Origin of the sequence: Microbacterium zouquanmingi (genome assembly GCF_052266695.1) — a bacterium.
Taxonomy (GTDB): Bacteria; Actinomycetota; Actinomycetes; order Actinomycetales; family Microbacteriaceae; genus Microbacterium.
This window is the reverse complement of sequence record NZ_JBQPQZ010000003.1, coordinates 312,873-370,543: the sequence shown is the minus strand read 5'-3', so window position 1 is coordinate 370,543 and position 57,671 is coordinate 312,873. Positions and strand designations below refer to the sequence as shown.

Genomic DNA, 57,671 nt, shown 5'->3' with positions numbered 1-57,671 from the left:
GGACGCGCACGGAGGCGCCGCTGACTATCTGCGCTCTGGCGGCCTCACCGACGATGAGCTCGCTGGACTGCGCACGCGCTTCGCCGGCTAGCTGGGAACCGTCTCCTCGGCCTTCGCCAACGCGAAGACCCCGCCGACTGCCACAGCGCCGGCGGCGATGAAGGCGAGTACGGCCCAGATCGAGGCCCCGCTCGCCTCTCCCAGGATCGTGATGCCGAGCACCACGGCGATGGCGGGGTCGATCACCGTGAGTCCGGCGACGACGACCTCAGGGCGGCTTTCGGCGTGCGCCCGCTGCACGAAGTAGATCGAGAGCCCACCCGCGATTCCGATTCCGATCAGGCACCCGAGGGTCAGCAGATTCGCCGTGTCGAACTCGAGCGTCTGCGCCTTGATAATGGCCTGCACCCGCATGATCACGGTCTTTCCGAGCGTTGCCACGAACGCGGAGAACGTTCCGCCGAGGATGACCCAGACCAGCGAGGGCATCTTGCGACGACGCGCGAGAACCAGCGCAATACCGGTCAGCAGGAGCACGCTGGCGAGCACGATGAGGACCGCGATGAGCTGTGCGTTGGTGATCGCGCGCTGCGTGCTGACCAGAGCGGCGACCGTCACGAATACCGCAACGCCCAGCACGCACACGAGGATCGATCGCACCACACCTGGCGCGGGCTTCTTCTTCGTGACGATGAAGGTCAGCAGCACGGTGAACACCAGTGCGGTGACCCCGATCGGCTGGACCACCATCAGCGGCGCGAATGTGAGGCTGCCCATCTGCAGCAGGATCGACAGGCCGAGGACCACCGATCCGATCAACCAGATGCGATTGCTGACGAGCTGGAGGATCTTCGACCCGCGCTTGGGGTTCGTCGCCAGCTCGCGAACGCCGCGGCCCTGCCAGAGGTTGCCCACGGAGAGGGCAAGCGCAGAGCACAGCGCAAGTGCGATTCCCGCCAGAGGGAGCGAACCGATCTCCATTACTTCTTCTCACTTTCCAGGCGAAGCCTGACACTGATCTCGTACGCGTCGAGCTCATCGAGGACATACCGCAGCGCGCTCGTGGTGTGCCGACCCGAGCGGCCCAACTCATGCAGGCGCGTGCGCATCACGCCCAGCAGCTCCAGCTCTGCGGCGAGCGCTTGCTCAGGGTCAGTGCTCTCTGGGATCTCGCGCAGAGTACGAGCATCGCTGGCGGCGTGCGCGGCCTTCCGAAGCTCACGGTCGATGCTGCGGACTTCCTTGCGGGGTGGCCCGTCCGCACCGGGGCGACGCAAGCCCAGCATGCCGACAACGGCAGGCAGGGTCAGCCCCTGCAGCATGAGGCTGCCGGCTGCGACGACGAAGGCGATGAAGATGAGCAGATCGCGCTCGGGGGTGTTCTCCGGGAGGGTCTGGGCTGCGGCCAGTGTGACGGCGCCGCGCATCCCCGCCCAGATGATGATCGTGTTGTGTTTCCAGGTGAGCGGAGATGCGACGAAGTAGTCGAGATCCGCACGCTTCTTCCCGACCCGCCGCTCGCTCAGCTCCTTGTCTCCGTCGATCTGCTTTCGCGCCACCTTCTTCGCGTGCGATGACTGCAGCGAGAGCATCGGAATGACGTACAGGGCACGAATCACCATCAGTACGACGAACGCCAGCGCTGCGACCCCGACGCCCTTCAGCAGCCGCTCCCCCGCGTCGATGTTGCTCTGCACGATTCCGTAGAGTTCCAACCCCATCGTCAGGAAGATCGCGCCTTCAAGGAGGAATTCGATCGTTCGCCAGTTGAGCTTGTCCGATACGCGCTGCTCTGGCGTCAGCCAGCGGAGCGCACCCTGACCGCACACGAGCCCCGCCACCACCGCTGCGACGAGCCCCGATCCGCCGAGTGCCTCAGTGGGCAGGTAGGCGAGATAGGGAACGGTGAGACCGAGTGCGGTGTTGGCGGTCGCGCTGCTGGTCCACGCGCGCAAGCGCAGCGCCAGCATCCCGATCAGCGCTCCGACCAGGAGCGCTGCCAGCACGGACCATGCGAACGACGCGAGGGTCGTGAGGAAGGAGAAGCCGGTGGCGACCGCGACGAGTGCGGTGCGCAGCACGACGAGCGCTGTCGCATCGTTGAGCAGACTTTCGCCTTCGAGAACCGTGACGACGCGGCGCGGGGCTCCGAGCTTGCGCACGACCGACGTCGCGACGGCATCCGTCGGGCTCAGAATCGCACCCAGCGCGACCGCCAGCGGGAAGCCGATCTCGGGCATCACCCAGAAGATCACCAGGCCCACCACCAGCGAGCTGATGATCACCAGCAGCACGGAGAGACCGCCGATCGCCGACAGGTCCCTGCGGAATTCGATCGCGGGCGCCGACACCGCCGCCGAGTAGAGCAGCGGCGGCAGTACGCCCACCAGAATGATCTCCGGGGGGATCGAGATCGCGGAGACTGCGGGGATCAGACTGACCCCGAGACCGATCGCGACGAGAATCAGGGGCCCTGCAACACCGATCCACTTCGACAGCGCGTTGGCGAGGACGATGATCAGTACTCCGGCGATCACCGCGATCAGAAGCTCGGTCGACACGATCAGTTCCCCGGCAACGTCCGTCGAAGAGCAGCGGTGGCCTCCTGCGCTTTCGCGCGGACGCGGCGTGCCGAAGTCGATCCGCCGACGAACCACCCGGCCACCGCGATCACCAGCCCGAGAGCGAAGAAGGTCCATGCAGCCGTGCGGATGCCGCCGATCACCTGGCCATAGATGACTGCGAGCGCGTCCGGCGCTACGCCGAAGCCGGCGGCAGATCCGGAGACAATGCTCGCCCCCACCGCAAGGGCGATGCCCAGCAGGCCGCCGCCCACCGCCACGCCGATGCCGGAACCGAGAACGGCGAGGCCCCTGCGGCGTGCGACCGCGATCCCCAGCCCGAACAGCGCGAGGGTTACGACCGGCATCCATGCCCCGAACGCCGCGGCGATCGCGTACGTCGTGCGCATCGTGACGAGAGCTTGCCCGTCGCCGACGACGATGGAGCGCTCCACCGTCGGTATGAGAGCAGCCGCACCGATGCCGCGCTCGGCGAGCGTGTCTTTGACGTTGTCGATGAGCGGGCCGACCTCGATAGTCACTGCATCGGGAGTGAGTACGACGATGCCTCCACCGTCGGAGGTGGAAGCCAGTGTGAACGCGCGATGAGCACCGTGCAGACTGCTGCTCCAGACGACGGAGAAGGTCTCCGAGGCCACGATCTTCGTCACCGCGGACTCGACGAGATTGCGCATCCCCTCCGCCGCCGGCTGACGCAGCAGGTCCAGCGCCGTCGATGCGCGCGGCGGGAGGCCGAGCTCGCTGATACCGTCGAAGACGTCATCGGTGAGCTCACCGAAGTCGACTTTCGCATTCACTGCGGACATCGTCTCATCGACGATGAGCTCCTGCACGGCGGCCTCATCGATGAGCGGCGCGAACACGGCGACGAACGCATCCTCATCGACGAGCTGCACCCGCGCCCAGGCGCCCACGATGGACAGCGGAAGAAGAATGGATGCCAGGACGATGGCCACAGCAGAGGCGATGCCGCGCCATCGCCCACCGCTGATGACACGCCCGCCTGTGCCGGCACGCAGCTTCGCGTTCTCGGCCTCGAGCTCATCCACCCGGCGGGCGAGAGAGGCGGCGCTGGTCGAATCGGTCACGGCAGCCACACGGACATCACGAGTGCGACGTGAGGTCTGAGGCGGCGCGCTTGTGCCGGTCCCACGCGGGGAGCACGATGAGCGAGGTCAAGAAGAAGCAGATCGCACCGATGAATGTGCCGTAGTTCGCGATCGTCGAGTTGACGACATCTCCACCGGGAAGGATGAAGGCCCCCACTGCGGAGATGCCGAACGCGACGCAGCCGATGAAGTTGATCATCACCGACCACCATGCACGCTTGGTGACATCCCAGTGCCGGGCGGCGTGCGCATACGCGGTGAACGCGAGGGCGCCGCTCACGAGGAAGCCCACGGAGCCGCCGGCATCCGGATTCCAGACGTACCGCTCCTCGACCCTGGTCGTGTGGGCATACAGCGCGGCGGTCGTGCTGACGTTGAACATCAGCGTCCCGAAGGACTGCGTGGCAGCGGAGAGCCACTCGGCGCGGACCATCCTGCCGGGAGCGTACGAGACGGGAACCGAGATGGCCCCGCTGAGGAAGAGCTGGATGAGTCCGGCCGCGGTGAAGAACCACGCGCCGATGAAGCAGAGGAGGTTCGCGCCGGTGCTGCCGAGGATCTCGTTCAGGCCGGGGGTCGAACTGATCGCGAAGAAGGATGAGCCGATCATGAAGCCCCAGCACTGTTTGGTGACAGTGGGGACGAACGCACGGCGGAGCGGATGATGCGCAGTCGTTGCGGTGCTCAAGTGCTGAGCCTCCTTCTGTGTGGGGCCGACCAGGTCGACGTCACCGAATCAGGGCGGGGAGGGCATCCGATAGACGCCCTCCCCGCCCGCGGATCCGATCAGTGGTGGAAGTGCGAGCCCGACGTGGCTTCGCGCGGAAGCGGAGCCTGCAACGAGTCGAGGAACGCCACCTCACCCTTGATGTCAGCGAGCAGTGCGGTGGCCAGGTCGCGGCTGAGCCCGACCTTCACCACGATGCGCTGCAGAATGACATCTGACAGGTCGTTGGCCATCGGGTAGGCGGGGACGAGCCAGCCCTTCATCCGCAGACGGTCCGCGAGGTCGTACAGATCCCAGTTGGCGGTGTGTCCATCCTTGAGAACCCATGCGAACACCGGAATCGTATCGCCCTTGCTGACCAGCTCGAACGGGCCGATCTTCTCGATCTCAGAGGAGAGATAGGTCGCGACGTCGATCGAGTTCTGCTGGATCGCGCGGTAGCCCTCACGCCCCAGACGCAGGAACTGGTAGTACTGCAGCAGCACCTGAGCACCCGGACGGGAGAAGTTCAGCGCGAGGGTCGGCATGTCGCCGCCCAGGTAGCTGACGTGGAAAATCAGGCTCTCGGGCATGACTGCCTTGTTGCGCCAGACGACCCAGCCGACACCCGGGTAGACGAGGCCGTACTTGTGACCGGAGGTGCTGATGGAGTTCACGCGGTCGATGCGGAAGTCCCAGTTCAGGTCGGGCTGGCAGAACGGCGCGACCATCGCACCGGATGCGCCATCGACGTGGATCTTGACGTCAAGACCCGTGTTCGCCTGGATCTCGTCGAGCTTCTTGGCGATCGCTTCGACGGGCTCGTAGGCGCCGGTGAAGGTCTGGCCGAGGATCGCGACGACACCGATCGTGTTCTCGTCGACGTACTTCTCGAGCTCGAATCCGTCGAGCACCATGTGCTCGCGGGTCACCGGCACGTACCGTGCCTCGATGTCCCAGTAGTTGCAGAACTTCTCCCACACGACCTGAACCGCAGCCGACATGATGAGGTTCGGCTTGTCGGTCGACTTGCCCTCAGCCTTGCGCTTCTCCTGCCACAGGCGCTTGAGCGCGAGCCCGCCGAGCATACACGCTTCAGAGGAGCCGATGGTCGAGGTGCCGATGGTGTCGGACGTGTCCGGCACATTCCACAGCTCGGCGAGCATGCGCCAGCAGCGATCCTCGATCGCTGCTGTCGCCGGATACTCGTCCTTGTCGATCATGTTCTTGTCGGCGGCCTCGGCGTAGAGCTTCTTCGCCTCGTCATCCATCCAGGTGGTGACGAATGTGGCGAGGTTCAGCCGAGAGTTGCCATCGAGGATCGCCTCGTCGTGCACGATCTGGTAGGCGGTCTCGGGCAGGCTCGGCTGCTCCGGCATCGAGAACTTGCTGAACTCCGTCGCCTCGCCCGGCCGGACGAATACCGGGTTCAGGCTGAGGGTGGGGTCGATGTTCGTGCTCTGACGGGCCTTGCTGTTGTTGATAGTCACACTGTCTCCTTCACGATTTGGCCGTTTTTGATGATGAGTGGGAAGTTCATCTCCGGGTCCGCGATCACGGAGATGTCCGCGATCGGATCGCCGTCGACGAGGATCATGTCCGCCCATGCGCCTTCAGCGATGACGCCGAGTTTGCCACCCCGGTAGGTGTTGCGTTCACCCGCCATCTCGAACAGCTCGGCATTTCCGGACGTGAGCATCTTCAGCGCTTCCACGTTGGTGTAGAAGTCGCCCAGGCGCGCGGCCATGGTGCTCTGACGCGCCGCCGCTTTCGGTTCGAGCAGCAGGTCGGTGCCCCACGCGGTCTTCACGCCGTACTTCTGCGCCCATTCGTACACCTGCTCGGTGCCCTGGCAGATCTCGGAGTTCTTCGCGGCGCGCACCGGATCGGGGTAGTGATGATCGTCCTCGGCGAAGGGCTGCATCGAGAGCCAGATCTGCTTCTCCGCAATCAGACGCACCGTCGTCTCGTCGGCGAGATGACCGTGCTCGATGGACTTCACACCGGCGTCGATCGCTCGGGCGATCCCCCGCGGCGTGTACACGTGAGTCGCCACATACGTGCCGTAGTCCGACGCAGCCTGCACGGCCGCCCGGATCTCCTCCGGCGTGTACTGGAGCGTACTGAGCGGGTCGTACATGGAGGCTGCGCCACCGCCGAGCGTCAGCTTGATCTGGGTGGCTCCCATGCGCAGCTGCTCGCGTACCGCGGTGAGCACGCGCGGTACTCCGTCGGCGACCCTGGTGAAATGGACTTCTTCGCCACGACTGGGCCTGCCACCGAATTCTTCGGGAATGTCATAGACGAATGAGAAGTCAGCATGACCCGAAGTCTGCGAGATCATCGCCTGGCTCGGGAAGATTCGTGGTCCCTCGAAAACTCCCCGGTCGATCAGTGATTTCACCGGTGCCGTATCGCCGCCCATGTCGCGCACAGTCGTGAATCCGCGCATGAGCATGTTCTTCGCTTCAGCGATCGTGTTTCCGTAGAGAGCGCCGGTCGGACCCTGCAGAAAATCTGCCATGTCATTGGCGTTGCCCATCAGGTGAACATGGGCATCGCTCAGGCCCGGCATCAGGAACCGGCCTCTGCCGTCGATCTCCTTCACGCCGTTGGCATCACCGCCAGCGACAGGCGACGTCGAGACGCCGACAACGTATGGCCCTTCGACGAGCACATCGACGTTATCGGCCGTGCTGTCGGCGATGCCGTCGAAAAGCCGAACGTTTCGGATGATGATCCGATCCGGTCGCTGAGAGACCTGGGTCATACCGCGACCCTATGTCCCCCCTCACAGGGGCCACCGTGCAGGAGAGAAGAATTCCTCCGGCGCATCACCCGATACCACCCTCGTCGATCACCCGCTCTTCACCCGCCTACCCCCGAAAATCCAGTTCCGCGAGTTGACGGGCCGCGATTTGTTAGTAGAGTCCGAGGTATATCCGGGTCTTATCCGAATGAGGAGAGTCAGAATGACCGATCAGCAGAAGACGAATAGCGGAAAACTCATTATCGCTGTCATCGTCGCAATTGCCGCACTCGCGTTCGTCTTCTCGAATGTCGCCCCCGCAACTCTCCGCTTTCTTTTCATCGAATTCACGATGCCCGCCTGGGGCTGGTTCCTGGCGGTTCTCGTCGCCGGCGTCGTGATCGGGTCTCTGTTCCCCTGGTTCCGACCGCGCAAGAACAAATAGATCTCACGGAAGCGGCAGCGGGGGGCTGACGAATGAACTTTCATGACGCAGACAAAGCGATCGAAGAGCTGCGGCGCGCACTCGCATCACGTCGGCCTGAGACCATCGCCGAGGCTGCGGTACTCAACATCTGGCCGCTGTACAGCTGGCATAACGACGCACTCGTCTCCGCAGTGACATCGCTGCCGAGCTCGGTGCTCGAGCGACGACCGATCCTGAAGATCGTCCACCCCCTCACACCTGTGCTGGCGCGAACGAACCGCCCTTTCAAGCCCCTCGTGACAGCAGAAGCCGCGCGGGGAATGAGCGTCGCCGAGCTCGATATGACGACCCTCGTGCAGATGATCGGATTCCGTTTCAGCGGAGATGTCTCCGCCGCACTGATCTATGCCAAGCGTCTCGAAGACCGCCTGGACCAGACACGTCTCGAGTCCAGAGAGAGAACGGACGGACCACTCTGGTTCTACCATTTCAACATCGGCTCCACTCTGCTGGCAGCCGGTCATTTCACCCGCGCACTGCTGCAGTTCGCGACGGCGCGTCAGCTCGGACGCCTCTCGCCTCAGCCGGATGCCGAGCGGCTCACGCTGGGCCGGATCGCTCTCTCGCACGCGTTGCGCGGTTCTCTGACTGAGGCCGAGAATGCTCTCGACGAGCTCTCGGGTCTTCCCGAGGCCACACCGGTGCACACCGACGCCTGCGTCATGACGGTGCGAACCTCCGCCGCGCTCATCGCCGTCGATCAGATGAGCGATTCGGCGGACGATCTCCTTCCCACCCTCGATGCCTATGACAGCATCCTGCTGACGTGGTCGGGTGCGCTCCTTGCGCGCACCCGATGGCTGATCGCATCGCACCGCGCAGACGAAGCCCTCGAGGCGATCCGACTGACGCGGGATGCGCACCCTGTGCAGCACGGGGCATTCGCGAACGACGTGATCAATTCGGCATCCATCGAAGCATTCGCCGACTTGGGCGAGACGACATCAGCCCGTCAGATCGCCGAGGTCCATGGCGAATGCGGGCCCCTGACGCGGCTCGCCGTCATCCGGCTCGACCTCGTCGAGTCGCGCTTGGATGCCGCGGCCAAGGGAATCGTCCGTCTTCGCCGCGAGGAGGATCTGTCGCCCGGTCATCGATCTGAGCTCGTGCTCCTGTCGGCATGGCTCGAGATGCAGCGCACCGACACGCTGGACGCCGAAACGGCGCGGCAGGTCTGGCGACTCGCGTCGAGAAGTGAGAACCGCCGGATACTCGCCGGGGTGCCGGGCACCCTCATCGATCTCGTACGTCCGCAGCTCTCGGCGGAAGACTCCGTGATCCTCGAAGCAGGAGTGTCCGGGTTGTCACATGTTGAGACCCAGCCCCGCCCGAAGCTGACGCATGGCGAGCTTCGCGTGCTCAACGCACTGGCCTCTCACGGCACGACTGCGAAGATCGCCATGAACTTCCACGTCTCCCCGAACACGATCAAATCGCAATTGAAGTCGATGTACCGCAAGCTCGGATGCTCGACCCGCGAGGAAGCGATCCTGATCGCCGCACGCAGTCACCTCCTGACCACCGAACTCATCTGATCGCCGATGAACCGGCGCAGGGACCGTGAGCAGGTGCGGTTCATCGATCGTGCCAAGAACGCACTGAAGGCGGTCCGGGCACGTCCCGAAGCGGGTGCGCCGCCTGAAGAGGACACCGATCTCACCGCGATGATCGGTCAGATCGGCACGACGCTCCTGGCCTCGTCCCAAGCGACCAGCGATGTCGAAGACACGCTCAATCGGATCGCCGGAAGCTATGGCCGGCCCGACCTACGCATCTTCGTCTTGCCCACTCTGGTGATCGTCGAGGATACGCGTGCAGCGCCGGTGAAAACCGAGATCTTTCCCGCAGATCAGGCTGCACTCCGCCTGGACCAATCCGATGAGGTCGAACGACTCGTGCGTCGCGTCGCGAGCGATCAGACCGATCCCGCCTCGGTCATCGCGACGATCTCCGAGGTGCGTTCTCGGGCTCCGCGGTTCGGACTGTTCCTCAGCATCCTGGGTCACACCTTGCTCACCGTCGGGTTCGGTCTGGTGCTGAATCCCACCGTCACGGCGCTGCCGGTGTACCTGGTGCTGGGTGTGATCGTCGGTGCGATCGTCGTCTTCGGCAATCGCTCCCCGACGCTCTCACTCATCCTTCCCGTGCTCACCGCTTTCGCCGTGACGCTGCTCATCTCCCTCCTGGTCCGCCCTCTGGTGCACGATGACGTCCTGAGGCTGGTCGCCCCCGCGCTCGTCACCTTCCTGCCAGGGCTCACCCTGACGATCGCCGCCGTCGAACTGACCTCCGGACAGATGATGGCCGGGGCGAGCCGACTCGTGTACGGGATCGCTCGGCTGGGGCTGCTGACCTTCGGGGTCTACGCCGGTCTCTCCGTCGCAGGTAATCCGCCCTCGCCGACCGGCGCGGGCGAGCAGCTCGGGACCTGGGCGCCGTGGGTGGGGATCGTGCTGGTCAGCATCGGTTACTACTTCTTCTCCGCCGCTCCCCGCGGGTCTCTGATCTGGATCCTCTACGCACTCGTCGTCGCGTACGCCGCGCAATTGCTCGGCAACGTCATGCTCGGCGCAGAGCTCTCCGGCCTCGTCGGTGCGCTGATCGTCATTCCCGCCGCATATCTGGCCGCACGGCTGAAGGCGGCACCGTCGGCCGCCATCATGCTCACCTGCGCGTACTGGCTGCTCGTCCCTGGCGCCATGGGGTTCATCGGGCTCAGTGAGGCCGCCGCCGGGACGAGCGGTGCGACCACCGCCATCCTGCGGACGGCGGGCTCACTCATCGCGATCGCGATCGGCATGATGCTCGGTGCCGCGTTCAGTCGCGACGTCACCGCGGTTGCGCGCGGCTGGCGCCTGGGCCGGAAGGCCTGATGACGCGCGGGTGATCTCACGGGTGATGTGCGCGCGTTCCCGGGATCGGAGCGCCGCCAGTGGGATAAGAATGACTCACAGCCATCTGTGGCGAGGCGGCAGCCCGTCCACGAGACGCCATGGAGGTAACGACGTATGTGCACTCGAGTGCTCTGGCCGGACGCGAACGGAGCGGTCCTGGTCGGCCGGAATATGGACTACCACCGGGATCTGGGAACGAACCTGTGGAAGCTGCCGCGCGGCGCCGTGCGCGATGACGGTGTGCACGGTGCGCTGTCGTGGACGTCGAAGTACGGCAGTGTCGTCGCCGCGGCTTTCGACATGATCTCCGTGGATGGCATGAACGAGGCTGGCCTCGCCGGACACGTGCTGTGGCTGGCTGAGTCGATCTACGGCGAGCACGACCCCGAGCGCCCCGCCCTCAGCCAGGCGATCTGGCTGCAGTACTTCCTCGACAACTACGCGACCGTCGCCGAGGCTGTGGAGTGGATGGAGAGCACGGGCGCTCAGGTCGTTCAGCTCATAGACCCCGCCAGCGGCGAGGTACCGGCGATTCACCTCGCACTCAACGACGCCACGGGCGACTCAGCGATCATCGAGTACATCGATGGTGCGCTGGAGATCCACCACAGTCCGGAATTCCGCATCATGACGAACTCGCCGAAGTTCGACGAGCAGCTCGAGCTGCTCGCCCGGTTCGATGGCTTCGGCGGAGATGCGCCCGTGCCGGGCACGACGAATGCTCCCGATCGCTTCGCCCGTGCGGCCTATTACGTCCAGCGTCTTCCTCAGCCGGCATCCAAGCTCGAGGCGATCGCGTCGATGTTCAGTGTCATCCGCAACGCCGCCCAGCCGTTCCGGATTCCGGACCCGGGTAAGCCCGATGCCTCGCAGACGATCTGGCAGGTCGTGGCCGACCAGACCAACCTGCGCTACATCTTCGAGTCCACGACCAGGCCCAACATCGTCTGGGTGGACTTCGCAGACCTGGACTTCAGCGAGGGCATGCCCGAGGCCGTGCTCGACCTGGGCAGCAAGCTCGCCCTCGAAGGCGGACTGGCCGGCAATGTGAGCGACCACTTCGAGGCGGGACGCACGCTGGACTTCCTCACGCTGGCACTGGTTCAGAAGGCTGCGGCCGCGAAGGCCGCCAGCGCCTGATTCCCGTCTCGTCCAGTGAAAGCCTGACCACCATGCTGCATCTGCTCGCTGATCTTCTGACGATCGGAATCGGTATCGCGATCAGTCCGCTCGCGATCGTCGCCGTCATTCTGATGGCGACGTCGGGAAAGGGCCGCACCAACGGTACGGCGTTCGTTTTGGGCTGTTACGCGTTCGCCGTCGTATTCGTCGGCCTGTGCGTGCTCCTCGGACGCTCGACCGGCACGGAGGACACTGGCTCTGACGCGAACCTGACGGTGGACATCGTCGAGATCGTGCTGGGTGTGGTGCTGCTCGTGCTGGCGGTGCTGCAGTGGCGCAATCGGAACCACACCGGCACCCCCAAGTGGATGAGCGCCGTGGACGGGTTGTCGATCTGGCAGGCGTTCCTCGCGGGCGTGCTGATCTCGGGGCCGCTCTCGCCCAAAGACCTTCCGCTGCTGATCGCGGCAGGCGGCCGCGTCTCGCAGTCGAGGCTCCCGGCGCAAGAGATCATGATCGTGATCCTGATCTTCGCATTCATCGGCGTGCTCGGGGTGCTGATCCCCTGGCTGATCAGCGTGATCTCGCCCAGCAAGGTGGAGGCCCGCCTCAGCGGCGTACGGGACTGGCTGGTGGCCAACCACGCCGTGATCATGATGATCCTCTTCGTGATCCTCGGTGCGAAGCTCATCAGCTCCGGCATCGCAGATCTCGCGTACTGACATGCATCGAACGGGCCCGGCGTCACCTGGGCCCGTTCGCGTGGGCTCGCCTAGTTGAACTGATTCATCGTGTTGTCCTTGCCGCCTGCCTTCAGCGCAGCATCCCCTGCGAAGTACTCCTTGTGATTGTCTCCGATGTCGCTGCCGGCCATGTTCTGGTGCTTGACCGTGGCGATTCCCTCGCGGATCTCGCGGCGCTGCACGCCCTTCACGTAGGCGAGCATGCCCTCTTCGGCGAAGTACCCCTTGGCCAGATCATCCGTCGACAGCGCCGCCGTGTGATACGTGGGCAGAGTGATGAGGTGATGGAAGATGCCGGCACGCGCCGAGCCATCCCGCTGGAAGGTGCGGATCATCTCGTCGGCGACCTGAGCGAGCTCGGTGTCGTCGTACTCGACGCTCATGAGGGCGCTCCGGTCGTACGCCGAGACGTCACGGCCCTGTTCGGCGAAGCGGTCGTACGCCTGCTGGCGGAAGTTGAGCGTCCAGTTGAACGACGGGCTGTTGTTGTAGACGAGCTTCGCGTTCGGGATGACCTCGCGCACCCTGTCCATCATTCCGGCGATCTGCTCGACGTGCGGCTTCTCGGTCTCGATCCAGAGCAGATCGGCGCCGTTCTGCAGCGACGTGATGCTGTCGAGCACGCAGCGCTCCTCACCGGTCCCTGCGCGGAAGCGGTACAGGTTGCTCGCAAGTCGCTTCGGACGCAGCAGCTTGCCGTCCCTCTTGATGACGACATCGCCGTTTCCCAGGTCATCTTCCGAGATCTCTTCGACATCGAGGAAGGAGTTGTACTGGTCGCCGAGGTCGCCAGGGGTGCTGGTGACGGCGATCTTCTGAGTGAGGCCTGCGCCGAGGGAGTCGGTGCGCGAGACGATCACACCGTTGTCGATGCCGAGCTCGAGGAAGGCGTAGCGGACGGCGTTGAGCTTGGCGATGAAATCCTCGTGCGGAACGGTGACCTTGCCGTCCTGGTGGCCGCACTGCTTCTCGTCGGAGACCTGGTTCTCGATCTGGATGGCGCAGGCGCCGGCCTCGATCATCTTCTTGGCGAGCAGGTAGGTGGCCTCAGGGTTTCCGAAGCCCGCATCGATATCGGCGATGATCGGCACGACGTGCGTCTCGAAGCTGTCGATCTGCGACTGGATGAACTCGACAGCGGTGTCGTCGCCGGCGGCACGCGCGTCATCGAGCTGCGTGAACAGCAGGTCGAGCTCGCGCGCGTCAGCCTGGCGGAGGAACGTGTAGAGCTCTTCGATGAGCGCAGGCACCGACGTCTTCTCGTGCATCGACTGGTCCGGCAGCGGCCCGAACCCAGAGCGGAGGGCCGCGACCATCCAGCCCGACAGGTACAGGTAGCGCTTGTTCGTGGTCTTCAGGTGCTTCTTGATCGAGATGAGCTTCTGCTGACCGATGAAGCCGTGCCAGACACCGAGCGACTGGGTGTAGGCCGACGAATCGGCGTCGTACTCCCCCATGTCGTGGCGCATGATGTCGGCGGTGTACTGGGCGATCTCCAAGCCGGTCTTGAAGCGGTTCTGCGCGCGCATCCGGCCAACCGACTCGGGGTTGATCGCATCCCAACTGGACCCTGCTTCTTCCTTCAGTGCCCGGATGGCGTCGATGTCGTCTTGGTAGGCGGTCATGATGTGTCCTTTGCTGTGGTGACGGTTCAGCGATACCTCCACTCTCAGGCAAGAACAAGCGCCCATCTGGCGGAATCAATGCAGAAAATTTTCGTTTCTTCTATGAACCAGAAGGGTCGGTGAGCCCGAAGCATCCAGCGTCGCGAGAGAGGCGACCAATTCCCTCGTGTACGGATGCTCGGGAGCGTAGAAGATCTGATCCGATTCGCCCTCTTCGACGACGATGCCGTCCTTCATCACCAGCACCCGATCACTCAAGTGATGGATGACTCCGAGATCGTGTGAGATGAAGAGGTAGCTGAGGCCGTACTCGCGTTGCAGATCAGCCAGCAGATCGAGGATCTGTGCCTGCACCGAGACGTCGAGCGCCGACACCGCCTCGTCGAGGACGAGGACCTCAGGAGAAGTCGCCAGTGCCCGTGCGATCGCCACGCGCTGACGCTGTCCGCCCGATAGCCGCAGAGGGAATCTGTCGGCGACGTCTGCAGGAAGAGCCACCTGCGCGAGCAGATCCCGCACGCGCTGGGTCTTCTGTGCACGGTTCAGCCCGGCATCAGCGGGGATCGCGTCGAGCAGGATCCGCTGCACGTTCCACCGCGGATCGAACGAGCTCAACGGGTCTTGATAGACGACGCCGATGTGCGGGCGCAGCCCGCGGCGCCGCGACTCGGAGACCGCCGACCAGGGCTGGCCGAGGAGAGTCACGTCGCCGGCATCCGCCGTCTCGAGCGCGAGCGCGATGCGCGCTGTCGTGCTCTTTCCCGATCCCGACTCCCCCACGATCCCGAGGGTCTCCCCTCGGTGCAGAGTGAACGAGACATGATCGACCGCCTGCGTGAGCCGACCATCCGGGGTGACGAAGTTCTTCACGAGGTCGCGAGCTTCCAGAACCGGCTCCCCGCGCTCTCCGGTATGGGCGCGCGTGAGGTGCAGGTTCGGCACCTCACGCGCCTGCGGAGCCAGACGCTCCCCGCGGGTGTGCCCGCCGGGGACCGCATCGATGAGGCTCTGCGTGTACGGATGCTGGGGACCTGCGAGCACGCTCGCCGCCTCACCCTGCTCGACCACTTCTCCCCCGCGCATCACGATGATGTCGTCGGCAAGGCTTGCGACCACAGACAGGTCATGGCTGATGAGAATGATCGAGGTGCCGCGCGTCCTGGCATCCTGCAGCAGCGAGAGCACCTGCGCCTGCACGGTGACATCGAGCGCCGTGGTGGGCTCGTCCGCGATGATGATCTCGGGATCCATCGCAAGAGCAGAGGCGATCAGCGCGCGCTGCCGGAGCCCCCCGGAGAGCTCGCCCGCCCGCTGCCTGGCCCGCAGCTTCGGCCATGGCACATCGACGCTCGCGAGCAGCTCGATCACCTTGCGCTCACGCGCCGCGCGATCCTTCCACCCGTGCAGCCGCAGAGCCTCGCCGATCTCCGCGCCCACCGGGCGCAGGGGGTCGAGGGAGACGAGTGCGTCCTGCTGGACGAAGCCGATCCGCCGGCCTCGGATGCTGCGCCAGTCCCGGTCGGTCTGCGTGGTGAGGTCGATGCTCTCCGCAGAATCGTCGCCGCCCAGTGCAATCGCGCCATCCACCACGGCACCCGCGCCAGTGAGGCCGACAAGAGTGCGCGCGGTGACGCTCTTGCCCGACCCGGATTCGCCGACGATCGCGACGCAGCGCCCAGGCGCGAGGTCGAAGGAGACCCCGTGCACGGCCTGTCGCGTCCGGCCGCCTGCGGCGAACCCCACGCGCAGATCGCGGATGCTGAGCCGCGGAGTCTGCGCCTGGGTGCTGGGCCTGGTCAAGGCCAGTTGCGTGGTCATGTCATTCGCCCCTTTCGAAGCTGTTCTGGATGTGTTTTCCGAGCGACGTCGCCGTCAGCGCCAGAACGAGGATCACAAGTCCCGGCACGAAGGTCAGCCACGGGGCCTGCAGGATGTAGGCGCGTCCCGCATCGAGCAGGGCACCCCACTCCGATGACGGCGGCGCCACGCCGAGCCCGAGGAATGCGAGCCCCGACGCCCAGACGATCGACTGCCCGATCGCCATCGTGAACACCGCCACGAGCGGGCGGATCGCGTTGGGGAGCACGTGCTGGGTGAGGATACGGCCGCGACTGTGCCCGAGGGCCCGTGCTGCTTCGACGTACCCGGCGTTCTTGGCCGCGAGGATCTGCCCGCGGACCATCCGCGCGTATCCCGGTGCGGTGCTCACACCGACGGCGATGACCTGAGTCCACGCAGATGCGCCGAGGACCGACACGAGCAGCAGCGCCAGCAGCAGGATCGGGAACGCGAAGACCACCTCGATGCCGCGGCTTACGATCGCCGAGGTGAACCTGTCGCCCAGTGCCGCCAGCGACCCGAGGATGAGCGCTGCGACCAGGGCGATGCCTGCCGCGCCGATACCGATCATCAGCGACTCCCTGGTGCCGTAGATCACCCGGCTGTACAGGTCGCGGCCGGACTCATCCGTGCCGAACCAGTGGGCGAGTGAGGGTGGGCGCAGTGCATCGGCGAAGCTCTGAGCGGTGGGGTCTGCGGTCGCCAGCAGCGCCGGGGCGATGGCGGCGACCGCGAACAGCGCGGTCAGCACGATCGCGACGGCGAGGCCGGGATCGATGCGGCGCCTTCTGGATGATGCGGCGATGGGCTTCGATGCGGTGATGGTCATGACCGCTCCAATCTCGGGTCGATCAGCGCGTAGACGATGTCGACGAGCAGATTGGCGACGACGTACGCGAGTGCGACGAGGATCACGACGCCGGTGACGACGGGAAGATCCTGCGCACCGACGGCCGCGACGAGCGTCTTGCCGATTCCCGGCCGCGAATAGATCTGCTCGACGATCACGGCGCCCGAGATCGTCGCGCCGATCGCCCAGCCGGTGAGGGTGACAGCCGGTAGCGAGGCGTGGCGCAGCACGTGCCGGAGCCGGATCTGCAGGTCACCCATGCCGCGCATCCGCGCGCTGAGCACGAACGGCTGGTCGAGCGCTCGCTCGTATTCGGCGCGCACGGACTGGCCCATGAAGCCGGCCAGTGGGATGGCCAGGGTCAGCGCAGGAAGCACGATGCCGGCGATGCCGGTGCCGCCCATGACGGGGAACCAGCGCAGGTTCAGGGCGAACACGAGCAGCAGCAGGATGCCGAGCCAGTACGGCGGCAAGGCCGCAGCGACCGTATCGACGACCGCGCCGACCGCACCGATCCGCCTGCTGCGGCCGGCGGTGAGTGTGACCCACACGATCATGATCACCCAGGCCAGCGCGATGGCGACCAGAGTGAGCACGAACGTGGACCCGAGCTGCTCTCCGATCAGATCCCAGACCGGCCGGAACTGCTGGTACGACGTGCCGAGGTCGCCGCGCACGAGTCCGGTGAGGTAGTGCAGGTACTGCACGAGCACCGGATCATGCAGACCGTACGCCTCGATGACCGGGGCCAGCTCTGAAGGAGTGCGCTCCTGCGCCTGACCGGTGCGGATGTTGAGGATCGCTGTCGCCCGGTCGCCCGGGAGTGCCACCTGTGCGAGGAAGGCGGCTGTGGCCGCACCCCAGAGCACCACGACGGCACCGATGAGGCGCGAGACGATCCGCCGGGCCTGCTGCGATCGCCTGCGGGCGTTCGTCGCCGCATCCTGGACAGGTCTCTCGGATGCTGCGCTGTGCGAGGCAGCATCCGCATTTTCGAGCACGTCACTCGACGAAGTACGAGTCATAGAACGTCGGTCCTCCCTGTGCGTTCTCCTGCCAGACGTCGCGCAGGTGAGGGTTGATGCCGAGCGTGCTCAGCCGGTCGTAGAGCCCGAACGCGGTCGCGTGCTCGGCGATGTATTCCTGCGCCTGCTGGTAGAGCGCGTTCTGTGCGTCGACGTCAGCGGTCGAGTTCGCCTCGAGGATGATCGCCCCAAGGTCCGCATCGTCGTAGAAGGCACTGTTCGAGAAGTTCGGCTTCTCCTCGGTGCTCGGACGCCACGTGATGTAGAGGATGCCGGCGTTCACCGACGTCCAGTACCCGGCCGAGATGTCGTAGGTGTCGGAACCGGCGTACTTGCCCGCCCAGGTCTCGGACGGCGGCACCGGGATGAGCTTCACCTTGAAGCCGGTGGCCTTCGCCTGCTCTTGCACGGCCTGGAAGATCGCGGCACCGTCGGCGTTGATGATCGTGCCGGCGTTGTAGGGGAAGACGACATCGAGGGTCTTGCCGTCCTTGACGCGGTATCCATCGCCGTCGCGGTCGGTCCAGCCTGCCGCGTCCAGGAGGCTGTTCGCCTCATCGACGTCGTAGCCGTAGAGGTCGGCTGCGGCCTGGCTGTAGCCGGGGGTCGCTTGGCTCACCGACCCGTTGCCGTCGTAGGGGATCACTCCGTGACCGATCGTCTCGACGATCGTCTCGCGGTCGAGGCTGTAGATGAACGCCTTGCGGACCGGCTCATCGTCGAAGGGAGCACGGGTCGTGTTGAACGAGAGCTGCTGCGGCCGGCCGGGGGTGACGTACTTCTGCAGCTCCCACTGCTCGCTCTCAAGGCCCGCCCATTCCAAGGCTGGGATGTCGTAGATGGCGTCGGCCTCACCAGAGCGCAGCGCGGAGACGCGCGTGACACCGTCGGCGACGAAGCGCCAGTCGATCTTGTCGAGGTAGGCGGCACCGGCGTGCTTCGCATTCGCCGGGGGCGAGGTGTAGTCGTCGTTGCGAGCGAGCATCACGTTCTCGCCGCGGTTCCATTCCTCGACGACGAAGGCCCCGGAGCCGATCGGCTGCTCGCAGTTCTCCTCAGGGATGCGGGTCTCGAGCGCCTGCTGCGATTGGATGCCGAAGTACGACTGCGAGAGGTTCTCGAGCAACCGCGGGTAAGGGGTTATGAGGTGGATCGCCACGGTCAGGTCATCGAGAGCCTCGGCCGACGCGTAGTAGCCGTCCAGCCAGACGCTCGCGGTGCTGTTGCCGCCCGCGATCCAGTAGTCGAAGTTGTATGCGACGGCCGCCGCGTCGACGGGACTCCCATCGGTGAAGCTCACGCCGTCTTTGAGGGTCAGCGTGTAGGTGAGTCCGTCGTCAGAGACGTCCCAGCTCTCGGCGAGCCAGGGAACGACGCTGCCGTCGTCATCGAGCGAGACGAGGTTGTCGAGGAACTGGTACGAGATGTAGGCCTGTTCGATCCAGCCGCCGTAGAGGCACTGCGGCTCCTGCTGGTGGGCGTAGACGAGGGTGCCGCCGTCGACGCGCTCGGCGTCGGACGCCGGCACGACCGCGTCGGACGTACCGCAGGCGGTCATCGCGATCATCGCCGCCACGAGCGTGACGGACACGGTCGCTGACCTGCGGAAGCGGTGAGTGATCATTGTGAGGGTGCCTTTCCTGGGGCGTCGTCGTCGAATCTGGTGCATCGTGGACACGAGCATGACGAGGTCTTCGAGCGATGAAACCTGCCCACGTCACGTGACGCCGCAGAACGTCATGGTTCGTCATGTTGCGCTGTGTGTCGCAGCGCACGCGAGAGGTCGCTCGGTGCACGCAGGATGAACGACGTCGACTCGCAGCCGGTGGGTCCGGAAGGAGCATCCGTCATGTCGGAGCCGAAGCGTCTCATCCTCAACCTGTTCGAGATGAACTGCGTGAGCCACATCACGCACGGTCTGTGGCGCCTCCCTGGCAACAGCCGCACGCGGTTCAACGACATCGAGTACTGGACCGAGCTCGCGCAGCTTCTCGAGTCCGGCGGCTTCGACACGGTCTTCCTCGCCGATGTCATCGGTGCGTACGACGTCTTCCGCGGCGGACCGGAGACGGCGATCAGCGAGGGACTGCAGATCCCCAGCAACGACCCGATGCTGGTCGTGCCTGCCATGGCTGCGGTGACGAAGAACCTCGGCTTCGGCATCACGTTCTCCACGACCTATGAGCCGCCGTTCGCGTTCGCGCGGCGCATGTCGACGCTCGATCACCTCACGAAGGGCCGGGTCGGGTGGAACATCGTCACCTCGTATCTTCCGAACGCCGCGCGCAACTTCGGGCTGACCGGCGAGGTCGACCATGACACCCGCTACGAGATCGCTGACGAGTACCTCGATGTGCTTTACAAGCTGTGGGAGGGGTCGTGGGATGACGACGCCGTGATCGAGGACCGCGAGAACAATGTTTACGCCGACCCTTCGAAGGTGCGCTCCATCGGCCACGAGGGCCCGCGGTTCTCGGTGGCGGGCCCGCATCTGTCATCGCCGTCGACGCAGCGGACGCCGTTCCTCATCCAGGCCACGCAGTCCTCTCGCGGGATCGAGTTCGCCGGCCGTCACGCGGAGCTCATCTTCACCGGCGGATCGTCATTCGAGGGCGTGAGCAGCACGATCGCGCGCATCAGAGATGAGCTGGAGCGCCAGGGACGCCCGCGGGATGCCATCAAGTTCGTCGTCGGCGCGACGGTCATCGTGGCATCCACTCGGGCCGAGGCGCAGGCGAAGCTGCGGGAGTACGACGAGTACGCCAGCATCGACGGGGTGCTCGCGCATGCGAGCCTGCCGTTTGACCCGACCGCGCACGACGGCGACATCACGCTCGGCGAGGCGCTGCGGCGCGAAGGACGCGGTGATGATGTGCAGGCGGCGTTCCTGCCGCAGGATCTGACCATCTCAGAGTTCTTGAAGACGATGTCAGGGTTCCACCGGAAGCCCTTCATGGCGGTCGGATCAGCGACGGATGTTGCCGATGAGATCGAGAGCTGGCTCGACGAACACGACATCGACGGGATCAATCTCGTCCAGTACCACAGCTATGACACGGCGAAGGATTTCATCGAGTACGCCGTCCCTGAACTGCGTCGACGCGGGCGTCTGCGCGAGGCGTACACCCCTGGCGAGACGCTGCGCGAGCGTGTGCACGGAGCTGGTCCTCGAGTGGCTGACTCGCACCCGGCGGCGCAGTTCCGTGGGGGACGCAACCTCAGCGAGGCGGATGACCTCACCGCTGTCGTGGGGAGCTGATCGACGCGCGATGTGAGCAGATGCCGACGGCGTGCTCGCGCTGATACGGTGACCTCGATAGCGCTCGCATCCGAGGGTGCGACGCAGGTGGAGGGCACTCGAGATGAGACGGACGTCCCGTTGGCGCTTCTCAGGCATCGCGATCGCCGCGACAGCGGCCGTCCTGGTCGGAATGATCGCGACCGCACTGTCGCCGCCTGCTCCCGCGGCGGCGGCGACCGATGGGCAGATGATCTATCCCGCATCCGGCACGATTCAGTCGAGAGTCGGAGATGGATGCCGCTCGAACTATCGTGCGCATGACGGCATTGACATCTCGGGTCAAGGCGGGACGCCCATCCTCGCCGCCTACGACGGCGTCGTGAAGACACGCACGTACAGCAGTGGGTACGGCTACTACGTCGACATCGAGCACACCGGCGGGTACGCGACGAGATACGCCCACATGGTGGCGCAGGGAGTCGTCGCCCCCGGTACGCACGTCGTGCGCGGTCAGCAGATCGGTGTCGTCGGCAGCACCGGCAACTCGACGGGCGCCCACCTGCACTTCGAGGTGTGGCGGAACGGCTCGGTGTACTCCGCGATCAACGATGGCTTCGTGTGCCTGTCGACGGTGTCGCGCGGGAACACGCTCCCTCTGATCTTCCCCGGCCTTCGAACGGCTCCGACCGCACCCCTCTCGCCCGTGTCGTCGGCTGACTACAACGGTGATGGCAAGGCCGATCTGCTCGGAATCAGTGCCGACAGCGATCTGCAGTTCCTCGCGGGCAATGGCGGAGGAGCGCTCCAGTCCCCGTCGATCATCACCAGCGGATGGGGCGTGTACCGCCATCTGGTTCACACCGATCTGAACGCCGACGGTAGAGGCGACATCCTCGCGGTGCGGGGCGACGGGCTGCTTGAGTACTACGGCGGAGGATCAAGCGGCGGGTTCGGCCGATACGACCGGCTCGAGTTCGGGTGGTCCGACATGGTGCACGTCGTATCGGGTGCAGACTTCTCCGGCGACGGGTTGCAGGATGTGCTCGCGACGTCTTCGGCGGGCGAACTCACCATCTATAACGGCAACGGGGCCGGTGCACTGTCCGGCGCGCGCACAAAAGCCGGCAGCGGGTGGGGCGTCATGAAGTTCCTGGCCGGGGGCGACTTCAACGGTGATGGAATCGGCGACATCATGGCCGTGGCTCACGATGGCACGCTCTACTTCTATCGCGGTGTCGGCAACGCCTTCACCACGGCGACTGCGGTCGGCAGCGGCTGGGCTCCATTCACCGCCTTCACCGGAGGCGTCGACTACAACGGCGATGGCCGCGTGGACATCATCGGTCGCGATGCCTCAGGCACTCTTTACCTGTACCCAGGAGACGGAACGGGCCGCTTCGGCGCCAGGAGCCTCATCGGCTCGGGGTGGGGCGGGTACCTGCAGCTGGAGTGATGCGCCCTGCCGATTGTCGGCGCAAGGTACCGGGAGACCGCTCAGATCACATCGTCACTCGCGCGACGATTCGGCGCTGCGCGCGCCGCGCGCATCACGGTTGATCTGATTGGCGACGACCTGGGCCCCGCTGGTTAGCAACGCGCGACGCCACGGGGCAACGCCGTCGATCTCGACCTGGATCGAGAAGGACAGCACGGTGCGGATGAGCACGATGACACCGAGGATCACGGCGTCCTCGAGAGAGGGCTTCGAGGTGATGGTGCGAATCAGATCTGCAGCCACGAGCAGTTCGAGGCCGAGCAGGAGCGCTCCGCCCAGCGTGGTCCGCAACGCGGAGAAGGCTGCGGCCCCGCCCTCCTGGCGAGCGACCGAACGGATGCCGACAGCGACCGAGACGAGGAATCCGATGACGATCGCTGCGGCGCCGAGCGCCTCGAAACCCACAGCCGCAACGGTGAAGACACGCTCAAGATGATCCACGGCCCCAGTGTATTGGTCGAGCAGGGGCTCGACGGCGGCACGGTCGAACTCTGATCGTGGAGCACGCGAATCATCGCTTCGCAATGACGAAGGTCGCTGCCGAAGGGTGGAAACGGAAAAACCCATGCGCTCCTCGGTGCTTACGGCAACGAGAATCCGGTAGATGTCATGTGCTGCGTAACGCTTCCAGGTCGCGCGCGGCACCGTCTCGAAATGGGTGACCCGCTACCGGGCCGAGGGCGAGGCAGGTCTTCAGGACTGCTCCTCGCGGCCGCTGCGCTCACCGAATCGGACGCCGCCGCGCACGGAGCGTCGGGCCGTCGCGTTGCGGGTCACCAGACGGTGGGGCCGCACCGGATCGCCCACCACCTGGGACTGCCCCAGTCGACGGTGTCGAAGATCCTCACCCGCTACCGGGTGCCGCTGCGGGGACACATCGATCTGAACACCGGGGTGCGAGTGCGCAAGCAGAAACCGGTGCGCTATGAACACGAGCACCCCGGCGATCTGGTCCACATCGATGTGAAGAAGCTCGGTCGTATCCCTGATGGCTGTGGGCACCGAACTCTGGGCCGCTCAGCCGGCAAAAGGAGGAGCCGGGCCGGTGTCGGATACTCGTTCCTGTACTCCGCGATCGACGACCACTCGAGGGTGGTCTACTCCGAGATCCTCGACGATGAGAAGAAAGACACCGCCGCCGGGTTCTGGACCCGCGCGAACGCGTTCTACGCCGGTCTGGGAATCACCGCGCTCCGCGTCCTCGCCGACAACGGCGCCTGCTACCGCTCACACGTGTTCAACAACACGCTCGGCGAGGGCGTGAAGCACAAGTTCACCCGCCCCAACCGGCCGCAGACGAACGGGAAGATCGAACGCTTCCACCGCACCCTCGCGTTCGAATGGGCCTACGCCCGCCACTACGAATCCGACGCCGCCCGAGCCTCCACCTACCAGGCCTGGATTCACAGATACAATCACCGCTGACCCCATACCGCTCTCGGAGGCCGCTCACCCATCGACCGCGTCCACAACACAATGGGAAAAACAACTAGCGTGGGGTTGCATAGCGGGCACGACCCCGCACCCCGCTCGTCGAACTGACACCCAGGAGAGTAGCCGATGTCCGTACGCACCACGCCGTTTGTTCAGGACGCCACCACGGGGAAGCGGGTGACGCACGGCTGGCTCGCGTACATCCTTGTGTTCGTGGTGGGGATCCTCGCCGTGCAGGCGGGCGTCGGCGCCGTCTTCGCGAGTGTGTGGGCGGTGACTCCGGGAACCCCGGCAGCGCAACTGCAAGAGGCGATCACGTTCGCTGCCGCGCTAGTGTTCATCCTGCTCTGGGTGGTGCTGTTCGAGCGTCGTTCGGTCGCGAGCATGGGCTTTCGCCGACCCGGCCACGGTGTCGTCACGATGCTGCTGGGCATCCTCATAGGCATTGCATTGATCTCGATCCCGACCCTGCTGCTCCTTCTCACTGGCGCGTACAAGGTCGTGGAGGCGCCTGCGGGCGCCAGTGCCGGCGCCGCGGCGGTGCCGCTCCTGCTGCTTCTGCTGGTATTCGTCCTCATCCAGGGAGGGACGGAAGAGGTCCTCACCAGAGGGTTCCTGCTGCAGAATCAAGGGCTTAAGTTGCCCGGTTGGCTGGCCATTCTCCTGCCCGCCGTGATCTTCACGGTCATCCATGGTGTCGCCCTCAAGCCGCTCGCGTTCGCCAGCATCCTGTTCTACGCACTGCTCGCATCCTTCCTCGTGCTCCGTCTCGGTTCGCTCTGGCTGGTGATCGGCCTGCACGCCGGCTGGAACTTCGCCATGGGCAACATCTACGGCATCGCCGTGAGCGGTCTGCCAGCAAGGTCCACGTCGCTGCTTTTCCTTGAGCCGACCGCCGGCGCCCCGGATTGGATCACGGGCGGCGAGTTCGGCACCGAGGGAAGCCTCGCGGCCGACATCACCCTCTTCATCGCCGCGCTGATCGCATTCCTCGTGTTCCGCTCCTGGGACAAGAAGCGCACACACGACACACCGATCGCGGCGCCGACGACACATTCGGCACCGGCCACGGCACCGCAGGGCTGAGCGGACGTTCTAGTGAACCTGAGGGACCGGATGGTTGCGTATGACCCGCCCGACCGTCGGCGCGCTGGGGGTGCGCCAAACGCTCCATGCTCGCCACGTCCGAGCTGTGGATCGGAGTGCGATGTCCTACCGACCGATCGGGTCCGCCGCTGTAGGGATCGTGTCGACGATCATCACCGAACTTCCGAACTTCCGAAGTTCGGATGTTCGAACGCAAGATTGTGTGGGCAAGCGGTGGGCACGACCGCTCTCGACACAGATCCGATGTCCGTCCCGATCATTCTCGAGCCGTCCGAGTCTGCCTCGTTCACGGTCAACCCGATCACCCAGAAGAGACGGCCGGTGTCAGAAAACGCCTGACCACAGCCGTGCCCACATCTGAGATGGACTGAGACGAATGCAAAAGGAATGAGCCGGATCGAAACCGCCTGAAGAGGAAGTCGATCCGGCCCAAGATGGCGGTGACGGTGGGATTTGAACCCACGGTAGGGGTAAACCTACACAACATTTCGAGTGTTGCACCTTCGGCCGCTCGGACACGTCACCGCGGGAAAGTTTACGCGACACCGGCCTCTCGCGCGAATCGACAGAGCCACGATTATCTCCGGCCCCGCCACCGACCCCGAACACGGATGCTGGTTAGGATGACCTCACGGAGGTAGTCATGAGCTTCATCACGTCGACCGCGCTCGAGGAGACCGGTTTTGTCGTCCTTCCACCGCATCCGGCGCCGATCGATCCGGCCGAGTGGCAGGACCTCGAATACGTCGGCTGGCGCTCCTCCGGCATCACCCGATACGCACCCCTTGCCAGCTACGCAGGCGACATCGACTGCAACGGATTCTGGAACCACACTCCCCCTCGCACCGACAAGGACGGCGTCTGGATCCCCTCGCAGGTCGAGAAGGCCCCGACCTTGGCTCGCCTCGCTCAGGAGCCCGGTGCGAACGTCGGCCGCTGCCGGGTCGTCGAGTTGCAGCCCAACAGCTACGCCGATGCGATCTACAACCTGCATCAGGACGACAACAACCGCCTCAACGAAGCCGGAACCGGCTGGGTCGTGCGCGCGCTCATCAACCTCACCGACGACCCGGACTCATTCCTCATCCTTCGGAGGGACCGGTTCGACCCGGCGACGGAACTGCGTTTCCGACTCGCAGCGGGCACGCACATCATCGTGGACACGCAGCGTTTCTGGCACGCCGCCTGGCACAACGGGTCCTCTCCGCGGTACTCGCTGATCACGTCGCTGACCTCGGGACCGGAACTCGATGCCTACATCGCCGCGAACGGCGGCGAATCTCACGCCGAGAACGTTACCCTCGACCCGGCGTTGGTCGAAGAAGCGCAGCTCGAGCTGCACCGCCGCATCGAAGAGCGCCGCCGCTCCTTCGAGGCGCAGGGCATCGTGATGGAGCCCCCGGTCGAGCTGTACTGACCGTTCAGACCGTGCGCCCGGCCTCTATCCGCACGACCCGTTCGACGGTGCCCGCAGGCGGCGCGACGTGCGAGATCAGCACCACTGATTGCTCGCCCGCAGCCCCCAACAGGTCGCGCAGCAAGGCATCGGATGCTTCGGGATCAACCCCGGCCGTCGGCTCATCGAGCACGAGCACCGGGAAGCCACGCAGCAGGGCACGCGCCAGCGCGATGCGCTGCGCCTGACCGCCCGAGACGAGAGCGCCGCGGTCGCCGACGCGGGCGCCCAGACCCCCGCGCTGGCGCACCCAGTCGCCGAGTCCCACGCGTTCGAGCACGGCGATCAGTTCGTCGTCGGTCGCGGTGTCACGCGCGAACAGCAGATTCTGCCGGATGTCTTCGTCGAAGAGCTGCGGATGCTGCTCGCACAGCCCGATCGTACGCCTGAGGGCAGGACCACTGAGAGCCGCGGCATCCACACCCCCGATCGTGAACTCGCCCTCTGCGCGGAGGAACCCGACCAGCACCGAGGCGAGCGAGCTCTTGCCCGCGCCGCTGGGCCCGGCCACGAGCACGCGCTCCCCCGGCGCGACGTCGAGCGAAACGCCGCGCAGTGCCGGCGCACCTCCGGGCCACGACGCACGAACGTCGCGCAGGTGCAGGGCCGTGCCCGCGGGAGCGTCGTCGCCGCCGGCATCCGATCTCAGTTCGTCGGGAACCGACGCGGGCAGCACGTCGACGACGCGCTGGGCGCTGGCGCTCACGCTCCGCCAGGATGCCGCGGCGACCGGAACTGCACCGAACACCTCGAACACGACCATCGGCACGAGCACGACGACCGCGAGCCACGGACCATCGATCGCCCCGGCCGCGAGCCCGGGGGATGCCGCTGCCACCGCCCACGCCGATGCGACACCGGCGAGCACCGAGACAACACCCGCGGCGAGCGCCTGCGCCAGTGACGCGCGCGTCACGGTGCGCCGGACCGCTGCGTCGGCGCGCTCGATCCGTTCGCGGGCGGCGGGCTCTGCGCCGTAGGCGAGCAGAACGTCGAGGCTGCCGAAGTAGTCGACGAGGGATGCGGAGAGCTCTGCCCGCTCGAGTGAGAGGCGAGCCTCAGCCCTGGCACCGAACACCCAGCCGAGACCGATCGCGATGACCGCGGCTGCGACGAGGCAGGCGGCGAGTGTGAGGGCGGCCGGCGGCGAGATGACCGCGATGAAGATGACCGAGCCGACCGCGATGACACCGGCGACAGCCAGCGGCTGCACGACGCGCAGCGGGAGGTTCTGCAGGTTCTCGACGTCGTCGACGAGTGCGGAAAGCACGCGTCCGCGATCGGTGCGGCCGAGCCCTGCGGGCGAGAGCGGGATGAGCCTTCGCACCATGTCGGCCCGGGTGGTCGCGAGCTGGCGCAGCGCGGCATCGTGCCCGGAGAGCCGCTCGAGGTAGCGGAACACTGCGCGCGAGACCGCGAAGAACCGCACGCCGACGACGGCGATCGACAGCGGCACGAGCGAATCGACGATGGAGGCGCTGACGATCAGCCAGCCGCTCACGGCGAGCAGCGAGACAGCAGCGGCGGCGGACAGCACGCCCCAGATGAGGCCGGGGAGGAACCTGCGTGTGGAAGGCTGTGCGAGGCGGAGAACATCGCGCACCCGGGTTGTCTCGTTCACAGCATCACCCCGGCTGCTGCGCCTGCCGAAAGGCGCACGAAGCCATCCGCGATCGCGTGCGCCGAGCAGCGATGCGAGACGAGCAGGATCGTGGCACCGGCATCCGCTCGCCCACGGAGCGTGCTCCACAGGCGCGATTCGGTGTCGGGGTCCAACGCGCTGGACGGCTCATCGAGAACGAGCACGCGGTGCGGGGCTGCAGCGTGTCGGTAGAGCGCGCGGGCGACGGCGACCCGCTGCGCCTGCCCGCCGGACAGCCCGCTGCCCTGTACGCCGAGCTCTTGCTCCGGGTCGAGGTCGTCGGCGCACGCGGCATCCAGCGCCTGACGGATCGCGGCGGCATCGGGTTCGGCGCCGAGGGAGACGTTCGCGGCGATCGTGCCGCGGATGAGCCCTGGCGACTGCCCCGCCCACGCGAGCCAGTCGAGATCGAGTGCGCGCAGGTCTGTACCGCCGAGAACAGCGGCGCCCTCGAACGGCACCGCTCCGCGGAGGGCTGCGATCAGGCTCGACTTGCCCGAGCCGCTCGGCCCCTCGATCAGAGTGATCGAGCCTGGTTTCGCGGTGAACGAGACCGGTGGGAGGTCGCGGACCCGCAGCCCGTCGACGCACAGCTCCTGAAGAACTGCCGTTTTCGGGCGGCCGGCGGCCGAGAAATCAGGGTTCTGGGAAAAAGTTCCGGAGTTGTGCGCGGCAGCGCTGGATGCCTCGTCCAGCACGGCGAAGACGTCTTCGGTGGCAGCGACCCCTTCGGATGCTGCATGGAACTGCACTCCGACTTGCCGAACGGGCAGGAACGCCTCCGGCGCGAGCAGCAGCACGAACAGTCCGACTTCGAGCGAGAGTTCACCCGCGAGCAGCCGGAATCCCACCGCTACGGCGATCAGTGCAACTGCGAGCGACGACAGCAGCTCCATCGCGAAGCCCGACAGGAACGAGAACCGCAGCACCTTCATGGTCTCGCGGCGGTACTGGTCGGCCGTCACCTCGATCTGCGATGCCGCGCGTCGCTCGCGCCCGAACAGCCGCAGCGTCGCGAGCCCCTGCACGGTGTCGGCGAACCTCGCGGCGAGGTGCTGCAGCGTCTGCCACTGCTTGCGCTGCACGGTGTGGGTGGCGACGCCGATCAGGATCATGAAGATCGGGATGAGCGGCAGCGTGATCACTGCGATCAGCCCGCTCGGCCAGTCCTGCCACCACATCATCGCGACGATCACGGGCGTCGCGATGACGGTCAGCACGAGCTGCGGCAGATACTTCGCGAAGTACTGATCCAGCGCCTCGAGACCGTGCCCTGCGGTGACGGCGAGCGAGGCCTGGTTGCGCTGCGTGAGCCACCCCGGTCCCAGCCGACCGATCGCGCTGATCAGCGCACGACGCAGCTGCGCGCCGGTTGCCGCGGCCGCGCGCATGCCGGCATAGTCGGATGCCGCGATGAGCGCACCGCGCAGCAGCGCGAGCCCCAGCATCCACACGATGGACGACAGCACCGAGCGGCCGGCGATCGCGCCGGTCACGGCATCAGTGAGGAACCAGGCGAATGCGATCACGACCGCAGTCTGGGCAACGCCGATGACCGCGGCGAGGACGAAGAATCCTCGCGCGGCGCCGGCGTACTTCAGAAGACGCGGGTCGACGGGCTTCACGCGTGAACCGGAGCTCCTTCGATCGAGGCGCGGGTGACTCGCTTGCGGAAGATCCAGTACGTCCACCCCTGGTACAGCAGAACGAGCGGCATGGCGACCAGCGCCGTCCATGTCATGATCTGCAGCGTGTACTCGGTGCTCGAGGCGTTCTGGATCGTGAGGCTGAAGGCCGGATCGATCGTCGAGGGCAGCACGTTCGGGAAGAGCGCCGCGAACAGCGTCACCACCGCGAACAGCGTCGTCAGAGCGCCGAAGGTGAATGCCCAACCCTCGCGGCCTCGCAGGTTCGCCAGGATCGACAGCACGAGCGATACGGCGGCGAGCGCCGCGAGCGCGAGCACGAGGATCGAGAAGTGCGCCGCGACCGTCCACACCAGGAAGGCAGCCGCAACCACAAGGGTCACGAGCCCCGCGCGGAATGCCAGCTTGCGGGCATCCGAGCGCAGCTGTCCGTCGGTCTTGAGCGCGACGAAGGTCACCCCGTGCGTGAAGAACAGCAGCAGGGTCGTGAACCCGCCAAGCAGCCCGTACGGGTTCAGCAGATCGAACACGGTGCCGATGTAGACATGCCGCTCATCGAGCGCGACGCCCTGGATGATGTTCGCGAAGGCGACGCCCCACAGGAACGCGGGAACAGCCGAGCCGATCACGATCATCCGGTCAAAGCCCGCCTTCCACTGCGGCGAGCGCCCCTGGTGCCGGTACTCGAACGAGACACCGCGCATGATGAGGGTCAAGAGAATCAGCAGCAGAGCGAGGTAGAAGCCGCTGAACAGCGAGGCGTACCACTCCGGGAACGAGGCGAACAGGCAGGCACCGGCGACGATCAGCCAGGTCTCGTTGAGATCCCAGACCGGCCCGATCGTGTTGATGATCTGCCGGCGCGAGACGTCGTCCTTGCCGAGGAACGGCAGGGACATCCCCACGCCGAAGTCGAAGCCGTCGAGCACGAAATAGCCGACGAAGAAGAAGGCGATGATGCCGAACCACAGGGTAGCCAGATCCATGTCACACCTCTCAGTACACGACCGACGGCAGCTGGGCCGTCTCGTCTTCGGGTTGCTCGTCTGTGTCAGGCCCCTTCTGCGCGGCCTTCACGATGAGCCGAACTTCGACGACGGCGAGAGCAGCGTAGATCACGGTGAAGGCGACCAGCGAGATAAGCACTTCGAGCCCGCTGGTGCCCGGCGAGACGCCATCGCGGGTCGACATGAGTCCGAACACGAGCCAGGGCTGACGCCCCATCTCGGTGAACACCCATCCGACGATGTTCGCGAGCAGTGCGAGCGGGAACGACCAGATGGCGATCTTCCACATCCACTTCGCGACCGGCTTCTTCGCCCCCTTGCGGGTGACCCAGAGCCCCACCAGTGCGATGAAGGCGTGCAGCATGCCGAGGCCGATCATCCAGCGGAACGCCCAGTAGGTGATCCACAGCACAGGGGCGAAGTTGTCGATGCCGAGATCGGCGTACGTCGTGGCATACTCGGCGTTCAGATCATTGATGCCGTGCACGCAGGCATCGAGCGTGTGGGTCGAGAGCAGCGAGAGCAGGTACGGCACGCGGATCGAGAACAGCTCGGAGGACCCGTCCGGGGTTCCGAGCGTGAACAGGCTGAATGAGGCATCCGCACCGCAGACGGTATTGAACGTCGCCTCGGCCGCTGCCATCTTCATCGGTTGCGCCACGTACATCGCGAGCCCGAGCTGGTCGCCCGAGAGTGCGACGCCGACGGTCGAGACGAGCATGCCCCAGAGGCCGAACTTCAGCGAGACGCGCATCGTGTCGACGTGCTGTCCGCGGTAGAGGTGCCAGGCCGACACCGAGATGATGACACCGGCGGCGAACATGAAGGCGCCGAAGATCGTGTGCGGGAAGGCCGCCACAGCGACGGGGTTGGTCAGCAGCGCCCAGAAGTCGACGAGCTCTGCACGGTTGGTGACCGGGTTGTATTCGTAGCCGACCGGGTTCTGCATGAACGCGTTGGCGGCGATGATGAAGTAGGCAGAGAGGATGCTGCCGATCGCGACGAACCAGATGCTCATCAGGTGCAGCTTTCGCGGCAGCTTGTCCCAGCCGAAGATCCAGACGCCGATGAAGGTCGCCTCGAAGAAGAAGGCGAGCAGGCCCTCGAAGGCGAGCGGTGCGCCGAAGACGTCACCGACGAAGCGCGAGTAGTCCGACCAGTTCATGCCGAACTGGAACTCCTGCACGATTCCGGTCACCACGCCCATGGCGAAGTTGATGAGGAAGATCTTCCCGAAGAACCGGGTCAGGTGCAGGTAGTGGATCTTCCCCGTGCGCACCCACGCGGTCTGGAAGAGCGCCGCAGACAGCGCCATCCCGATCGTGAGCGGAACGAACAGGTAGTGGTACACGGTCGTCAGACCGAACTGCCATCTGGCAAGCGCCAGCGGATCGAGCCACTCCATCAAGAGGACTCCCTTTCTCGAACGACGTCAGACAGTGACATCCGTGAGCCGAAGCTGCACGGTGCACTCTGCAGGCATCACGGGTTCATGCACGAAGTCGGCGGCGAGCGGGCCACCGGCCTCGGTCAACACCCCCTGCATGAGACCCAGATGTACCCGGCACAGCACCGGGCGATCCTCGGGCCGTGCCGCGGCGTGCGGGCACGGGGTGAGGTCCACTGTGAGCTGGGCGTCATCGATGACGGGCTCGAAACCGCTTTCTTCAAGATGTTCGATCAGCGCATCGAGCTGATACGTGGCTCGAGGCCCGAAGTCGGATGCCGTCGCGGGCATTGCCCGCCGCATCAGATCGCCTCGGCGGGCAGCCGCGCTGACCTTGTCACGGGCCACCGAGCTGGAGGCGTCTGCCGTTCCCGTGGCAGCGCTGTACAGCGTGCGCGGGCGCCCGCGAGTGGCACGATGCTCGATCGACGGAATGATGTAGCCGCCCTCGATCAGACGCTGCAGGTGCTCGCGGATCGTGTTCTGGTGCAGCCCGGTCGCCTCGCACAGCTCGCTGATCGACCGCGGGGATCGCGACTGGACGAGATGCAGAATCTGCACTCGTGAGAACGTCGAGATGGGGCCGCATGCGGGGCGAGCTGAAGCCATACTTCAAGTATGGCGAGTTCCTGATCAGCCCCGGATTATTCGGCCGTGAATAATCAGCTTTCGCGATAGAGATGTCGGATGCCGACGATAGCCTGGTCACATGTCCCCCGTCGTGCGTCTGGCTCGCATCTCTGAAACTGCTCTCTCACTTGACGAGCACGTCGCCGCGGTCGACAGCACGAAGGCGGGCGCCGTCACGACATTCGTTGGTCGTGTGCGCGACCACGATCCGGATGCCGCGGACGCCGTGGTCGCGCTGGAATACTCCTCCCATCCGGATGCCGAGTCCGCACTGCGCCGGATCGCCGAGGCCGCCGCCGGTGGAACCGAGGCCGTCGTGGCGGTCAGCCACCGCGTCGGCCGGCTCGAGGTGGGCGATGTCGCTGTCGTCATCGCCGTAGCGTCTCCGCACCGCGATCAGGCGTTCACGGTCTGCCGTGAGGTGATCGAAGCGATCAAGCGCGAGCTGCCGGTGTGGAAGCGTCAGGTCGAGGCCGATGGCACCACCGAGTGGAAGGGCCTCGGCGGTTAGTCCTGTTGCCTCGCGCTCCACGCGCCGGCCATCTCGACGACCTCTCCGACTGCCGCACGGACCTGATCCGGTGAGCCACCGGCCCGCCCGGCGACGAGCCCGGCAGCGAATGCGCTGAATGGCGCTGCCGGTCTTGCCACCCCGTTGGCAACGTCGCGCGCGAGGTCGAGGATCAGTGCGATCGGCAGGTCTTCCTCGCCGAGGCCGAAGCGCTCGCGCAGTGCCTGCGCCCACTCGTCGAGAGCTTCGGGTGGCAGGGTGCGAGATGAATCGCTCACGGTTTCTCCTCAAGTTCGGCGCGGATGCGCGCGAGGTCTGCCGGTGTATCGATGTCGGCGGTGACTCCATCTTCGTCGGGGATCCACGAGATCGCCAGGTCGCCGAGCAGTGCACGGCATGAGGCTCCGGCATATTCACCCGTGAAGGCGGCGAGCGCGGCGCGCAACGCGATGGTGCGATAGATGCCGGCCAGCCATTGCGGATGCCCGTCGGCGGTGAACGCGTGTGCATCGACCTCGGATGCTGACGCAGCCGCCGCAACCAGCCGAGCGACGAGCGACTCCACCCGAGGCAGATCACCGGCGAGCAGCAGCGTCCATTCCGGTTCGGGAGGAGCGCCGTCGGGGAGAGCACCATTCCCGGCGAGCGCCGCGGCGATCCCCGCGACGGGACCTGCGAACGGAGGATCCTCGCGCACCCATCGCACCGGCATCGCGGCATCCAGCACCGGCCCCACGGCCGTGATGGCCTCGCACCCCGCATCCGTCAGCGCGTCCATGGACCGCGCGAACAGCGTGCTTCCGCCGACCTCGAGAAGCGGTTTGATGCCACCACCCATGCGGCGCGACCGGCCGCCGACGAGCAGGATCGCCCCGATTCCCGAGACACGTGACGCAGTCACCGCAGCATGACCTCGACGAGGTCGCCCCGGGCGACCTGCGCGACGTCGGCGGGCACGACCGCGTAGGCCTCGGCGACCCCGAGTCCTGCGCTGAGATGCGAGCCGGATCCGCCGCTGGTCGCCGGGCGCACGCCCGGGTGCATCGGGTCGTTCCGATCGATCACAACCGGTAGGTACTGACGCCTGCCCGGCGGTGTGCGCCAGTCGGTTGCGGCGGGCAGGTGCAGCACCTGCCGATGGATGCTCCCCCGCCCCTGCATCTTCAGCAGCGCAGGTCGCACGAACACCTCGAACGAGACCGCGGCGCTCACCGGATTGCCGGGGAGTCCGAACAGCAGCATTCCGTCCGGCGTCGCTCCGAACCCCTGCGGCTTGCCGGGCTGCATCGCCACCTTGCTGAACTCCATGGCGCCGGCGAGGCTCTGCCGCACGATCTCGTAGGCGCCGGCGCTGACGCCGCCGGTGAAGATGACCGCATCCGCCTCCCAGCGCACAGCCTCGGCGACGACCTGCGCGGGGCCATCGCCCGAGTCATCGATCACCCGTCGCAGCACGACCTCGGCGCCCGCCTCTTCGACCAGGCCCGCGAGGAGGATGCCGTTCGATTCGGGGATCTGCCCGCGCGAGAGCGCGCCGGAACCCACGACGAGCTCCGAGCCCGTCGAGACGACCACGACTCTGGGGCGAGGCGCGACCGCCACCTGCGAGACCCCGGTGGAGGCCAGCGCCGCCAGCTGCCATGCCTCCAGAAGCGTGCCGGCGGGCAGGACGACGTCGCCCTCGGCAACGTCTTCCGCCGCGCGACGGATGTGCGCGCCGAGCGCCCTCGGTGCGCGTGTGACGACTGTCTCGGCAAGAGAGTCGGCGAGCCCTCCGACCGTGTCCTCGAAGGGCACGATCGCGTCCGCCGCGGTCGGCACCGGTGACCCGGTCATGATGCGCGCGGCCTCCCCCTGCGACAGCTGCGGATCGATTCCGCTGCCTGCGGGAATGTCAGCGACCACGCGCAGCGTGACCGGGTTCGTCTCGCGCGCCTCGGCCACATCGGCGTACCGCACGGCGAACCCGTCCATCGCGGAGTTGTCGAACACCGGTACGGCACTGCGCGCTCGAGCATCCGCCCCGAGCGTGAGTCCGCGCGCGTCGTCGATCGAGACCGTGACCGGCGACAGCCGCCGGGTCACCACCAGGATCTTCTCAAGGTGCTCCTCGACCGTCCGCAGCGCCGCTGTCACGGTCGCCGCAGACGCGTGGGGTCCGGCGCCTCCACGGGGTCCCAACCGCGCTTCGGCTCGCGCGAACCGCGGTGGTCATCACGCGAGCGGTAGACGATGTAGGGCCGGAAGAGATACCCGACCGGCGCCGAGAACACGTGCACGAGACGAGTGAACGGCCACAGTGCGAACAGCACGCATGCCGTGATGATGTGCAGCTGGAACAGCAACGGCACCTCGAGCATGAGTTCTGGACGCGGGCGGAAGATCATCATCTCGCGGATCCATGGCGAGACCGTCTCGCGGTAGTGGAACCCGGGTCCGAACACCTGGTGGACCACCGTGGCCGCGGTGCCGAAGAGCAGCGTGGCGCCGAGAAAGACGAACATGATCTTGTCCATCACCGTAGTCGCCAGGAACACTGCGGGCACGGTACGACGGCGGAAGATGAGGATTGCAAGACCGGCGAGCGTCAGCACTGCGGCGAAAGTGCCGAGCACCGTCGCACCGATGTGGTAGATCTCTTCGTTGATGCCGATGAAGTACAGCCACTCCCGCGGAATCAGGAGCCCCACGATGTGACCGGCGATGACCATGAGGATGCCGAGGTGGAACATCGGCGATCCCCACCGCAGCAGGCGGTTCTCATAGGTCTGCGACGACCTCGTCGTCCAGCCGAACTTGTCGTAGCGGTAGCGCCAGATGTGGCCCACGATGAACACCGCAGCGCAGAGGTACGGCAGCACCACCCAGAGCAGAATCTCCACGATGGTCATGACTGCTCCCCCGTTCGGAAGGTGGGCATGGGAAGGCTGAGACCGACGGTCTCGGTCGGTGGTCCCTCATTGACGAGTGCGAGCACGCGGTCGCGGGTGGCCTGGTCGACCTTGGGCAGCGACAGCGTGATCGCTCGCACGATGTCCGACCACGGGCTGTCCATGTCTTCCAGCGCTGCGCGCAGCACTTCGATGCCCTCTCGGTGTGCGGCCAGCAGCGCGTCGGCGACTTCTGACTGCGAACGGGCCGAGAACTCGAGCACTGCCGGCAGGTAGTCCGGGAGTTCTGCCGCATCGAACTCCCACCCCGCCGCGCGGTACGCGTCGAGGAAGGTCACAAGGGCCGTGCCGCGGCGACGAGTGTCACCGGTCGCGTAGTAGCTGAGGTACAGCGAGCACTTGCGCTTGAGGTCGAAGGTCGTGACATAGGTCTTCTGCCACTGGGATGCTCCGGCCTCGCGCGCCCGGTGGATGAAGCGCTCCAGCGGCTCCGCGATGGGGCGAGGCAGAGACACCGCGTTCGCCTCGAAGACGTCCAGGCGCTCGTACCACGCAGCATCCGGGTAGTCGATCAGGAGGGATGCCAGCATGTGCACCGTGCTGCGCTGCGCGGAATCCAGGGCGACCGGCGCCAGCGCATCCGGCAGCTTTCTGCGCGGCGTGACGCGCGGGGGCAGGACCGTGCTCATGAGCTCTCCTCGTCGTACGAGCGCTGCTCAGAGACATCCGACGGCGGGAAGAGCCCCGTCGGGCGTCCGTTGCCATCCCAGTTCAGCAGGTTCACGCGCCCGGATGTCGAGGGCTGGTCGGCCGTCTGGCGATCCGCGAGCATGTTGAAGTTCTCCACGGCCACCGGCACCGACTGACCGCTGGCGGCACCGAAGGGCCCACCTGCGCCGCCCATGCCAGGGCCTCCCTCGAAGTCCAGCGAGCACGCCATCTCTTCGAGATCATGCGCCTGCTCGTAGTGCGCCGGCGGGATCACATAGCGCTCCTCGTACTTCGCGATCGCGAGCAGCCGGTACATCTCTTCGATCTCGCGGCCGGTCATGCCGACCGCCTCGGCGATGCTCTCGTCGCGGTGATCGTCGATGCTCACCCCGCGCATGTACGAGCGCATCGCGGCAAGCTTGCGCAAAGAGGAATCCACCGGAGCGATGTCGCCTGCGGTGAACAGCTCAGCGAGGTACCCGATCGGGATGCGCAGCTTGTCGATCGCCGCGAACAGGGTCCGCGCATCTTCACCATCGCTGCCGGAATTGCTGATGACGTCGACGACGGGCGAGAGCGGAGGGATATACCAGACCATCGGCATGGTGCGGTATTCCGGGTGCAGCGGCAGCGCGACCTTGTAGTCGTGGATCAGGCGCCAGACCGGGCTGCGCTGGGCTGCTTCGATCCAGTCCTCTGGGATGCCGCCCTCCCTGGCCGCTTCGATGACTGCGGGGTCGTGCGGGTCGAGCAGCACCGAGCGCTGCGCGTCGAGCAGCTCGTGCTCGTCCTCAACCGCTGCAGCCTCGGCGACGCGGTCCGCATCGTAGAGCACGAGACCGAGGTAGCGCAGGCGTCCGACGCACGTCTCGGAGCACACGGTGGGAAGCCCCACCTCGATGCGCGGATAGCACATCGTGCACTTCTCGGCCTTACCGGTCTTGTGATTGAAGTACACCTTCTTGTAGGGACATCCGGACACGCACATGCGCCATCCGCGGCAGGCGTCCTGGTCGACGAGGACGATGCCGTCCTCCGCGCGCTTGTACATCGCCCCCGACGGGCAGGATGCGACGCACGAGGGGTTCAGGCAGTGCTCGCAGATGCGCGGCAGGTAGAACATGAAGGCCTGCTCGAACTCGGCTTTGACCTCTTCGCTCATCTTCTGCAGGATCGGGTCCTGCTGCATCGTCTCGATCGAGCCGCCGAGGTCGTCGTCCCAGTTCGCCGACCACGACACCTTCATGTCTTTGCCGGTGATGAGGCTCTTCGGGCGGGCCACGGGAGTGTGGTCGCCGCTCGGAGCGTTCACGAGCATGTCGTAGTCATAGGTCCACGGCTCGTAGTAGTCATCGATCTCAGGCAGCTTCGGGTTCGAGAAGATGCGCGCGAGCTTCGCGAGGCGACCGCCGCTGCGCAGCTTCAGCCGTCCGCGCTTGTTGCGCACCCAGCCGCCGCCCCACTTCTCCTGGTCTTCATACCCGCGCGGGTAACCGACTCCCGGCCGGGTCTCGACGTTGTTGAACCACACGTATTCGACACCGGTGCGGTTTGTCCAGGCCTGCTTGCACGTGACCGAGCAGGTGTGGCATCCGATGCACTTGTCGAGGTTCATCACCATCGACATCTGAGCCATGACCTTCATCGGTACTGCACCTCCTGGTTGCGGCGACGAATCGTGGTGACCTCGTCGCGCTGGTTCCCGGTGGGCCCGAGATAGTTGAACGCCCAGGCGAGCTGCGCATAGCCGCCGATGAGGTGACTGGGCTTGAGCAGGATGCGGGTGAGCGAGTTGTGGATGCCGCCGCGCAGACCGCTGGTCTCGGAGATCGGTACATCCACGGTGCGGTCCTTCGCGTGGTACATGTACACCGTGCCCGCAGGCATCCGGTGCGACACGTTCGCGCGAGCGACGACGACGCCGTTGCGGTTGTACGACTCGATCCAGTCGTTGTCGCGCACACCGATCTTCTCGGCATCCAGCGGACTCATCCAGATCGTGGGGCCGCCGCGTGAGAGCGAGAGCATGAACAGGTTGTCCTGGTACTCGGAGTGGATCGACCACTTCGAGTGCGGAGTCAGGTAGCGCACGTTGACCTCAGCGGCCGAGTTGGTGCCGGGCACCACATCGCCGAACAGCCGGTGCATGTCCAGCGGCGGTCGGTAGATCGGCAGCGTCTCGCCGAGCTCATCCATCCAGTCATGGTCGAGATAGAAGTGCTGGCGGCCCGTGAGGGTATGCCAGGGTTTGAGCTGCTCGACATTGATCGCGAAGGCCGTGTACCGACGCCCGCCGTGCTCGGAACCCGACCATTCCGGCGAGGTGATGACGCTGCGCGGTTGCACCGAGACGTCTTGGAACGACAGGTGCATGCCCTCGTGCTCTTCGGCGAGGAACGCCATCTTCTGCCCGGTGTGCTTCTCGAGCGACTTGAACCCCGCCACCGCGAGGCGGCCGTTGCTCGTGCCCGAGAAGGCGAGGATCATCTCGCATGCGCGCTGATCGGTGTCCAGCCGCACCGAACCCGCATAGGGTCCTGCGGCGACCGTGCCATTGAGGCGACCGAGCAGATCGATCTCGGGTTCGGGGTGGTAGGTGATGCCCTTGGTGGTCATCCCGAGCTTCGCGGTCAGCGGTCCGAGCGAGCGCCACTTCTCGGCGAGATTCGGATAGTCGCGCTCGACGACGGCGAGCTTCGGCATCGTCACTCCTGGCACGCGCGGCAGATCCTGCACGCGTCCGTGCGGGGTCGCCATGACATCGGGCGTGTCGTGCTGGAGGGGGGTTGCGACCAGATCGCGACGGACGCCGAGGTGCGTGCGCGCCATCTCGCTGAACTTCTCCGCGAGGATGCGGAACGTCTCGAAGTCGGTCTTCGTCTGCCACGGCGGCGTGATCGCCGGGTTGAAGGCGTGGATGAACGGATGCATATCCGTCGACGACAGGTCGTACTTCTCGTACCAGGTCGCCGCCGGCAGCACGATGTCGCTGAAGAGCGTCGTGCTCGTCATGCGGAAGTCCGCCGTCATCAGCAGGTCGAGCTTGCCCTCTGGCGCCTTCTCGTGCCAGGTCATCGTGGACGGACGCGAGCCCTCTGGCGCCTCTGAGGCACGCACCGCGGCATCCGTTCCGAGCAAGTGCTTGAGGAAGTACTCGTTGCCCTTGCCCGATGAGCCCAGCACGTTGGCACGCCAGATGTTCATGACCCGCGGGAAGTTCGCAGGATGATCCGGATCCTCCACCGCGAAACGCAGCGAGCCGTCATCGAGGCTGTCGACCACGTGCTGCGCCGGGTCCTTGCCGAGTGCATCGGCCTCTTCGACGAGGGTGAGCGGGTTGCGGTCGAAGGTCGGGTAGCTCGGCATCCAGCCGCGCTGCACGGATTCGACCAGGCAGTCGGCGGTGGTGCGTCCCTGGAAGGTGCCTTTGCCCAGCGGCGAGGCCAGCTGGTCGGCGGGCAGCCCGTCGTAGCGCCACTGGTCGGTGGCGAGGTAGAAGAACGCGGTGCCGATCGTGTAGCGCGGCGGGCGCACCCAGTCGGACGCTCCGGCGTACTGCTGGTATCCGGTGATCGGGCGGACCTTCTCCTGACCCACGTAGTGCGCCCATCCGCCGCCGTTCACGCCCTGGCATCCGGTCATGGTCGTCAGCGCGAGGAAGGTGCGGTAGATCGTGTCGGAGTGGAACCAGTGGTTGGTTCCCGCTCCCATCAGGATCATCGATCGCCCGCCGCTTCTCTCGGCGTTGTCGGCGAACTCACGCGCGATGCGCTCGGCCTGCGGCGCAGGCACCGAAGTATGCTCCTCCTGCCAGGCGGGCGTTCCGGGGCTCGACGCGTCGTCATAGCCGGTCGGCCATTGCCCGGGAAGCCCATCACGCCCCACCCCGTACTGCGCGAGCATGAGGTCGAACACGGTGGTGACGGTCTTGCCGGCGATCGTGCGCACCGGCACGCCGCGGGTGATGCTGCCCGAGCCGCCGGCGTGCTCCTGGCCGGGCTCGGGATCCAGGTCGAATCGCGGCAGGCGCACTTCTGCGGCTTCGCCGTTCCAGCGGGAAAGGTCTGCGACCGACAGTGGTGGGACGACCCCCTGCAGGTCGAGGTTCCAGCGTCCCTCGTCTTCTGGCGAGAAGCGGTGCCCGAGCGAGCCGTTGGGAACGACCGGGTTGCCGTTCTCGTCCATGAGAACCGGCTTGAAATCAGCCCTGGACTGGGTGGCGTCTGCACCATCGAGGTCGGATGCGGTGACGAACTTGCCAGGAACCAGCCCGTCGCCGCGCTGCTCGAGCTCAACGAGGAAGGGGCTGTCGGTGTACTGGCGCATGTACGACTCGAAGCGCTCCGTGCGCTTTTCGACGTAGTGCTCACGGAGGATGACGTGGCCCATCGCGAGCGCGAGTGCGGCATCGGTACCGGGGTGCGGGGCGACCCACTCGTCGGCGAACTTCGTGTTGTCGGTGTAGTCGGGCGAGACGGTGATGACCTTCTGGCCGCGATAGCGCGCTTCCGTCATGAAGTGCGCGTCCGGGGTGCGCGTGACCGGCACGTTCGAACCCCACATGATCAGGTAGCCGGCGTTCCACCAGTCCGCGGACTCGGGCACATCGGTCTGATCGCCGAACACCTGGGGACTTGCGACGGGCAGGTCAGCGTACCAGTCGTAGAACGACAGCATCGTGCCGCCGATGAGGTTCATGAAACGCGAACCGGCGCCGTGCGAGACCATCGACATCGCAGGGATCGGCGAGAAGCCTGCGATCCGGTCGGGGCCGTACTGCTTCACCGTGTAAACGTGGGCCGCCGCGGCGATCTCCATGACCTCGTCCCACGTGGTGCGCACGAGCCCGCCCTTGCCGCGGACCCGCTTGTACGAGGTCGACTTCTCGGGATCCTCGACGATCGATGCCCAGGCATCGACGGGGTCAGGATGCTGCGCCTTCGCAGAGCGGTACAGCTGCGCGAGCGTGTCGCGGATGTACGGGTAGCGCACCCGGGTCGGCGAGTACGTGTACCAGCTGAAGGCGGCACCTCGAGGGCAGCCGCGCGGCTCGTACTCCGGCGAGTCAGGACCCACCGAGGGGTAGTCGGTCTGCTGTGACTCCCACGTGATGATGCCGTCCTTGACGTACACCTTCCACGAGCACGATCCCGTGCAGTTCACACCGTGCGTGGAGCGCACGACCTTGTCGTGCGACCAGCGGTCACGGTAGAACGAATCACCCGCACGCCCGCCCTGCAGGAAGACCGCCCGCAGATCCTCGGACGTCTCACCCGGGCGAAGGAAGCGCCCCATGTTCACCAGTGCGTCTGCGAGCGGCCCATCTGTTGCGGGTGTGCTCTGTGAGCGGGTGCTGAGGCTCATTGTTGCTCCCTTCCGGAGATACATGCCTGTTCCCTCAGCATCCTGCCGTGACGCCTGTCGCGGAACAAGGGGGAGCCGTTTTTATTCACGGCCGTGCATCTTTTTCCCGGTGCCATCTCTGGTTTTTCCCGGCGCCGTCTCTGGTCACTCGACGCGCGACAGGATACTGTCGCCGGTATTGACCAGTGTCACCGGTATCGAAGGGATGCCAGATGAGCGCTCAGACCGCCGCCTCTGCGAGGCCGACCACAGAGCTCAGAGGTGGACTCACCCAAGTGCTGCTGGCCACTCTCGCCTCTACCGCGGGTTTCTGGGCCTGGATGGCGATCGCGCCTCTGCAGAAGACCTACGCGACCCAGATGGGGCTCGATGAGGGCCAGATCTCGCTGATGCTCGCAACCCCGGTGCTCGTCGGGGCGCTCGGCCGCATCCTCGTGGGTGCGATGACGGATCGATTCGGCGGACGCAAGATGTTCACCGCCGTGCTGCTGATCTCGGTGCCGGCTGTGCTGCTGGTGGCGCTCTCGGGCATGATCAACAGCTTTCCGCTGCTGCTGATCTCCGGGTTCTATCTGGGTGTGGCCGGGACGATCTTCGCGGTCGGCGTTCCATTCGCGAGCGCCTGGTATCCACCGGCGCATCGGGGTCTTGCCAACGGCATCTTCGGCATGGGCATGATCGGCACTGCCGTGTCGGCTTTTCTGACGCCTCGGCTGGCCGACGGCATCGGGTACCTGCCTACGCATCTGCTCATCGCCGGACTTCTTGTGGTCATGGCGCTGGTGAGCTGGTTCTTCCTGCGTGACTCGCCGGTGTGGAAGCCGAACCGCGAGAAGCTGATCCCGAAAGTGCTCGACACGCTGAAGCTGCCGGTGACGTGGGAGATGGCATTTCTGTACGGCATCGTGTTCGGCGGTTTCGTGGCGTTCTCCACGTTCCTGCCGAAGTACCTCACCACGATCTACCCCAGCGAAGTCGATGTGGTCGGGGCCGGCACGCGCACGGCGCTGTTCGCCGTCGCGGCGGTGATCGCCCGCCCGATCGGCGGTGTGCTCGCCGACCGGTTCGGCCCGAAGATCATCGCCCTGATTTCGCTGGGCGGCATCGTCTCGCTCGCCTACGTGGTCGGGCAGCAGCCGCCCGAGGGCATCGTCACCGGTGTGACGTTCATCCTGATGGCCGCGGCGATGGGTCTCGGCATGGGTGCGGTGTTCGCCTGGATCGGACCGTCGACACCGCCGGAGAAGGTGGGCGCCGTCAGCGGTGTGGTCGCCGCGGCCGGGGGCCTGGGCGGCTATTTCCCACCGCTGGTGATGGGCGCGACCTATCACGCCGACACCAATTCGTACCAGCTGGGTCTGTGGCTGCTGGTGCTCGTCGGGGCCTTCGCGCTGGTCGTCGCAGGGATGCTCCGCGACGTCGGCAAGAAGAAGTGATCAGCTGAGCACGATCGGAACGCTCGCCCATCCGCCGACGTCGGATGCCACGACTAGCCTTGCAGCATGGCCACACGTCGTCCCGCTCCCCCCGCTTTCGTCTGCACCGAGTGCGGGTGGACGACCTCGAAGTGGGTCGGCCGCTGCGGTGAGTGCCAGCAGTGGGGCACGGTGCAGGAGCAGGCCGCGAAGACCGGAATCTTCCGGCAGATGAGCCCGCTCGCGCCGGGCGCCGATCGGGCGGCGCGGCCGATCACGCAGATCTCCACCGCTGAGACGCCCCGGCGCTCGAGCGGTGTTGCAGAGTTCGATCGTGTTCTCGGCGGCGGCATCGTGCCGGGGGCGGCGATTCTGCTCAGCGGCGAGCCTGGTGTCGGCAAGTCGACGCTGCTGCTCGAGGTGGCCGCCCAGGCCGCGCGCGGTGGTCGGCGCGTGCTGTACGCGAGCGCCGAGGAGTCGCAGGCGCAGGTGCGGCTTCGGGCCGAGCGCACCGGGGCGCTGCACGACGAGCTGTATCTGGCGAGCGAGACAGATCTCGCCACGATTCTCGGGCACATCGATGAGGTAGGGCCCCAGCTCGTGATCGTCGACTCCGTGCAGACCGTGGCATCGTCGCTCTCTGACGGCGCGGCCGGCCAGCCGAGCCAGGTGCGCGAAGTGGCCGCCACGCTCATCCGGGTGGCGAAAGAGCGCAGCCTGCCGATCATCATCGTCGGGCACGTCACGAAAGACGGTCAGGTCGCAGGCCCCCGCATCCTCGAACATCTCGTCGACGTCGTCTGCCATTTCGAGGGTGACCGCCAGACCGCGCTGCGATTCATCCGCGCGCTGAAGAACCGTTTCGGTCCGACTGATGAGGTCGGATGCTTCGAGATGACCGGCGATGGAATCGCCGAAGTCCCCGACCCTTCAGGGCTGTTCCTCGGGCACGGTTCGACCGAACCGGGAACCTGCGTCGCGATCGCGATGGAGGGCCGGCGCGCCATGCCGGTCGAGGTGCAGGCGCTCACGGTCGCCACGACCGCACCGAATCCGCGACGGGTCGTGTCTGGTCTTGATTCAGCGCGAGTGGCGATGGTTCTCGCTGTGCTCGAGAGGCGCGCAGGCTACGAGACGGGAAAGCTCGATATCTACGTCTCCACGGTCGGCGGAGTGCGGTTCACCGAGCCTGCGGCAGATCTCGCGATCGCGATCGCTGTGGCGGCATCGATTCGCAACTTCTCGGTGCCACGCACGATCGCCGCGGTCGGCGAGCTGAGCCTGGCCGGCGAAGTGCGTGCGGTGACGCAGGCCGCGCAGCGTCGTTCAGAGGCTGCGCGTCTGGGCTATCAGCAGGTGATCGATGACCGCTCGGAACGACTCAGCGCCGCGCTCGACGATGTGCGCTCTCGCAGCAGGTCGGTGCATCCGGCGAAGAAGCATCAGTCGAAGATCGACGACGTTCCGCCGTTCTGAGCGGTGATCTGGCGCGCTCAGGCGTCGAGCGCCTTGAGCAGCTCATCGGGCGATGCCTGCATCGGGTGCGGGCCTGCGATATCGAGGAACACCGTCGTGATCGTCTGCTGGTGCGTGGTGAGAAACTGCTTCAGCCATTCCGGCGAGTAGATCCCCACGCCAGGAGGCAGATTCTCGGGCTTGTTCTTCGCATCGCTGAACAGCAGCAGTGCGACATCGCCCGTGTTGGGGTCACGGTACGTCCAGACCTCGCCGCCGTCGAGCGGATTGTCACGGGCACCAGCGCGCAGGAGCGGCACAACGGTGTTCCCGTGGCGGAGCGCGAGCGCGACAGCCGCGATATCCTGCTTCTCCAGCGCGCGGGCGAGGGCCTCAGCGCGGAACTCCTCGGGTGCCGGTTTGCTTCTGCCTGCGGACTTCGACTTCTTCCCTGCCATGGCTTCAAGCATAGGTGGGGCCCTCTCGAGTTTTCCATTGGGGACTGAAGCATTCGAAAGGGCCCGCGTGCTCTTGCACGGTGGCTGTCAGAGCGAGGGGACGCTCGACAGATGACCACTGGGGATGGCCCGCACCGATGTGCGCCAGAGCGCTCCAATGCTAGCCCAGCCGCTCAGCACTCAGGCGGTCAGTACAGAAGTATCTGTTTCGTGTCGAGGGAATCGAAACCGCCGATCGATACTCCCACGTGATATGACGCGCCGCCGGCCGGGGCATGGGCTCGGTTCTCGTCCGCGCACGTGGAGATGTCAGAACGTGTGCGGTCCCAGATCACGGCTTCCGCACTGGTCACGTTCTGTCCTGCTTCCAGGGTCACCACCATGCTGCTCGGGTTCTCCTGGCAGTCTGTGGAGCGCCACCACACGTCTTCGCCGCTGGTCACCGTGAACACCTGGGTCGCCGAGCCGACGTCGAGAGTGCAGGCGGAGGCACCGTCGTTCGTGAGCGAGATCGACAGCGCAGGAAGCGCGCCCGCGGGGTACGAGTCCGCATCGGTGAGGGCCTCGACCGTGAGGTCTGCTCCGCGGCAGGACGCCGCAACCGGATTCTCGCTCTGTTCGGGTGCGGGACTCTCCGACGGCGGGGTCGTGGCTGATGCCGTGGGCGTGGCGGAAGCCGTGGGCGTGGCGGAAGCCGTGCTCGTGGGAGCGGGTGCCGGCTGAGCTGCCCAGGGCTGCGCGATGGCGAGCCAGATACCCACACCGACCGCGGCGATCACGAGGATCAGCACGCTGAAGAACACCAGTCGTCGGCGCCGGTAGACCGCGGGGCTGACTGAATGCATCACAGGCTCTTCAGCATCCGGGTATTGCCGAGCGTGTTCGGCTTGACGTGCGCGAGATCGAGGAACTCCGCGACGCCCTCATCCGGGCTGCGCAGCAGCTGCGAATACACGTCGGGGTCGACGACCTGCTCGCCGATCGGGGCGAAGCCGCGGCGCGTGAAGAACTCGGTCTCGAAGGTGAGGCAGAACAGTCGCGAGAGCCCGAGCTCGAGTGCGCGCTGTTCGAGCATGGTGACGATCTCTCGTCCGACGCCGTGGCGCAGCCAGTCATCTCGCACGATGAGCGTGCGGATCTCGCCGAGGTCCTCCCACATCACGTGCAGTGCCCCGCATCCGATGAGTTGCCCGTCGCGCTCCGCGACCACGAATTCCTGCACGGCGCCGTAGAGGACGGCAAGGTCCTTGCCGAGCAGGATGCGTCGCTCGACCAGCGGTTCCAGCAGATGGTGGATGCCGAGGATGTCGGCGCTGCGCGCCGGGCGGACGGTGTAGCTCACCCCTCCAGCCTAGATCTGTCGGGCTGGTCCACCTGTGAGCCGCGTCGAATGTGCCCAGCTTCGGCCCCTCCCGCTTTCCCACGGGCGGGTGCCGAAAACGACGAAAGGCGGATGCCGAAGCATCCGCCTTTCGTTCGTGGGGACTACTCGCCCGAAGCTGCCGCGAGGTCGGGAGTCGCAGAGATCGCGCCACCGGTGGTGTTGATTCCGACGGAGACCTTCTCGCCGCGCGGGCCGGTCTCGAAGAGGAACTTGCCGTCCTCAGCATCCACCTTCACGTGGTCGCCGGGGTTCAGCTCACCATGCAGGATCTTCTCCGACAGCTGGTCCTCGATCTCGCGCTGCATCGCACGACGCAGCGGACGAGCGCCGAGCGCCGGGTCGAAGCCGATCTCGATGAGGCGCTCCTTGGCCGGCTGCGACAGCTCCACCGTCATGTCGCGGTCAAGCAGACGGTCGCTGAGGCGCTTGACGAACAGATCGACGATCTGCACGAGCTCGGTCTTCGACAACTGCGGGAAGACGATGACGTCGTCGACGCGGTTGAGGAACTCGGGCTTGAAGTGGCGCTTGAGCTCTTCGTCGACCTTGCCCTTCATCCGCTCGTAGCTGGTCTGCGCGTTGCCCTCGATCTGGAAGCCGACCGGGCCTCCGGCGATCGCGGACGAGCCGAGGTTGGTCGTCATGATGATGACTGTGTTCTTGAAGTCGACGACTCGCCCCTGGCCGTCGGTGAGGCGACCCTCTTCGAGGATCTGCAGCAACGAGTTGAAGATGTCGGGGTGCGCCTTCTCGATCTCATCGAAGAGCACAACGCTGAACGGCTTGCGGCGCACCTTTTCCGTCAGCTGGCCGCCCTCTTCGAATCCGACGAATCCGGGAGGGGCACCGAACAGACGCGAGACGGTGTGCTTCTCACCGAACTCGCTCATGTCGAGCGAGATCAGCGCGTTCTCGTCGTCGAAGAGGAACTCCGCGAGAGCCTTGGCGAGCTCGGTCTTTCCGACGCCGGTGGGGCCGGCGAAGATGAACGAGCCCGAGGGGCGCTTCGGGTCCTTGAGGCCCGCGCGCTGGCGACGGATCGTGCGGGAAAGGGCAGCGATCGCCTCTTCCTGTCCGACGACGCGCTGGTGCAGCGCCTTCTCCATGAAGACGAGTCGACTGGACTCCTCTTCGGTGAGCTTGAACACCGGGATGCCGGTGGCCTGCGCGAGAACCTCGGCGATCAGGCCCTCGTCGACCACTGCTGCGGTCGCGACGTCACCCGAGCGCCACTGCTTCTCGAGACGCAGGCGCTCGGCGAGGAGGCTCTTCTCCTCGTCGCGGAGGGATGCGGCCTTCTCGAAGTCCTGCTCCTCGGAGGCTGCTTCCTTCTGCTCGCGAACAGCGGCGATCTTGTCGTCGAACTCGCGCAGCTCGGGAGGGCTGGAGAGGATGCTGAGGCGCAGACGAGCACCGGCCTCATCGATCAGGTCGATGGCCTTGTCCGGCAGGAAGCGGTCAGAGACGTAGCGGTCGGCGAGGTTTGCCGCTGCGACGATCGCGCCGTCCGTGATCTGCACCTTGTGGTGCGCTTCGTAGCGGTCGCGCAGTCCCTTGAGGATGTTGATCGCGTGCGGGAGGCTCGGCTCGTTGACCTGCACCGGCTGGAAGCGGCGCTCGAGAGCGGCATCCTTCTCGAAGTGCTTGCGGTACTCGTCGAGCGTGGTCGCACCGATCGTCTGCAGCTCGCCTCGCGCGAGGAGCGGCTTCAGGATGCTGGCGGCGTCGATCGCACCCTCGGCAGCTCCTGCGCCGACGAGGGTGTGGATCTCGTCGATGAAGACGATGATGTCGCCGCGGGTACGGATCTCCTTCGTGACCTTCTTCAGACGCTCTTCGAAGTCACCGCGGTAGCGGGATCCGGCGATGAGCGAGCCGAGGTCGAGCGAGTAGAGCTGCTTGTCCTTGAGCGTCTCGGGCACTTCGCCCTTGACGATCGCCTGGGCGAGGCCCTCGACGACGGCGGTCTTGCCGACGCCGGGCTCACCGATCAGGACGGGGTTGTTCTTGGAGCGGCGCGAGAGAATCTGCATGACCCGCTCGGCTTCCTTCTCGCGTCCGATGACCGGGTCGAGCTTGTTGTCGCGCGCGGCCTGGGTGAGGTTGCGGCCGAACTGGTCGAGGACTGCGGAACCGCCCTGGGCGGCCTGGGGGCCGTCGTTGGTCTGTGCGCCGACGGCGGCGGGCTCGCGGCCAGGGGCCCCGGAGAGCAGCTGGATGACCTGCTGGCGGACCTTGTTGAGGTCGGCGCCGAGCTTGACGAGCACCTGGGCTGCGACACCCTCGCCCTCGCGGATGAGGCCGAGGAGGATGTGCTCGGTGCCGATGTAGTTGTGGCCGAGCTGGAGCGCTTCGCGCAGGCTCAGCTCGAGAACCTTCTTGGCGCGCGGGGTGAAGGGGATGTGGCCGGTGGGCTGCTGCTGGCCCTGGCCGATGATGTCCTGCACCTGCTCGCGCACGGCGTCGAGGGAGATGCCGAGGCTCTCGAGGGCCTTGGCTGCGACGCCTTCGCCCTCGTGAATGAGGCCGAGCAGAATGTGCTCTGTGCCGATGTAGTTGTGGTTGAGCATCTTCGCCTCTTCTTGGGCGAGGACGACCACACGACGGGCTCGGTCGGTGAATCTCTCGAACATGCTGTGACTCCTTATCGCACGGGGCGAAGACGCGGCGAGCGCCTGTACATCGAGAGTAACGACCTGTCGCGCCGGGCAAGGCCGTGTTCGCCGTCGGCATACTGGGGCGGCCGGTCGCCGAGCGAGCAACGCGAGACGAAACGCATCCCCCATTGACGCGCCTTATCGAGAGTCGATATGTTAACGACCATCGATAACAACGATATTCGATACGGAGGGCATGATGGCTTTACGAATGGGCCGACCGTCGATGGCTGAGGCGGTGGCGTTGGGACTGGTGGCGACCGGTGCGGTGAGCATCGGGATCGCGGCGATCGTGGGGGCGGTCGGCGCAGGGGTCGAGATCTTCGGGTCGCCGGTGGCGGTAGATCTGCCGGTGCACGATGCGCCGATAGTCGGGCTGTCGGATGCCGCGGGCATTGCCGCCGCCGAATACACGCAGTCCGTGGTGTCTGTTGAGGCGCTGTCCGGCGGCGCTCGCTGGCTCTTGTTCGCGGAGGCAGCGCTTCCTGCGCTGGCAACGGTGATCGTGTGCGCGGCGCTGTGGTGGTTGGGGCTGTCGCTGATTCGACAGCGGGCTTTTCGTCGGTCGATGGTTCCGACTTTGGCGACGGGGGCGTTCGCGCTCGTCGTGGCGGGGATGGTCGGCCCGTTTCTCGGCGGGATCGGTCGCGCCGCAGTGGTGGAGGAGTTGTCCGCCGGCGCCGACACCTCGCAGTTCTGGACGTTCCTGGTCTCGGCGGACCTTGCGCCGATCGGCTGGGGCATCGCCCTGGCGCTCGTGGCGACAGCGTTCGAAGTCGGTCAGCGCCTGCAGCGTGAGACTGAGGGGTTGATCTGATGAACACGAAGCAGGTGAAATCGGATCGGAATGATCTGAACGCGGCGATCGTCGTGGGCGGTCTGGTCATCGCTTGGCTGCTGTATGACGGCATCCGTGCTCTGGTCCAGTTGTTCGCGACAGCGGGTTCGGTGACGGTGACTACCCGGGTGCCCGCCCAGGAGCTCACCGTTGCGATCGGCGCGGGTGCGCCGGCTACCGTCGACGCAGCGACGCTGACGGTGGAGAACGTGAACGGCGTCAGCACCGTGTGCCTGGTTCTCGCAATTGCGTTGCGAGCGGTGTGCCTGGTAGGTGTCACTGCACTGGGCGTCGTCCTGTGCCGTCGGCTGATGCGGGGCGCCGTCTTCGACAGAGTGAACTCCAGCCTGACGTTCGCAATGTCCATCGGATTTCTGGCTGCGGGGCTGGCCTGGGCGTGGTTCGAGAACATGGGATTGAATGGCGTCTTCGCGGCCCTGGGTGGCGAGTTCGATGGGCAGTGGCTGCTGTTCTTGGACGGCATTCCGCTCTTCGTCGCCGCGATCGCCCTGGGCGTGCTGGTGATCGTGTTCCGTCGAGGGGCGTCACTGCAGAAGGACACGGAGGGGTTGGTATGACTCCCCCGCCGCCGGAAGATGAAGAGACCGGCATCCACTGTCGGCTCGATGAGCTGCTCGCTGCGCGCGGGATGACGCTCACGGAGTTGAGCGCGCGGGTCGGGGTGTCGATCGTCAATCTCTCGGTGCTGAAGAACGATCGGGCGCGGGCTATTCGGTATTCGACGCTGCGGGCGATCTGCGATGTGCTCGAGTGCGAGGTGGGTGAGCTGTTGGTGCTGACGCCGCCTGCTCGACAGTCGCGCTGATGGGTAATCCTGATGGGTAATCCTGATGAGCGCCGCTGAAGGATTCGAGTATGTGGCGCGCTCGCTGGACTGGCAACTACAAACGTGGCAACGAACGCACAGCACGGCAGCATCCGCGCAATAGCTGAATCACCCGTGGGTCGGAATAGATGAATCACCTGTGGTGCGAAATCGCTTGGGTGGCGGGTCGATGTCGCCGAAGGCGTAGCTGAGCCCTGATCTTTTTGCCATTCATCGATGTGGTGGGCCTCGCAATATGAGGATGGTCGATCACAGCCCGACCATCGGCATCCGCCATCGCGGATCGCGAGCCCGATGCGCTGTCTCGGAGTGAAGAGCCGTTGCTCTCGGCCCACATCGAGTGGATTTCCGCACGCGTCGATCGTTACGGGCACGACGCCGGCCACGTCACGCAACGTCACAACATGCGTGGGAATGAATCTTCCCGCCTAACGTTGAAGTCCGTGGCGCGCGTCCGGAGCGCGCCTGATCTGGAGAACCATGAGCACGACTGCACGCGCCCAAAAGGCACCCGATACCCGCGGCCCCGTCCGCAAACTGCTGACATCATTCGGCTTCCAGATCCTCGCGGCCCTGGCGCTCGGCATCGCCGCCGGCCTCATCGGACGCCAACTCGGCGCGACAGCCGAGTCCCCCAACGGCCTCTCCGCCACCCTCGACACGATCGGCAGCTCGTACGTCACACTGCTTCGCGCGGCCGTCGTCCCGCTCATCTTCACCGCAATCGTCGCCAGCATCTCGAACCTGCGCCGCGTGCAGAACGCCGCGCGCCTGGCGGGTCAGACGCTGCTCTGGTTCGCAATCACCGCTTTCATCGCCGTATCGATCGGAATCGTCCTCGGCCTGGTCATCCAGCCTGGATCTCGCGCAGGCTCCGGCCTCGAGCCCGGTGAGCCGTACACGGTCGGCACGTGGTGGAACTTCCTCCTCGGCCTCGTCCCGCAGAACTTCCTCGGTATCGGTGCCAGCACGCAGATCGATCCCGAAACGGGTGCAGCCGCGTCGAGCATCAGCTTCAACATCCTGCAGGTGATCGTCGTCGCGGCCGTCATCGGTATCGCCGCCCTCAAGGCCGGCAAGAAGGCCGAGCCGTTCCTCGTCTTCACCGAGTCCCTGCTGAAGATCATCCAGCGCGTGCTGTGGTGGATCATCCGCATCGCCCCGATCGGCACCTTCGGCCTCATCGGATCGGCCGTCATCAAGTACGGCTGGGAGAAGCTCGCATCACTCGCCTGGTTCGCCGGCGCCGTCTACATCGGCCTCGCCCTCGTGATCTTCGTCGTCTACCCGGTCCTGGTCAAGACCCACGGGCTGTCGATCAAGCAGTACTTCACCGGTGTCTGGCCCGCCGTGCAGCTCGGCTTCGTGAGCCGCTCATCGATCGGCACCCTTCCCCTCACCGAGCGCGTCACCGAGCGCAACCTCGGCGTGCCCCGCGCCTACGCCTCCTTCGCGGTTCCCTTCGGAGCCACCACGAAGATGGACGGCTGCGCCGCGATCTACCCGGCCATCGCGGCGATCTTCGTCGCACAGTTCTTCGACATCCAGCTGAACTTCGTGCAGTACCTGCTGATCGTCCTGGTCTCGGTCGTCGGCTCCGCCGCCACCGCGGGCACCACCGGCGCGATCGTCATGCTCACCCTCACCCTGTCGACGCTGGGCCTGCCCCTCGAGGGCGTCGGCCTCCTCCTCGCGATCGACCCGATCCTCGACATGGGACGCACCGCCGTCAACGTCGCAGGCCAGGCACTCGTTCCGACGATCGTCGCCAAGCGCGAAGGCATCCTGAATGAGGAGCTCTACAACGCGCCTCGCGAAGGCCTGCCGTTCGCGGACGATTCAGATGACGATGAGGCGGATGCCGCACCCGCCGGCCCCACGACCGACGCCGTCGCTGCGCGCTGACCTCTGACGACGGGCGATGGGTATCACTGCCCATCGCCCGTCGCCGTACCTGCGGGCAGCGCCTCATAGGCTGGTACTCATGACCGGAACCCTGCGCACCCGCACCCGCCTCCTGCTCGCACTCCCGATCGCCGCCGCAGCGATCTCCCTCGCCGCGTGCTCCGGCGTCGGTGCGACCGGAGGCGACGCCCGGCCCACTGTCGACGAGCTCAGCTCCGGCATCGCCACGATCCTCGAGGACGCCGGTCAAGGCGACGTCCTCACCGCCGACCAGATCGACTGCGTCGCCGGGGAGTTCCTCGATTCCAAGGTCTCCGACAAGGATCTTCAGAACCTCGCCGACGGCAAGGACGAGCAGACCTCGGAAGAGGCCAAGGATCTCGTCTCGCAGACGATGTCAGAGGCCGCTATGACCTGCAGCGCCGAGTAGCATCTACGCGCGCGGCTGCGGCCAGATCGCACCGCGCGTGTCGAGCGCGAGCTCTTCGGCATCGATCGCCGTCATGAGCTCGCGCATCAGCTCCTCGTCGAGATTGTCATCATCGCGCTCGGCGAGGAGCACCTCGCGACGCACGTACAGCCATCCCTTCGACAGCGTCACAAGATCCTCGTAAGAAGGCCGTGGAACGGACTCCTCCATCTCCTGCACACGATCGGTCTCGGTCTCAACTCGCGTCATCCGTGTGACGAAGGCGTCGAACGCTTTCAGCTGACCCTCGTCATACTTGCCGGCCCACTTCTCGCGCTGCTCGGCGAGATAAGCCTTGCCCGCCTCACGGCTGCGCTTGCGCACCGCGGCCATCGCCTTGGCATCCTCTTCGTGATCGACGTCGCCGGCGATCTTGAGCCGCTTGATCAACACCGGCAGCGTCAGCCCCTGCAGAAGCAGCGTCGCAACCGTCACGATGAAGGCGACCACGACGATCGCATGCGACGACTTGTCGTCGAGCGCCGCGAGATCGGATGCCGCGAGCGCAGTCGCCAGCGTCACGACACCGCGCATTCCCGCCCACGAGATGACCGCGTTGTCCTTCCAATCCAGCGCGGGCTCAGTCAGCCGCTTCTTCATCTGCTCAGCCGTCAGCACCGGGCGCCCTGGTCTCGGGCGTGCTTGCGTGCGCCCCGCAGCCACCATCCGCTCCCAGCGCGCAAGCCGCTTTCGCTCGCCCCACCGCGCCCAGGCATGCGCGGGATAGATGTAGGCCGGGCGCACCAGCAGCACTGCGAGCAGCACGGCCCCTGCAAGCAGCAGGAACTGGCCTACCGACTCCGAGCTGAGGTCGCGCAGCACTCGCGGGAACTGCAGCCCGATATAGGCGAAGACGAAGCTTTCCAGCAGCAGATCGGCCGACAGCCATAGCGGCGCCTCCTGCTGCCTGGTCGTGTAGTCGGTGCGTGGGGCGTTGAACCCCACGTACAGTCCCATCGCCACGACCGCGAGCACACCGGATCCACCGAGATGCTCGGCGATCGCGTACGCGCCGAACGGCACGAGCAGCCCGAAGGTGCCGATCACCACCGGGTCTGCCACCCGCATGCGCAGCTGATGCAGCACGACCCCGAACACGAGGCCGACGAAAACCCCGACCACGACCGCGACCACGAACTGCCAGATACCGTCCCAGGCGGTCAGCGCGGCCCCGGCGATCATCGCCGCGAACACCCGGTACAGCGTCAGCGAGGTCGCATCGTTGATGAGGCTCTCCCCCGACAGCACCGTCATGATGCGCCTCGGAAGACCGAGCTTCCGACCGATCGCGGCAGCAGACACCGCATCCGGCGGCGCCACGATCGCCCCCAGCAGCAGCGCACCCGGCAGAGTCAACGAAGGCATGATCAGCCACGCCACCACCCCGACGACCGCCGTAGTGAGCAGTACGAGCCAGATCCCGAGCCGGCGGATCTGCGGCAGGCTGCGCTTGAACCCAACGAACGAGACATCCAGCGCCGCCGAGTACAGCAGCGGCGGAAGCACGACACTCAACAGCAGATGACCGTCGATCTCCAGGTCGGGGATGAACGGAACGAAGGATGCCGCGAGCGCCACGACCGTGACCAGCAACGGCGCAGGCCACCCCCGCCACCGTGCGATCGCCGCCACGACGACAGCGCCGACCACCACGTAGAACAGTGTCGCATCCATGCGGAAAGACTATCTGCGTCCGGTCAAGTGGCCCCAGCCGCGCACCCGTCCGTCAGGACTGTCCGTGTTGGACCCGGGACTTCCGCGACAGCGAGTCGATGATCACCGCGAGCAGAAGCACGCCACCGGTGACCATGAACTGAACAGAGGAGTCCAGGCTCAGAAGCGTCAGTCCGTTCTGGATCGACATGATCACAAAGATGCCCAGCAGCGCCGACCACGCCGACCCGCGTCCACCGAACAGGCTGGTGCCGCCGATGACCGCCGCAGCGATCGCGATGAGGTTCGTCGTGCCGCCACCGCTGGAAATGCTCGCAGCGGTCAGTCGCGCTGCCGCCATCAGGCCGCCCACCGACGCGAGCACGGTACCGACCATGAGCGCGGAGATGTAGACGGCCTTCACGTTGATGCCCGCGCGGCGCGCTGCCTCTTCGTTGCCGCCCACCGCGTAGATCCACCGACCCCAGCGCGTGCGGGTGAGCATGAACGCCATCACGGCGACGAAGACGATGAACACCAGGAACATCACACCGACGCCGCGGTTCGTCGCAAGATAGGCGATGGCGGCGACCGCCACAGCCGCGATCACCACGGCCTTGATGATGATGAGCGAGACCGGGCCGGTCGAGAGCCCCGCTTTCGCCCGCCGGCGTGCCCGACTCAGGTCGCTGACGACGATGCCCGCCACCGCGACGAGAGCGATGAGGTACGCGAGCCATGGCGGCAGGAACCACGAGGTCGCGAACTGCACGAGCCACGATGAGTAGGGCAGGTTGATGGTGCCCGTCGGTCCCAGGATCCACAGCTGCAGCCCGAGGAAGCCCAAGAGCCCCGCGAGAGTGACGACGAAGGTGGGAACCCCGAAGCGCGTGAACAGGAACCCGTAGAGGAAACCGATCGCCGCGCCCACCGCGATCGACAGCAGGATCGCCACCCAGATCGGCCAGCCCATGTTCACGAACGTAACGCCGAGGATCGCCGATGACAGTCCGCTGAGCGAACCGATCGACAGGTCGATCTGCGCGACCAGGAGCACGACGACGACGCCGAGGGCGATCGTGCCCACCGCCGCGCACTGCAGCGTGAGGTTGACGAGGTTGTCGGCGGTCAGGAAGTTCGGGTTCAGCAGCTGGAAGACGATCCAGATCACGACGAGCCCGAGGAAGATCGGCAGTGACCCCAGGTCACCGGTGCGGATACGGGTTCCGAACCCGCTCATCGCGCCGCGGAGTCCCTCGCCGCGCACCAGCCGCTCGTCCTGCAGGTCGACGGCGCGAGTGGTGGGCATGGAATTGTCTTTCACGGGCTGTCGAGTGCTCATCGGGCGTCCTTCTCTTCGATCCGCGACGCCGCGCGGGTGCTGACCGGGTTGTCCGTCGCTCCGGTGATCGCGGCGACGATGTCTTCGTAGCTGACGTCGGAGGTGCGGAAGATGCCGTTGTTGCGGCCGAGCCGGAGGACGAGCACACGGTCGGCGACCGCCTGCACATCGGCCATGTTGTGGCTGATGAGGATGACCCCGAGGCCCCGCTCACGCAGACGCTCGATGAGGTTGAGCACCTCCGCCGTCTGCGCGACGCCCAGCGCCGCGGTGGGCTCGTCGAGAATGACGATGCGCGGCTCACCGATCAGCGAGCGCGCGATCGCGACCGTCTGACGCTGACCGCCCGAGAGGGAAGCCACGGCGATGCGTACTGAGGGGATCTTGGCCGAGAGCTGACGCAGCAGTTCCCATGCCTGCTGCTCCATGAGCTCCTCGTCGAGGGTGGCGGTGCCCCGCTCGCGACCGAGGAAGAGGTTGGCGACCACGTCGAGGTTGTCGCAGAGCGCCAGGTCCTGGAAGACCGTAGCGATGCCGAGCTCGCGTGACGCGGTCGGCGACGGAATCGACGCCGGTGCACCGTTGAAGGTGATGACACCGCTGTCGGCGGGGTGCACACCGGCGAGGATCTTCACCAGAGTCGACTTTCCTGCGCCGTTATCGCCCACCAGGGCGACGACCTCGCCGGGGTAGACGTCGAGGTCGATATCGGTCAAAGCCCTGACGGCGCCGAATCCTTTGGATACGCCTCGGATCGACAGGACGGGCTCACGCACAGCGTCATGCTGTTCGTCGAGGTCGGATGCTGTTGCCACGGAGATTCCTTCGCTTGATGGCCGCGGTGGCGGGGGAGCGCCGGCGACGCCGAGGGGGACGCTGGTGAAGGGCGTTGTGGACACATTGGAGTGGGCCGGGGGGGGAGGGCCCTCGACTGG

The 57,671-nt window shown here is 66.0% G+C and carries 49 protein-coding genes, 1 tRNA gene and 1 pseudogene (1 of these 51 only partly in view); 19 read left to right on the top strand and 32 right to left on the bottom strand.

Annotated elements, in window-relative coordinates:
- A protein-coding gene (locus ACTU6U_RS08740) for a tyrosine-protein phosphatase (protein WP_443468735.1) crosses the window boundary here: on the top strand, positions 1-91 show its 3' portion. Its footprint begins 704 nt before the window's first position; only the last 91 of its 795 coding nucleotides appear in the window; the start codon falls outside the window, past its left edge; the stop codon is at positions 89-91.
- Here ACTU6U_RS08740 and ACTU6U_RS08735 read toward each other — a convergent pair.
- The 6 genes from ACTU6U_RS08735 to ACTU6U_RS08710 all read right to left on the bottom strand — a co-directional run bounded on the left by ACTU6U_RS08735 (position 88) and on the right by ACTU6U_RS08710 (position 7,167).
- The gene (locus ACTU6U_RS08735) at positions 88-981 is read right to left on the bottom strand and encodes a DMT family transporter (protein WP_443468734.1); all 894 of its coding nucleotides are present in this window, start codon (positions 979-981) and stop codon (positions 88-90) included. The two genes, ACTU6U_RS08740 and ACTU6U_RS08735, sit on opposite strands and share 4 nt — an antisense overlap.
- A complete protein-coding gene (locus ACTU6U_RS08730) occupies positions 981-2,561 on the bottom strand; it encodes a cation:proton antiporter (RefSeq protein WP_443468733.1) in 1,581 nt (526 codons plus the stop codon). The genes ACTU6U_RS08735 and ACTU6U_RS08730 overlap by 1 nt, the downstream gene beginning before the upstream one ends.
- A 2-nt stretch (positions 2,562-2,563) precedes the next feature.
- The gene (locus ACTU6U_RS08725) at positions 2,564-3,670 is read right to left on the bottom strand and encodes a hypothetical protein (RefSeq protein ID WP_443468732.1); all 1,107 of its coding nucleotides are present in this window, start codon (positions 3,668-3,670) and stop codon (positions 2,564-2,566) included.
- A gap of 16 nt (positions 3,671-3,686) precedes the next feature.
- On the bottom strand, positions 3,687-4,379 hold the full coding sequence (locus ACTU6U_RS08720) for a hypothetical protein (RefSeq protein ID WP_443468731.1): 693 nt from the start codon (positions 4,377-4,379) through the stop codon (positions 3,687-3,689).
- 98 nt (positions 4,380-4,477) lie between these two features.
- On the bottom strand, positions 4,478-5,881 hold the full coding sequence (gene gad, locus ACTU6U_RS08715; protein WP_443468863.1) for a glutamate decarboxylase: 1,404 nt from the start codon (positions 5,879-5,881) through the stop codon (positions 4,478-4,480).
- Positions 5,882-5,883: 2 nt separating this feature from the next.
- Complete coding sequence (locus ACTU6U_RS08710; protein WP_443468730.1) at positions 5,884-7,167, bottom strand: metal-dependent hydrolase family protein; 1,284 nt, start codon at positions 7,165-7,167, stop codon at positions 5,884-5,886.
- A gap of 202 nt (positions 7,168-7,369) precedes the next feature.
- Here ACTU6U_RS08710 and ACTU6U_RS08705 point away from each other — a divergent pair, with 202 nt between their 5' ends.
- The 5 genes from ACTU6U_RS08705 (at position 7,370) to ACTU6U_RS08685 (ending at position 12,371) form a co-directional block, all read left to right on the top strand.
- The gene (locus ACTU6U_RS08705; protein WP_443468729.1) at positions 7,370-7,591 is read left to right on the top strand and encodes a LapA family protein; all 222 of its coding nucleotides are present in this window, start codon (positions 7,370-7,372) and stop codon (positions 7,589-7,591) included.
- A 32-nt stretch (positions 7,592-7,623) separates the two neighbouring features.
- Complete coding sequence (locus ACTU6U_RS08700) at positions 7,624-9,168, top strand: helix-turn-helix transcriptional regulator (protein ID WP_443468728.1); 1,545 nt, start codon at positions 7,624-7,626, stop codon at positions 9,166-9,168.
- Positions 9,169-9,174: 6 nt separating this feature from the next.
- Positions 9,175-10,506 carry a threonine/serine exporter family protein gene (locus tag ACTU6U_RS08695; protein ID WP_443468727.1) on the top strand — a complete coding sequence of 444 codons (1,332 nt, stop codon included), beginning with the start codon at positions 9,175-9,177 and terminating at the stop codon, positions 10,504-10,506.
- Between the two features lie 135 nt (positions 10,507-10,641).
- Complete coding sequence (locus ACTU6U_RS08690) at positions 10,642-11,667, top strand: linear amide C-N hydrolase (RefSeq protein ID WP_443468726.1); 1,026 nt, start codon at positions 10,642-10,644, stop codon at positions 11,665-11,667.
- A gap of 32 nt (positions 11,668-11,699) precedes the next feature.
- The gene (locus ACTU6U_RS08685; RefSeq protein ID WP_443468725.1) at positions 11,700-12,371 is read left to right on the top strand and encodes a GAP family protein; all 672 of its coding nucleotides are present in this window, start codon (positions 11,700-11,702) and stop codon (positions 12,369-12,371) included.
- A 50-nt stretch (positions 12,372-12,421) separates the two neighbouring features.
- Here ACTU6U_RS08685 and ACTU6U_RS08680 read toward each other — a convergent pair whose 3' ends face one another.
- From ACTU6U_RS08680 to ACTU6U_RS08660, 5 genes are all read right to left on the bottom strand, one after another.
- A complete protein-coding gene (locus ACTU6U_RS08680) occupies positions 12,422-14,017 on the bottom strand; it encodes an isocitrate lyase (protein WP_443468724.1) in 1,596 nt (531 codons plus the stop codon).
- Between the two features lie 75 nt (positions 14,018-14,092).
- A complete protein-coding gene (locus tag ACTU6U_RS08675) occupies positions 14,093-15,835 on the bottom strand; it encodes a dipeptide ABC transporter ATP-binding protein (RefSeq protein ID WP_443468723.1) in 1,743 nt (580 codons plus the stop codon).
- A gap of 1 nt (position 15,836) precedes the next feature.
- Complete coding sequence (locus ACTU6U_RS08670) at positions 15,837-16,685, bottom strand: ABC transporter permease (protein WP_443468722.1); 849 nt, start codon at positions 16,683-16,685, stop codon at positions 15,837-15,839.
- Entirely contained in the window at positions 16,682-17,731 is a 1,050-nt protein-coding gene (locus ACTU6U_RS08665; RefSeq protein WP_443468721.1) for an ABC transporter permease, read from the bottom strand. The genes ACTU6U_RS08670 and ACTU6U_RS08665 overlap by 4 nt, the downstream gene beginning before the upstream one ends.
- Positions 17,709-19,355 (bottom strand): ABC transporter substrate-binding protein, encoded by a 1,647-nt coding sequence (locus ACTU6U_RS08660; RefSeq protein WP_443468720.1) that lies wholly within the window; start codon positions 19,353-19,355, stop codon positions 17,709-17,711. The genes ACTU6U_RS08665 and ACTU6U_RS08660 overlap by 23 nt, the downstream gene beginning before the upstream one ends.
- A gap of 225 nt (positions 19,356-19,580) precedes the next feature.
- Between ACTU6U_RS08660 and ACTU6U_RS08655 the strand changes: the two genes are divergently transcribed.
- Together ACTU6U_RS08655 and ACTU6U_RS08650 are read left to right on the top strand one after the other, a co-directional pair.
- Entirely contained in the window at positions 19,581-20,990 is a 1,410-nt protein-coding gene (locus tag ACTU6U_RS08655) for an NtaA/DmoA family FMN-dependent monooxygenase (RefSeq protein ID WP_443468719.1), read from the top strand.
- 103 nt (positions 20,991-21,093) lie between these two features.
- Positions 21,094-22,425 (top strand): FG-GAP-like repeat-containing protein, encoded by a 1,332-nt coding sequence (locus tag ACTU6U_RS08650; protein WP_443468718.1) that lies wholly within the window; start codon positions 21,094-21,096, stop codon positions 22,423-22,425.
- 54 nt (positions 22,426-22,479) lie between these two features.
- Here the strand turns inward: ACTU6U_RS08650 and ACTU6U_RS08645 are convergent, their stop codons facing one another.
- The gene (locus tag ACTU6U_RS08645; protein ID WP_443468717.1) at positions 22,480-22,908 is read right to left on the bottom strand and encodes a DUF1622 domain-containing protein; all 429 of its coding nucleotides are present in this window, start codon (positions 22,906-22,908) and stop codon (positions 22,480-22,482) included.
- Positions 22,909-23,089: 181 nt separating this feature from the next.
- Between ACTU6U_RS08645 and ACTU6U_RS08640 the strand changes: the two are divergent.
- Together ACTU6U_RS08640 and ACTU6U_RS08635 are read left to right on the top strand one after the other, a co-directional pair.
- A pseudogene (locus ACTU6U_RS08640) lies at positions 23,090-24,009 on the top strand (IS481 family transposase); the annotation flags it as partial.
- 18 nt (positions 24,010-24,027) lie between these two features.
- Positions 24,028-24,987: a CPBP family glutamic-type intramembrane protease gene (locus ACTU6U_RS08635; protein ID WP_443468716.1), complete on the top strand. Its 960-nt coding sequence runs from the start codon at positions 24,028-24,030 to the stop codon at positions 24,985-24,987.
- A gap of 456 nt (positions 24,988-25,443) precedes the next feature.
- Here ACTU6U_RS08635 and ACTU6U_RS08630 read toward each other — a convergent pair.
- Positions 25,444-25,533 (bottom strand) — tRNA-Ser (locus tag ACTU6U_RS08630).
- A 118-nt stretch (positions 25,534-25,651) separates the two neighbouring features.
- On the opposite strand from ACTU6U_RS08630, the gene ACTU6U_RS08625 reads away from it, so the two are divergent.
- Positions 25,652-26,425 carry a hypothetical protein gene (locus tag ACTU6U_RS08625; protein ID WP_443468715.1) on the top strand — a complete coding sequence of 258 codons (774 nt, stop codon included), beginning with the start codon at positions 25,652-25,654 and terminating at the stop codon, positions 26,423-26,425.
- 4 nt (positions 26,426-26,429) lie between these two features.
- On the opposite strand, the gene cydC is transcribed toward ACTU6U_RS08625, so the two are convergent.
- The 5 genes from cydC to ACTU6U_RS08600 are packed head-to-tail and all read right to left on the bottom strand — an operon-like array spanning position 26,430 to position 32,815.
- Positions 26,430-28,085 (bottom strand): thiol reductant ABC exporter subunit CydC, encoded by a 1,656-nt coding sequence (gene cydC / locus ACTU6U_RS08620; RefSeq protein WP_443468714.1) that lies wholly within the window; start codon positions 28,083-28,085, stop codon positions 26,430-26,432.
- On the bottom strand, positions 28,082-29,731 hold the full coding sequence (gene cydD, locus ACTU6U_RS08615; RefSeq protein WP_443468713.1) for a thiol reductant ABC exporter subunit CydD: 1,650 nt from the start codon (positions 29,729-29,731) through the stop codon (positions 28,082-28,084). The genes cydC and cydD overlap by 4 nt, the downstream gene beginning before the upstream one ends.
- Positions 29,728-30,738, bottom strand: coding sequence for a cytochrome d ubiquinol oxidase subunit II (cydB, locus tag ACTU6U_RS08610; RefSeq protein ID WP_443468712.1), 1,011 nt, complete (start codon positions 30,736-30,738; stop codon positions 29,728-29,730). The genes cydD and cydB overlap by 4 nt, the downstream gene beginning before the upstream one ends.
- A 10-nt stretch (positions 30,739-30,748) precedes the next feature.
- Positions 30,749-32,164 carry a cytochrome ubiquinol oxidase subunit I gene (locus ACTU6U_RS08605; RefSeq protein WP_443468862.1) on the bottom strand — a complete coding sequence of 472 codons (1,416 nt, stop codon included), beginning with the start codon at positions 32,162-32,164 and terminating at the stop codon, positions 30,749-30,751.
- 27 nt (positions 32,165-32,191) lie between these two features.
- Complete coding sequence (locus ACTU6U_RS08600; protein WP_443468711.1) at positions 32,192-32,815, bottom strand: helix-turn-helix transcriptional regulator; 624 nt, start codon at positions 32,813-32,815, stop codon at positions 32,192-32,194.
- Between the two features lie 100 nt (positions 32,816-32,915).
- Here ACTU6U_RS08600 and ACTU6U_RS08595 point away from each other — a divergent pair, with 100 nt between their 5' ends.
- Positions 32,916-33,347, top strand: a complete 432-nt coding sequence (locus ACTU6U_RS08595; protein ID WP_443468710.1) for a molybdenum cofactor biosynthesis protein MoaE — start codon at positions 32,916-32,918, stop codon at positions 33,345-33,347.
- Here ACTU6U_RS08595 and ACTU6U_RS08590 read toward each other — a convergent pair.
- From ACTU6U_RS08590 to ACTU6U_RS08560, 7 genes are read right to left on the bottom strand one after another with little or no spacing between them, the layout of a single operon-like run.
- On the bottom strand, positions 33,344-33,625 hold the full coding sequence (locus ACTU6U_RS08590) for a DUF6457 domain-containing protein (RefSeq protein WP_443468709.1): 282 nt from the start codon (positions 33,623-33,625) through the stop codon (positions 33,344-33,346). The genes ACTU6U_RS08595 and ACTU6U_RS08590 overlap by 4 nt on opposite strands.
- Positions 33,622-34,248, bottom strand: coding sequence for a molybdenum cofactor guanylyltransferase (mobA, locus tag ACTU6U_RS08585; RefSeq protein WP_443468708.1), 627 nt, complete (start codon positions 34,246-34,248; stop codon positions 33,622-33,624). Before mobA ends, ACTU6U_RS08590 begins: the two co-directional genes overlap by 4 nt.
- A complete protein-coding gene (locus ACTU6U_RS08580) occupies positions 34,245-35,483 on the bottom strand; it encodes a molybdopterin molybdotransferase MoeA (RefSeq protein ID WP_443468707.1) in 1,239 nt (412 codons plus the stop codon). The genes mobA and ACTU6U_RS08580 overlap by 4 nt, the downstream gene beginning before the upstream one ends.
- Positions 35,480-36,238, bottom strand: coding sequence for a respiratory nitrate reductase subunit gamma (gene narI, locus ACTU6U_RS08575; RefSeq protein WP_443468706.1), 759 nt, complete (start codon positions 36,236-36,238; stop codon positions 35,480-35,482). Before narI ends, ACTU6U_RS08580 begins: the two co-directional genes overlap by 4 nt.
- Complete coding sequence (gene narJ / locus ACTU6U_RS08570; protein WP_443468705.1) at positions 36,235-36,927, bottom strand: nitrate reductase molybdenum cofactor assembly chaperone; 693 nt, start codon at positions 36,925-36,927, stop codon at positions 36,235-36,237. The genes narI and narJ overlap by 4 nt, the downstream gene beginning before the upstream one ends.
- A complete protein-coding gene (gene narH, locus ACTU6U_RS08565) occupies positions 36,924-38,594 on the bottom strand; it encodes a nitrate reductase subunit beta (protein WP_443468704.1) in 1,671 nt (556 codons plus the stop codon). The genes narJ and narH overlap by 4 nt, the downstream gene beginning before the upstream one ends.
- A complete protein-coding gene (locus ACTU6U_RS08560) occupies positions 38,591-42,313 on the bottom strand; it encodes a nitrate reductase subunit alpha (RefSeq protein ID WP_443468703.1) in 3,723 nt (1,240 codons plus the stop codon). The genes narH and ACTU6U_RS08560 overlap by 4 nt, the downstream gene beginning before the upstream one ends.
- A gap of 212 nt (positions 42,314-42,525) precedes the next feature.
- On the opposite strand from ACTU6U_RS08560, the gene ACTU6U_RS08555 reads away from it, so the two are divergent.
- Together ACTU6U_RS08555 and radA are read left to right on the top strand one after the other, a co-directional pair.
- On the top strand, positions 42,526-43,749 hold the full coding sequence (locus ACTU6U_RS08555; RefSeq protein ID WP_443468702.1) for a nitrate/nitrite transporter: 1,224 nt from the start codon (positions 42,526-42,528) through the stop codon (positions 43,747-43,749).
- 66 nt (positions 43,750-43,815) lie between these two features.
- Entirely contained in the window at positions 43,816-45,204 is a 1,389-nt protein-coding gene (radA, locus tag ACTU6U_RS08550; RefSeq protein ID WP_443468701.1) for a DNA repair protein RadA, read from the top strand.
- 17 nt (positions 45,205-45,221) lie between these two features.
- Here the strand turns inward: radA and ACTU6U_RS08545 are convergent, their stop codons facing one another.
- The 4 genes from ACTU6U_RS08545 to ACTU6U_RS08530 form a co-directional block, all read right to left on the bottom strand.
- On the bottom strand, positions 45,222-45,641 hold the full coding sequence (locus tag ACTU6U_RS08545; RefSeq protein ID WP_443468700.1) for a dehydrogenase: 420 nt from the start codon (positions 45,639-45,641) through the stop codon (positions 45,222-45,224).
- Between the two features lie 188 nt (positions 45,642-45,829).
- Complete coding sequence (locus ACTU6U_RS08540) at positions 45,830-46,486, bottom strand: RodZ family helix-turn-helix domain-containing protein (RefSeq protein WP_443468699.1); 657 nt, start codon at positions 46,484-46,486, stop codon at positions 45,830-45,832.
- Complete coding sequence (locus ACTU6U_RS08535; RefSeq protein ID WP_443468698.1) at positions 46,486-46,983, bottom strand: amino-acid N-acetyltransferase; 498 nt, start codon at positions 46,981-46,983, stop codon at positions 46,486-46,488. Before ACTU6U_RS08535 ends, ACTU6U_RS08540 begins: the two co-directional genes overlap by 1 nt.
- Positions 46,984-47,126: 143 nt before the next feature.
- Entirely contained in the window at positions 47,127-49,658 is a 2,532-nt protein-coding gene (locus ACTU6U_RS08530; RefSeq protein ID WP_443468697.1) for an ATP-dependent Clp protease ATP-binding subunit, read from the bottom strand.
- A 223-nt stretch (positions 49,659-49,881) separates the two neighbouring features.
- Here ACTU6U_RS08530 and ACTU6U_RS08525 point away from each other — a divergent pair, with 223 nt between their 5' ends.
- The 5 genes from ACTU6U_RS08525 (at position 49,882) to ACTU6U_RS08505 (ending at position 53,702) form a co-directional block, all read left to right on the top strand.
- Positions 49,882-50,499: a hypothetical protein gene (locus ACTU6U_RS08525; protein ID WP_443468696.1), complete on the top strand. Its 618-nt coding sequence runs from the start codon at positions 49,882-49,884 to the stop codon at positions 50,497-50,499.
- Entirely contained in the window at positions 50,499-51,098 is a 600-nt protein-coding gene (locus ACTU6U_RS08520; RefSeq protein WP_443468695.1) for a hypothetical protein, read from the top strand. The genes ACTU6U_RS08525 and ACTU6U_RS08520 overlap by 1 nt, the downstream gene beginning before the upstream one ends.
- Positions 51,095-51,346 carry a helix-turn-helix domain-containing protein gene (locus tag ACTU6U_RS08515; protein ID WP_443468694.1) on the top strand — a complete coding sequence of 84 codons (252 nt, stop codon included), beginning with the start codon at positions 51,095-51,097 and terminating at the stop codon, positions 51,344-51,346. Before ACTU6U_RS08520 ends, ACTU6U_RS08515 begins: the two co-directional genes overlap by 4 nt.
- Before the next feature lie 501 nt (positions 51,347-51,847).
- Positions 51,848-53,272 carry a dicarboxylate/amino acid:cation symporter gene (locus ACTU6U_RS08510; protein WP_443468693.1) on the top strand — a complete coding sequence of 475 codons (1,425 nt, stop codon included), beginning with the start codon at positions 51,848-51,850 and terminating at the stop codon, positions 53,270-53,272.
- Between the two features lie 79 nt (positions 53,273-53,351).
- A complete protein-coding gene (locus tag ACTU6U_RS08505) occupies positions 53,352-53,702 on the top strand; it encodes a hypothetical protein (protein ID WP_443468692.1) in 351 nt (116 codons plus the stop codon).
- Positions 53,703-53,705: 3 nt separating this feature from the next.
- On the opposite strand, the gene ACTU6U_RS08500 is transcribed toward ACTU6U_RS08505, so the two are convergent.
- From ACTU6U_RS08500 to ACTU6U_RS08490, 3 genes are read right to left on the bottom strand one after another with little or no spacing between them, the layout of a single operon-like run.
- Complete coding sequence (locus tag ACTU6U_RS08500) at positions 53,706-55,415, bottom strand: cation:proton antiporter (RefSeq protein WP_443468691.1); 1,710 nt, start codon at positions 55,413-55,415, stop codon at positions 53,706-53,708.
- A 52-nt stretch (positions 55,416-55,467) separates the two neighbouring features.
- The gene (locus ACTU6U_RS08495; protein WP_443468690.1) at positions 55,468-56,736 is read right to left on the bottom strand and encodes a sugar ABC transporter permease; all 1,269 of its coding nucleotides are present in this window, start codon (positions 56,734-56,736) and stop codon (positions 55,468-55,470) included.
- Positions 56,733-57,551 (bottom strand): ATP-binding cassette domain-containing protein, encoded by an 819-nt coding sequence (locus tag ACTU6U_RS08490; RefSeq protein ID WP_443468689.1) that lies wholly within the window; start codon positions 57,549-57,551, stop codon positions 56,733-56,735. Before ACTU6U_RS08490 ends, ACTU6U_RS08495 begins: the two co-directional genes overlap by 4 nt.
- Positions 57,552-57,671 lie beyond the last annotated feature (120 nt).

Excerpts from the sequence above, each read along its gene's own strand:
- ACTU6U_RS08735 (WP_443468734.1), bottom strand. The coding sequence starts at position 981 with ATGGAGATCGGTTCGCTCCCTCTGGCGGGAATCGCACTTGCGCTGTGC.
- ACTU6U_RS08710 (WP_443468730.1), bottom strand. The coding sequence starts at position 7,167 with ATGACCCAGGTCTCTCAGCGACCGGATCGGATCATCATCCGAAACGTT.
- ACTU6U_RS08705 (WP_443468729.1), top strand. The coding sequence starts at position 7,370 with ATGACCGATCAGCAGAAGACGAATAGCGGAAAACTCATTATCGCTGTC.
- ACTU6U_RS08700 (WP_443468728.1), top strand. The coding sequence starts at position 7,624 with ATGAACTTTCATGACGCAGACAAAGCGATCGAAGAGCTGCGGCGCGCA.
- ACTU6U_RS08695 (WP_443468727.1), top strand. The coding sequence starts at position 9,175 with ATGAACCGGCGCAGGGACCGTGAGCAGGTGCGGTTCATCGATCGTGCC.
- ACTU6U_RS08690 (WP_443468726.1), top strand. The coding sequence starts at position 10,642 with ATGTGCACTCGAGTGCTCTGGCCGGACGCGAACGGAGCGGTCCTGGTC.
- ACTU6U_RS08685 (WP_443468725.1), top strand. The coding sequence starts at position 11,700 with ATGCTGCATCTGCTCGCTGATCTTCTGACGATCGGAATCGGTATCGCG.
- ACTU6U_RS08680 (WP_443468724.1), bottom strand. The coding sequence starts at position 14,017 with ATGACCGCCTACCAAGACGACATCGACGCCATCCGGGCACTGAAGGAA.
- ACTU6U_RS08675 (WP_443468723.1), bottom strand. The coding sequence starts at position 15,835 with ATGACCACGCAACTGGCCTTGACCAGGCCCAGCACCCAGGCGCAGACT.
- ACTU6U_RS08670 (WP_443468722.1), bottom strand. The coding sequence starts at position 16,685 with ATGACCATCACCGCATCGAAGCCCATCGCCGCATCATCCAGAAGGCGC.
- ACTU6U_RS08665 (WP_443468721.1), bottom strand. The coding sequence starts at position 17,731 with ATGACTCGTACTTCGTCGAGTGACGTGCTCGAAAATGCGGATGCTGCC.
- ACTU6U_RS08660 (WP_443468720.1), bottom strand. The coding sequence starts at position 19,355 with ATGATCACTCACCGCTTCCGCAGGTCAGCGACCGTGTCCGTCACGCTC.
- ACTU6U_RS08655 (WP_443468719.1), top strand. The coding sequence starts at position 19,581 with ATGTCGGAGCCGAAGCGTCTCATCCTCAACCTGTTCGAGATGAACTGC.
- ACTU6U_RS08650 (WP_443468718.1), top strand. The coding sequence starts at position 21,094 with ATGAGACGGACGTCCCGTTGGCGCTTCTCAGGCATCGCGATCGCCGCG.
- ACTU6U_RS08635 (WP_443468716.1), top strand. The coding sequence starts at position 24,028 with ATGTCCGTACGCACCACGCCGTTTGTTCAGGACGCCACCACGGGGAAG.
- ACTU6U_RS08625 (WP_443468715.1), top strand. The coding sequence starts at position 25,652 with ATGAGCTTCATCACGTCGACCGCGCTCGAGGAGACCGGTTTTGTCGTC.
- cydB (WP_443468712.1), bottom strand. The coding sequence starts at position 30,738 with ATGGATCTGGCTACCCTGTGGTTCGGCATCATCGCCTTCTTCTTCGTC.
- ACTU6U_RS08605 (WP_443468862.1), bottom strand. The coding sequence starts at position 32,164 with ATGGAGTGGCTCGATCCGCTGGCGCTTGCCAGATGGCAGTTCGGTCTG.
- ACTU6U_RS08600 (WP_443468711.1), bottom strand. The coding sequence starts at position 32,815 with ATGGCTTCAGCTCGCCCCGCATGCGGCCCCATCTCGACGTTCTCACGA.
- ACTU6U_RS08595 (WP_443468710.1), top strand. The coding sequence starts at position 32,916 with ATGTCCCCCGTCGTGCGTCTGGCTCGCATCTCTGAAACTGCTCTCTCA.
- narI (WP_443468706.1), bottom strand. The coding sequence starts at position 36,238 with ATGACCATCGTGGAGATTCTGCTCTGGGTGGTGCTGCCGTACCTCTGC.
- narJ (WP_443468705.1), bottom strand. The coding sequence starts at position 36,927 with ATGAGCACGGTCCTGCCCCCGCGCGTCACGCCGCGCAGAAAGCTGCCG.
- narH (WP_443468704.1), bottom strand. The coding sequence starts at position 38,594 with ATGAAGGTCATGGCTCAGATGTCGATGGTGATGAACCTCGACAAGTGC.
- ACTU6U_RS08560 (WP_443468703.1), bottom strand. The coding sequence starts at position 42,313 with ATGAGCCTCAGCACCCGCTCACAGAGCACACCCGCAACAGATGGGCCG.
- ACTU6U_RS08555 (WP_443468702.1), top strand. The coding sequence starts at position 42,526 with ATGAGCGCTCAGACCGCCGCCTCTGCGAGGCCGACCACAGAGCTCAGA.
- radA (WP_443468701.1), top strand. The coding sequence starts at position 43,816 with ATGGCCACACGTCGTCCCGCTCCCCCCGCTTTCGTCTGCACCGAGTGC.
- ACTU6U_RS08545 (WP_443468700.1), bottom strand. The coding sequence starts at position 45,641 with ATGGCAGGGAAGAAGTCGAAGTCCGCAGGCAGAAGCAAACCGGCACCC.
- ACTU6U_RS08540 (WP_443468699.1), bottom strand. The coding sequence starts at position 46,486 with ATGCATTCAGTCAGCCCCGCGGTCTACCGGCGCCGACGACTGGTGTTC.
- ACTU6U_RS08530 (WP_443468697.1), bottom strand. The coding sequence starts at position 49,658 with ATGTTCGAGAGATTCACCGACCGAGCCCGTCGTGTGGTCGTCCTCGCC.
- ACTU6U_RS08525 (WP_443468696.1), top strand. The coding sequence starts at position 49,882 with ATGGCTTTACGAATGGGCCGACCGTCGATGGCTGAGGCGGTGGCGTTG.
- ACTU6U_RS08520 (WP_443468695.1), top strand. The coding sequence starts at position 50,499 with ATGAACACGAAGCAGGTGAAATCGGATCGGAATGATCTGAACGCGGCG.
- ACTU6U_RS08515 (WP_443468694.1), top strand. The coding sequence starts at position 51,095 with ATGACTCCCCCGCCGCCGGAAGATGAAGAGACCGGCATCCACTGTCGG.
- ACTU6U_RS08510 (WP_443468693.1), top strand. The coding sequence starts at position 51,848 with ATGAGCACGACTGCACGCGCCCAAAAGGCACCCGATACCCGCGGCCCC.
- ACTU6U_RS08505 (WP_443468692.1), top strand. The coding sequence starts at position 53,352 with ATGACCGGAACCCTGCGCACCCGCACCCGCCTCCTGCTCGCACTCCCG.
- ACTU6U_RS08500 (WP_443468691.1), bottom strand. The coding sequence starts at position 55,415 with ATGGATGCGACACTGTTCTACGTGGTGGTCGGCGCTGTCGTCGTGGCG.
- ACTU6U_RS08495 (WP_443468690.1), bottom strand. The coding sequence starts at position 56,736 with ATGAGCACTCGACAGCCCGTGAAAGACAATTCCATGCCCACCACTCGC.